Source organism: Mesorhizobium sp. WSM4846, assembly GCF_055811415.1.
Genome location: NZ_JBVVPZ010000002.1, coordinates 286,507 through 344,177, shown reverse-complemented (window position 1 = coordinate 344,177; position 57,671 = coordinate 286,507). Strand labels below are relative to the sequence as shown.

Genomic DNA, 57,671 nt, shown 5'->3' with positions numbered 1-57,671 from the left:
CAGCATCAAATTGCAGGCCCAGGACATGGCCAAGCATTGTCCCCCGACCTGTATTATGATGGCGCGCAAAACTATAGCTCCTATGGTCGCGATTATTCGGAGCAGGACGACCGCTTCAATCCACTCAAACTGTTGTTTTACGCTGTCCAGTATCGGTGGCTGATACTGATGATGGTAGCGGGCGGGCTTGTCGCCGGCGTCGTCGTAACCATGATGCAGACGCCAAAATATCGGGCAACTGCTCAATTGGAAGTACTGGTTCCTTCCGCCAAGGTGTTCCAGGACATTGAGGTGGTTTCTGAAAGCAGCGACCTGCGGGCCTTTCAAACCGCCAGTGAAAAGCTGAAAAGCCGGGCTTTGGCGCAGCGTGTGGTGTTTCAACTGGGGCTCAGCGAAAAGCCGGATTTCCTGTTTCCGATCCCGACCTTCTCGCCCAGCAATATTTTCTATCGTGCGTTCGGAATTTCCAAATCGCCTTCCATAGAGGAGAAAACCCCGGAGGAACGCGAGGAAATTGCGATCGAACGCATCCTAGATGACCTCACGGTCACGCTGGTCACCAACACAAGCCTGCTGTCGATTACGTTTGCCGATCAGAAACCGAAATATGCAACGGATATAGCCAATCAGGTCGCGCAAAGTTTTATCGACCAGCGCCTCGATCAGACCAGCGAGACGTCGGACCTGGCACGGCAATTCATCCAGGAACAGGTTTTGCAGGTAAAGCAAAAGCTTCAGAAGTCCGAAGAGGAACTCGTCGCCTATGCAAAGGATGCGGGCATCACGATAACCGGCGAAGAAAAATCGCTGATAGGGTCGAACATCGAGACACTCAACACCGCTCTCGCGACAGCAATCCAGGAACGTCTCGATGCTGGACGGATGGTGGACCAGATAGACAAGGGCCGCGCGGCGAGCCTCGGCCCAGTCCTGGAGAGCGAAGGTCTGCAGAAGATCACCGAGAAACTGTCGGATTTGACCAGCCAGTATCAGCAGAAGCTGGGCATATTGAAGCCCGGTTTTCCAGAGATGCAGCAGCTTCAGGCGCAGATCAAGGAACTGCAGCGGCTTTATGACAACGGCGTTTTGACGATCACCGATTCACTGCGACAGAAATACCAGGAGGCTCAAAACAAGGAAGCCGACCTTAAGTCAAAACTTGCCGAGATGGAGACGCAGCAGGTCATCTTCAACGATAAGAACATTAAATACACCATCTTGAAGCGAGAAGTTGATTCGAACCGCTCGCAATATGACAATTTGATTGCCAAGTTGAACGAGGTTGGCGTGAGCTCGGAGCTCAAGACACAAAGCGCTGCAATCGTCGATTTCGCGACGCTGCCCAATCGCCCTTATTCTCCACGACTGACCATAAATCTTGCGATCGCTCTGGCTCTTTTCCTGGCGCTCAGCTCGTCAATAATTTACATAATCGAGTTGTTGAACAACACCTTTACCAATCCCGAACAGGTCGAAAAGGAACTTGGATTGGCGATGCTCGGCATCCTGCCGCATGTCGATGACCGGGAATTGATTGCCAGCATCACCGATCCGAAATCAGGACTGTCCGAAGCCTACCGTTCGCTTCGAACGTCATTGCAGTTCTCCGGCGCCGAAGGTGCGCCGCGATCGCTGTTGGTCACGAGTTCGGAACCCTCGGAAGGCAAGTCGACCACGGCGTTCAAGCTCGGGCAGGATTTTGCAGCGCTCGGCGCAAGGGTTCTCATTGTCGACGGCGATCTTCGAAAGCCCAATCTTCACCGGCTGTTTGGCCTCGACAATACAATCGGACTGAGCAATCTGCTGACGAACACCGTCCGCAAGGAGGATCTGGCAACCATTTTTAGGGCGACGAAATATCCCAACGTGACCGTCCTGACTTCCGGAACCATCCCGCCGAACCCCGCGGATCTTCTCTCTTCGCCAAAGATGGCACTGATCATCACCAATCTCGGCAAGCGATTCGATCTTGTCATAATCGATGCCCCGCCGGTCGTCGGCCTTTCAGATGCACCCATCCTCAGCCGGCTCGCCGAGGGCACATTGATGGTCATCTCTACCAATCAGGTCACGCGCAAGTCGGCGAAGACGGCGTTGAAGCGCTTGCGGGCTGCCGGCGCGAACGTGGTCGGAGCCGCGATGTCGAAGTTTGCAGTGAACAAGTTCGACTACAACTACGCCTACAAATATATGAACTACCAGTATTACGATTACGGCACGAGTACCCCGAAAATTGAGGGCAAAGTCGATGATGGAGCAGACCAGCCCGCTTATGCGAAATCTCCGACGTTCAGGCGTTTGGTTCGCCGCATCCGTTCTGGTGTTGGCGGCTTCGTCGATCGGGTTAAGTCGATTTCTTGAAGCCGCGACTCCAACCGTTTCCCTCGCGCTGGATCCGCTGAACGTCAATGCCTTGATAGGCGAGATTACCGACGATCTGAACGATACAAGCAATGTTCCCGATCTCGACGCATTGCTTGCCAAGGCCGAAAGCGCGCTTCGTTTTGACCTTGCGGACGCGCGTCTCTACAGCCTGATCGGCGAGATCAAGTACCGAAAGGGTGAAAAAGACCAGGCCTATGAGTTTTTCGATCAGGCTCGAAAATTGTCCAAGACCGAAATCCACGCGCTCCAGAGGTCGATAGGCCGCTCGATCGGAATAGGCGATCTGTCCGGGGCTGTCCGCGACATCGATATCTTGCTGCGGCGATGGCCAGATCAATTTCCGGCGATCGCCGAGGGGCTGCCGACAATCCTCTCGAACCCCGATGGATACCAGGCTGTGCTGGCAGCCATCAGGGCCGCGGCGCCCTGGAGGTCCAATCTGTTGGTCACGCTGGGCAAAACCCCCGAAGGGCTTGATTTCGCAAATCGGCTGCTGCTCGATTTGGCTGGGTCGAGTGCGCCACCAAACTCGAACGAAGTGTCTGCTGTGATCAAAGGGTACATTGGTCAAAAGGAATATGAACGGGCGTATCGTTTGTTCCTTTTCAGTCTGTCAGATCAGGAACGGAAATTGGGCGGGTATATTTTCAACAGTACCTTTGAACCGGTGCGGAGCGGCAAGCCTTTCGATTGGCAAGTCCACGATCAGTCGGGCCTGGAAATTGCGTTTTCAACATCGAACGATTCCGTCGAAGGCGAGGGTGGGGCGACGGTGCGGTTCTTGAATACGCCGGTTAAGCATGCGGCGCTTTCGCAGTATATTGAACTGCCTCCTGGTTCGTACAAGATTTCCTTGCTTGCTTCTGCAAGAAACCTGAAGCTTCCAAAGGAATTGTTCTGGTCGATCTGGTGCGTAGGTGCAGCCAGCGAAACAGGGCGGTTCAATATTCCGGAGGGTACATACAATCGCCAGGCGCTCGGTCAGGAGTTTTCGGTGGGATCGACCGGGTGCCCCATGCAATTATTGAGGCTGGAAACTGCCGCCATTGCCGAGAGCTGGCGCTTTCGCTACGTCGGCACGCTGGTAATGCACAAATTGAGCATCGAGAGACTTTCATCTTGAGCGACCGGCCATCGGAATGGGATAAATATCTCCTCGGATCGGTTCTGTTTATATCGCTGCTGATCGGCGGTGGCACTGCGAGCGGCCTTTACACGGACACGCTGATCGAGGTCGCGGCGATTTTCTCGGCTGCGGCGGTCTTTTCACAGGCCTCTGGCCAAAGAACCCCCCATTCTGTTCTGTGGCTGCTTATCTTCGCTGGGGCGCTTGTGGTTTTGCAAATTGTTCCGCTGCCTGCGGCGATTTTCAGCGGATTGCGACCGGAAGTGCTGCTCGCAGATTCCGGGCTGGTTGGAGAAACTCGATTTCGGTTCGTCAGTGTCGGCGTTGGACGGACGATCGAAAGTCTGTTGTATCTGGTGGCGTTGGCGGCGTTTTTTTTGAGCGTTTTGCGTTTGCGTGTCGCGCAGGTCCAGGCCCTTCTGCCGTTCTTTTTTATGGGTGTAATCTGCAACGGCTTGGCAGGCGCGATTCAATATTCGCTCTCGGACGACATTGCCATAAAGGGATTATTGCCGTTCACGATAAACGCCGGGCTTTTTGCCAACGAGAATCATTTTGCGGCGTTACTTTTTGTATCTATTCCCTTCGTCGTTTATTACGGTTTGTTCCGCGGACATCTTTTGTCGGGATCGCTCGGGCTGGCCACGCTTTTGCTGCTCCTTTTGGCCGTCGGTTCGCGCGCCGGCGTTCTGATCGGGTTAGCGATCACCGTGCTATCCATAGTCTTTCTTTCAACGCGTTCCAGGGTGGGTGGACTCAGCATCCTTGCAGTTTTCATAGTACTCTCGGTGTTTACGATAGGCGCGTGGACGAAGATCGAGGCCGAAGCGATTGACCGAGATTTCGGGCGAGGAGAGTTTGCTCGCACCACCATTGAGGGGATCAAAGAGAATTGGGCCACCGGCGTTGGATTTGGGAATTTTCAAAGGGCCTACCAGATATATGAAAAGCAAGAGATGATTTTCAGGCAGTATGTAAATCATGCTCACAACGAGTATCTTGAAATAGCTTTCGAGGGCGGAGTTCTTGCTGTTCTGTTGATGGCGCTTTATTTCGTGGTTCTTTTTATGGCGCTTGCGAGAGTTCGTCGCGATCCCCTTCAAAAGGCGGCGTTTCTCTCCGTGTCGTTTCTTCTCATTCATTCACTCGTCGACTATCCGTTGCGGACCGAGGCGCTTGCAATGACGTTTGCCTTCATGAACGCCATTATCTTCCACAAAGGATTTGCAGCCCGCCAGAAGCGTGAATTGATCGAGATCGACCACAACGGGGAAAAATTGCTCGTTCCCGTCGGTACGCCGTCCTAGCGCCGCCTGGCGATGGCCTGCGATCTGAGCAGGAATTTTCCGGGTTCTGGTCCCTGCGTGGAAAAATCATTCGCGAACCGCTCCAGCGCAGGCCTGTCTTGCATTGTTATAGATAATGGCGATCTGCTAGAACGCCTGCACGAAAACAACATCGTCCAGAAGTGAAGCTTGAACCGGGCCGCTGCAAAATTGCGCCTGATGCATCGATGCAAGATCTGGGCGGCACGAGAGAACGCTTAAAGCCAATGAACATCGCGCTAACGCATCTGCAGCGGCTTGAAGCCGAATCCATCCATATCTTTCGCGAGGTTGCGGCGACCTTCGCCAAGCCGGTCATGCTCTATTCGGTCGGCAAGGATTCTTCCGTGCTGATGCATCTGGCGATGAAGGCGTTTTATCCGGCCAAGCCGCCCTTTCCCTTTCTCCACGTCGACACGACCTGGAAATTCCGCGAGATGATCGCCTTTCGCGATCAGATGGCGCAAAAGCTTGGCTTCGATCTCCTGGTCCATGTCAACGGCGATGGTGTGCGCGATAATATCAATCCCTTCGACCATGGCTCGAACACCCATACGCATGTGATGAAGACCGTGGCGCTGCGCCAGGCGCTCGACAAATACGGCTTCGATGCAGCCTTCGGTGGGGCGCGGCGCGACGAGGAGAAATCGCGCGCCAAGGAGCGGATCTTCTCTTTCCGCAATGCCCAGCACGTCTGGGATCCGAAGAACCAGCGGCCGGAGATGTGGAGGATATTCAACACCCGCATTGCATCAGGTGAATCGATCCGGGTCTTTCCGTTGTCGAACTGGACCGAACTCGATATCTGGCAGTATATTCTCCAGGAAGACATCCCGATCGTGCCGCTCTACTTCGCCAAGGAGCGACCGGTCGTCGAACGCGACGGCATGCTCATTCTGAGGGACGACGACCGCATGCAGTTGCGTCCCGGCGAGACGGTGGAGAACCGGCTGGTGCGGTTCCGCACGCTCGGCTGCTATCCGCTGACCGGCGCGATCGAATCGGACGCCGACACGCTGGAGGCCATTGTCGGCGAAATGCTCACGGCGCGCACCTCCGAACGGCAGGGCCGCCTGATCGACCGTGATGAAGCCGGCTCGATGGAAAAGAAGAAGCGCGAGGGGTATTTCTGAGCATGCGCCACACCATGGCCAAAAACCTTGCCACCACCGACGGCATTCGTGACTATCTGGCGGTGCAGGAACAAAAATCGCTGCTGCGCTTCCTGACCTGCGGTTCCGTCGACGACGGCAAGTCGACGTTGATCGGGCGCCTGCTTTCGGACACCAAGCAGATTTTCGAGGACCAGCTTGCTGCGCTCGAGCGTGATTCGCGCAAGCACGGGACGACAGGCGACGACGTCGATTTTGCGCTGCTGGTCGATGGCCTCGAGGCCGAGCGCGAGCAGGGCATCACCATCGATGTCGCCTATCGCTTTTTCGCCACGCCAAAACGCAAATTTATCGTTGCCGATACGCCTGGCCACGAACAATACACGCGCAACATGGCGACGGGCGCGTCGACCGCCGATCTGGCCATCGTTCTGATCGACGCCCGGCAAGGCGTGCTGCGCCAGACAAGGCGCCACTCGATCATCGCCTCGCTGCTCGGCATCCGGCACATTGTGCTCGCCGTCAACAAGATCGATCTCGTCGGCTTCGACAAGGCGGTGTTCGAACGGATTATCGAGGACTATCGGCAATTTTCGCACAAGCTTGGCTTCGAGACGATCGTGCCCATCCCGATGTCTGCCCGTTACGGCGACAACGTCACCAGCCGCTCGGATAAGACGACGTGGTATTCCGGCCCGACGCTGATCGAACATCTGGAAGCCGTGTCAGTCGATGAAGCCGTTGTCGAACTGCCGTTCCGTTTTCCGGTGCAGTATGTGAATCGCCCCAATCTCGATTTTCGCGGTTTTGCCGGCACGATTGCGTCCGGCTCCGTCTCACCAGGCGACGAGGTCGTTGTCGCCAAATCCGGCAAGTCCGCTCATGTCAGGCGCATCGTCTCGCATGGCGGCGATCTGAGCCAGGCGGTCGCCGGCCAGGCCATCACCCTTGTTCTCGACGACGAGGTCGAGGTCTCGCGCGGCAACATGCTGGTGTCGCCGGCGGCGCGGCCGCAGGTCGCCGACCAGTTCGCCGCCAACATCGTCTGGTTCGACGAGCACGCGCTGCTGCCGGGCCGCTCCTATATCCTGCGGACCGAGACCGATCAGACCAGCGCTACCGTCACCGACCTGAAATACCGCGTCAACGTCAACGATTTTGCCCATGAGGCGGCCAAGTCGCTGGAGATGAACGAGGTCGGCATTTGCAACATCTCGACGCGGGCGCCGATTGTCTTCGATACGTTCGCCGAGAACCGCACGACCGGCGCCTTCATCCTGATCGACCGCATCACCAACGCCACGGTCGGCGCCGGCATGATCCTGCATTCGCTGCGCCGCGCCGAAAACATCCACTGGCAATCGCTCGATGTCGGCAAGCATGGCCGCGCCGATCTGAAGAACCAGCGGCCTGCTGTGTTCTGGTTCACCGGGCTCTCGGGGTCGGGCAAGTCGACCATCGCCAACCTTTTCGAGAAGAAGCTGTTCGCCACCGGCCGCCACACTTACATCCTGGACGGCGATAATGTCCGCCACGGGCTCAATCGCGATCTTGGCTTCACCGACGCCGACCGCGTCGAAAACATTCGCCGCGTGGCCGAAGTGGCGCGCCTGATGGCCGATGCCGGGCTGATCGTCATCGTTTCGTTCATTTCGCCATTCAGCGCCGAAAGGCGGATGGCCAGGGAATTGATGGCCAGCGGTGAATTCGTCGAGGTGTTTGTCGACACACCCTTTGAGGAATGCGCCAGACGCGATCCGAAGGGCCTCTATGCGCGGGCGTTGAATGGCGAAATCAAGAATTTCACCGGCGTCGATTCACCGTATGAAGCCCCGGAAAATCCCGAAATCCATCTCAAGACACTCGGCAAGTCTGCCGAGGAGATGGTAGAAGCCCTGGAACTCTGGCTGAACGAGCGCGACATTGCCGAAAACCAATACGACAGCGGCGGCGGTATCTGACGACGAAGCGATGCTCGGCGTGTTCGAGCGCCTTGCCCTGGCGGCGGGGCGAGAGGTGATGCGTGTTTTTGATGCCGGCTGCGCGGTCGACCAGAAATCTGACAGCTCGCCAGTGACCGAAGCCGATCGCGAGAGCGAAAAGATCATTCTCGCCGGGCTGCGCGCGGCGTTCCCTGATATCCCTTGCGTGGCTGAGGAAGAGGCATCGGCCGGCATCGTGCCGCCGGACCTCGAGGGCGCCTTCTTCCTGGTGGACCCACTGGACGGCACCAAGGAATTCGTCAACCGCAGGACCGACTTCACCGTCAACATCGCGCTCGTTCGCCACGGCGTGCCGGAGATCGGTGTGGTCTTTTCGCCATGCACCGGACGCTTCTTTTCCGGCCGGCCGGGCAGGGCGGAAGCAATCGATGTCAATGGCGATTACCAGATCATCGGCCGTCGGCCGATTTCGGCCAGAACGGGCGTGGCGCCACTGACCGTCGTCGCCAGCCGGTCCCACAATACGCCCGAGACCGAAGCCTATATCCGCACGGTGGGCGCTGCCGAGATCGTCTCGGTCGGCTCGTCGCTGAAATTCTGTCTTGTCGCCAGCGCCGAGGCCGACGTCTATCCGCGCTTCGGCCGCACCATGGAATGGGACACCGCGGCGGGTGACGCGGTGCTGCGCGCCGCAGGCGGGATGACGCGCTCGCTCGATGGTCAGCCGCTGGCCTACGGCAAGCGCAACCAGAGCGATGACGTGGATTTTGCCAATCCGCATTTCATCGCCAGCGGGAAGAGCGCGGGCCAGTAATCTCCCCCCTTGAGGGGGAGATGTCGCCGAAGGCGACAGAAGGGGTCGCCTCAGCAGGTGCGACGCATATGGAATCGAAACGAAAGAGGGAAAGTCGGCGCTTCACGCGTGGCGACCCTCTGGCCTGCCCTCTTTGCCAAACTTGGCATCTCCCCCTCGAAGGGGGAGATTACGCGCCTACGCGGCGGCGATTTGCGCCGAATTCGAGCCGATATAGTTGCGGATCGTCTCGATGATCCGATCCTGGTCGGCCTCGCTCAGATAGGGATGCATGGGCAGGCACAGGATACGCTTCGGCAACTCCTCAGAAACGGTAAGACCTGTCGGCGTGCGCGGATAGTCGCGGTAGGCGATCTGGCTGTGCAAGGGCTTCACATAATAGATCACCGACGGGATGCCTTTTTCCCCGAGATGCGCCTTCAGCCCGTCGCGCTTCGGCGTCTCGATGGCATATTGCGCCCAGGCTGAACGGCCGCCGTCCAGATTGCGCGCCGCCTTGACGATGTCGCCGAGGCCTTCGGCATACCGGTGGGCGACCGCTTGCCGGGCAACCATCTCGTCTTCAAGAATGGCCAGCTTCTCGATCAGGATCGCCGCCTGCAGCGTGTCGAGCCGCGAATTGATGCCGACGCGGACGTTGTCATATTGGGTTTCGCCCTTGCCGTGGAAGGCGAACGAGCGGAGCTGTTCGGCCAGCGCATCGTCATTGGTGAACATTGCGCCGCCGTCGCCATAGCAGCCGAGCGGCTTTGCCGGGTAGAAGCTGGTCGAGCCGACCGCGCCGAACGAACCCAGCATCTTGCCGTCGCTCGAGCCGCCGATCGCCTGGGCGGCATCTTCGATCACCATCAGCCCTTCGCGGTTGGCGATGGCCATGATCGCCTCGTAATCGGCGGCGAGCCCGAACAGGTCGACGGGAATGATCGCCCTTGGCTTCAGCCGGCCTTCCGCCTTGATCATGGCGATGGCGGCTTCGAGGCTGGCGATGTCGATATTGTAGGTCTGCGGATCGACATCGACGAAAACCGGCTCGGCCTTGGCCAGCGCCACCACTTCCGCCGTGGCGGCGAAGGTGAAGCTCGGCACGAACACCGCGTCACCTGGACCGATGTCGGCCGCAAACAGTGGCAGCAGCAGCGCGTCAGTGCCGTTGGCGCAGGCTACGACATGCTTGGTGCCGACATAGGCGGCGAGCTTGTTTTCGAATTCGGTGACCTCAGGTCCGAGAATGTAGCGACCCTCGTCGACGACGCGTTCGATGGCAGCTTTCAGTCTGTCGCGGATTCGTTCGCGCTGCGCGCCAAGATCGATGAACTGCATGTCGGCCTCAAACGGGACTAGCCAGATAACCGGCCGCTGGTATCAGACTTGGCGCGGCCGAGAAAGCTGCACGGACCAATCGACGAATTGCTCAAATGTCGCAGCCTGTTACCTCTCAGTCCGACAGGTCCCTATCAGACGCCGGAAATCCGGGGCTTTGTTGCGCACGACACGGCCTTCGTGTCGCACGCGCTCGGCTGGGCGAAACATAAAGTGATCGATGTTAGCGCATCCTCAGCGCATCGCGGTCCAATCAGGCGATTTCATGCCGCCAAGGCGGATTGGCGCCGGCCCGCGACACGGTTACCGCCGCAGCCTTGGCGCCAAGCGCCAGCGCCTTGTGGATGGCGTCGTCCGACAGATTGGCGATCGCCTCCTTCGACAGCAGGCCTTGCTCGTGCAGCGAGGCCAGGATGCCGGCGTTGAACGTGTCGCCGGCGCCTACCGTATCGACCACCTCGACCTCGTCCGGCACGACCGTAACCTTGTGATCCCTGGTGTAGCCGATGGCGCCTTCGCTGCCATGGGTGACGACGATCAGCGTCGGGCCGCGCTCCAGCCAGTTGCGGACGACGTCCTCGTGCGAGCCGGCTTCGCCGAACCAGTTGAGGTCCTCGTCCGACAGTTTCACGATATCGGCCATGGCCATCATCGAGCGGATGCGCCTGAGATGCCTGGCCTTGTCCGCTATGAAATTCGGCCGGATGTTGGGGTCGAGCATCATGACGCGGCGGCTGTGCTCTCGCCGCATGAATTCCTCGTAGGCGGATCCGGCCGGCTCCGAGATCAGGCTGATGGCGCCGAACAGCATGGCTTCGATCTCGCTGCCGAGTTTCGGCAGATCGTCGATGGTCAGCATCCGTCCGGCTGTGTTTTCATCGTAGAACGTGTAGGTCGCCTGGCCGTTGTCCAGCCGCACGAAGGCGAGCGTGGTCGGCCGGGGCGATGTGTGCGCATAGGTGGAACTGACTTGGCTTGCCCTCAGCGCGTCCTTGAACTGGTTGCCGAACAGATCCGTCGACAGGCCGGAAAAGAAACCGGCGGGCGCTCCCAGCCGGCCGAGCGCTATTGCCGTGTTGAACACCGCGCCGCCGACATAGGGGGCAAAGGCCGGCTCGCCCTCAGTCGTGGTGCGTGGCAGCATGTCGATCAGGGCTTCGCCGCAACAGAGGATCATGATTTTCTGGTCTCCGGCGGATAGATCACACCCTTGCGGATGATGATGTTGGCGTAGAGCCGCGGCTCGCTTGTCGCAACGATCGCGTGCGCGGATCTGACCCGTTGATAGAAGTCGGTGCCGGCAAGCGCAACCACCTTGCGGCCCGGAGCACGCCTGGCGCAGATCGCCTCCATCTCGTGATGAACGGGATCGGCAATCAGGGGATTACCTTTGACCGAGGCGCGAAACAGCGCCTCCGGCACTGCGTCATCGACGGGCAATACGCTGAGGATGGCGTCGAGCATCGGAGCAAGATGATGACCGTCGGCGCGGATGAGCCGGTGTGCCTGTTCCTTCGCCGGGTAGTTTCCGTCGACAAGGGCGATCTCGTCGCCATGGCCCATGGCACGCAGCATCGCCAGAAGCTCCGGGCCGAGCAGGGCCGGGATTCCGATCAGCATTCAGGTGCTCCTGGAAATCGTGGTCGAACCGATGAGGAAGCGTTCGGAAAGCGGCAGGCTGGCACCGCCCAGGGCACGTGCATGAATGCCGACAGTCCCCTCGCGCACGGCCGGAAGCTTCAGGCCTTCACCGTCGATCTTGCCGATAGCATCGATAACGGCATCGACGAGCCGGCGCCGCACGGCCTTCGGCATCCATCCGTCGATCACCGCCGCCTCGAAATCGATAACCGATGACGCCGCCACAATGGCATAGGCGAGCGCCTGCGAGGCGCAGGCGATCCAATCGTCGAGCTCGACACCGATTTCGCCCCAATCCTCCGGTGACGTCCACAGATGTGAGGCTTCGACGCCGCGCGCGTTGAGTGCCTTTTCCAGCATGGCGATCGACGCCACGCCGATCAATTGGGTCGGCTTGCCGTCCGGTCCAGGCACCGGCATCGAACCCAGCGCGCCGGCATTGCCGGTCGGTCCGCCGAAAAGGTGACCGTTCAGCACGATGCCGCCGCCGGCGAAGGCACCGATGTAGAAATAGACGAAGTCGCGTGCCGTGCCCGCTTTGCCGAACACCAGTTCGGCGCCGCAGGCAGAGGTGGCGTCATTTTGCAGGTAGACGGGGAATTCGCACTGTGCCTGGATGTCGGCGCGGATGTCTCGGTGGCGCCATTCGTCCATGACGTCGCGCGGCGCACCTGCCGTATCGGCCCAGCTCCACAATTCGAACGGCATGGCGATGCCAAGTCCGGCAATGCGCTTGTCCTGCGCCGGGGTGAGTTCGCCGCGCATCGTCTTCATGCCGGAGGTGACGAACCCGACCGTCTCGCGCGGTGCCGGATAGCGGTAGGAATGCTGCAGCATCGAACGCACATTGCCGAGAAAATCGATCAGAACGAGTTCGGCGCTACGGCGGCCGATCTTCAGGCCGATGAAATAGGCGCCATCGGGATTGAGCGCCATCGGAATGGAAGGTTGGCCGATCTTGCCGCGCAGCGGCGCCTGGCGGACAAGAAGGTTGTCCTCCTCGAGCTCGCGCATGATGACCGAAACGGTCTGGGCCGAAAGTCCGGTCATGCGCGCAATGTCGGACTTCGCCAGGCTGCCGTGCTGACGCACCAGCGACAGCACCAGCCGCTCATTGTGGTCCCGCATGCCGCTCTGGTTGGTGCCGCGGTGAATGCGGCTTTTGGCTGCCTCGGGCGAACCGTGCCTCGGTATGCCGGTCTCCACCCGTTCTCCTCCCGTCGTTGCCCTTAATGCTTTTGGCCAGAATGAGTGACCGACGCCACGCTGTCAATAATAAATAAGAGTGATTTAATTATTGACAGGACCCTCAGTCTGGTATTCTCTTGGGGCAAGCGTCCACGCTGGGAGAAGTCGCTGGATGCTCATGCGATGCCGGTTGGCCGGCATCCGAACTGGTTCCACTGGGAGGAATATCGTGACCAAGACAGCACTGCTAAGATCCACCGTTTTTGCCGCGGCCGGACTGGGCCTGATGGCGTTCACCTCGGCTGCGTCCGCCGCCGATGTCGGCGCCTGCCTGATCACCAAGACCGACACCAACCCGTTCTTCGTCAAGATGAAGGAAGGCGCGAGCGCCAAGGCCAAGGAACTCGGCGTCGAACTCAAAGCCTATGCCGGCAAGATCGACGGCGACAGCGAAAGCCAGGTGGCGGCGATCGAAAGCTGTATCGCCGACGGCGCCAAGGGCATCCTGATCACCGCGTCGGACACCAAGGGCATCGTCCCGGCGGTGAATAAGGCACGTGACGCCGGTCTGCTCGTGATCGCGCTCGACACGCCGCTTGATCCGCTCGACGCCGCCGACGCGACCTTTGCGACCGACAATCTGGAGGCCGGCAAGCTGATCGGCGCGTGGGCCGCAGCGACGCTCGGCGACAAGGCGAAGGATGCCAGGATCGGCTTCCTCGACCTGACGCCCTCGCAGCCGACGGTCGACGTGCTGCGCGACCAGGGCTTCATGATGGGCTACGGCATCGACGTGAAGGACCCCAACAAGATCGGCGATGAGGACGATCCGCGCATCGTCGGCCACGACGTTACCAACGGCAACGAGGAAGGTGGCCGCAAGGCGATGGAGAACCTCCTCCAGAAGGATCCCGGCATCAACGTGATCCACACCATCAACGAGCCGGCAGCCGTCGGCGCCTACCAGGCGCTCAAGGCCGTGGGTCTCGAAGGCAATGTGCTGATCGTGTCGGTCGATGGCGGCTGCCCCGGCGTGAAGTCGGTCGCCGAGGGCGTGATCGGTGCGACCTCACAGCAATATCCGCTGCAGATGGCGGCACTCGGCATCGAAGCGATCGCCGCTTACGCCAAGGACGGGACGAAGCCCAAGCCGACCGAAGGTAAGGATTTCTTCGACACGGGCGTCAACCTCGTGACCGACAAGCCTGCGGAGGGCGTGAAGTCCATCGACACCAAGGAAGGCCTCGCCAAGTGCTGGGGCTGATGCCGGTCTGACAGGCAATAGACCGAAGCGGCCAGGGGCTTGATCCCCGGCCGCTTCGGGTGGACGATGCGGAAATCGCAAGCGCGAACAATTCCGGCGGCAGATCGGGAACGGTTGGACGGGCGTCGGCGCGTGGCTGAAGCCTCATGGGAGGAAACATGTCTCAGGTTCAGGAATTCGAAAAGGCTCTCGCGAACAGCGAGACAAGCGTTGCTGCTTTTGACGAGCATGGCACGTCGCTCGTCAAGCGCATCCAGCATTTCCTGCATTCCACTCCGGCTGCGGTGCCGCTGATCGTGCTGGTCCTGTCGATCGCTGTCTTTGGCGTCACGATCGGAGGACGGTTCTTTTCGTCCTACACGCTGACGCTGATCCTGCAGCAGATCGCCATCGTCGGTATTCTCGGCGCCGCGCAGACGCTGGTCATCCTGACAGCCGGCATCGACCTGTCAATCGGCGTGATCATGGTGATTTCGGCCGTGATCATGGGCAATTGCGCGGTCACCTATGGCCTGCCGACCTTGCTTGCCGTGGTGATCGGGCTTGCCGCCGGCGCGGCCTGCGGGCTGCTCAACGGGCTGCTGGTCGCCTACATGAAGCTGCCGCCCTTCATCGTCACGCTCGGCACCTGGAACATCGTCATGGCCACGAACTTCATCTATTCGGCCAATGAGACGATCCGTGACGCCGACGTCGACGTCCAAGCCCCGCTGCTGCATCTGTTTGGCCTGAACTTCAAGGTCGGCACGGCGGTGCTGACGTTCGGCGTCATTGCCATGGTCGTGCTGGTGCTGTTCTTGTGGTACGTGCTCAATCACACGGCATGGGGCCGTCATGTCTACGCTGTCGGCGACGATCCGGAGGCAGCGAAGCTGTCGGGCATCCAGACCAAGAAGGTGCTGATCTCGGTCTACACGCTTGCCGGGCTGATCGCCGCTTTCGCTGCCTGGGTCTCCATCGGCCGCAACGGCTCGATCTCGCCGTCCGCTGCCGTCACCGACTACAATTTGCAGGCGATCACCGCGACGGTGATCGGCGGCATTTCCCTCTTCGGCGGGCGCGGCTCTATTCTGGGCACGCTGTTCGGCGCGATGATCGTCGGCGTCGTTTCGATGGGCCTCAACATGCTGGGCGCCGATCCGCAATGGAAAGTGCTGCTCACCGGTGTGCTGATCATCGGCGCCGTGGCGATCGACCAGTGGATCAGAAAGGTTTCGGTGTAACCATGACCCAGGAGCCCATCCTCACCGCGCGCGGCCTCGTCAAGCGCTACGGCCGCGTCACCGCACTGAACAGCTGCGACTTCGATCTCTATCCGGGAGAGATCCTGGCCGTGATCGGCGACAATGGAGCCGGCAAGTCGACGCTGATCAAGGCGATCTCGGGCGCCGTTGTCCCGGACGAAGGGATCATCGAGTTGGACGGCAAGCAGGTGCTCTTCAAGTCGCCCATCGAAGCCCGCGAAGCCGGCATCGAAACCGTCTACCAGAACCTGGCGCTGTCGCCGGCGCTGTCGATCGCCGACAACATGTTCCTCGGTCGCGAGATCCGCAAACCGGGTTTTCTGGGCGACTGGCTGCGCATGCTCGACCGCCCGGCAATGGAAAAGCGCGCCCGCGACAAGCTCACCGAACTTGGCCTGATGACCATCCAGAACATCAGCCAGGCCGTGGAAACGCTCTCGGGCGGCCAACGCCAGGGCGTGGCGGTGGCGCGCGCCGCCGCCTTCGGCTCGAAGATGGTCATCATGGATGAGCCGACGGCGGCGTTAGGCGTCAAGGAGAGCCGCCGCGTGCTCGAACTGATCCTCGACGTGAAGAAGCGCGGCCTGCCGATCGTGCTAATTTCCCACAACATGCCGCATGTCTTCGAGGTGGCCGACCGCATTCACATCCATCGGCTGGGCCGTCGGCTCTGTGTCATCGATCCCAAGCAATATACGATGTCCGACGCCGTCGCCTTCATGACCGGAGCGAAGCTTCCGCCGGAGGCGGCACTGGCGGCCTGATGCATGTCGCCCAAAGCAAGGTGCCTCGCAGAGGCCCAAACGCGACGCACTTTAAGTTGCTAAACTGCCGCAGGGTAAGCTTCCCCGCGGCAATCTAACTCGATTGAACGCTTAACAATATGAGCTAGCATGGCTGGGAGGAATGGTGAAAGCCGGTATGATCTTGGCAACCGCACAAGAGGCAGCATGACGCACGCGATAACGACCGAAGCTCCCATTCTCGAAAACTCCGATCCCAAGGCGCTTGCCGAGGAAGTCTTGAAGGCCCTCAAATACAGGCTCGGCAAGGGGACCAGCGTCGCGACGCAATACGACTGGCTCACCGCCTCGATCAAGGTCGTGCGCGACCATATCGTCGATCATTGGATGCAGGCGACGCAAGAGGCCTACGCCCATCAGGAAAAGCGCGTCTATTACCTCTCCCTGGAATTCCTCATCGGTCGCCTGATGCGCGACGCCTTCTCCAATCTCGGGCTGATGGACAATATGCGCGAAGCGCTGCGGTCTCTCGGCGTCGACCTTGACCTCATCGCCGCCCTTGAACCAGATGCAGCGCTTGGCAATGGTGGTCTCGGCCGGCTCGCCGCCTGCTTCATGGAAAGCATGGCAACCGTCGGCATCCCCGCGCATGGCTATGGCATTCGCTACGCCAACGGCATGTTTCGTCAGGAAATCCATGACGGCTGGCAGGTTGAGCTGCCCGAGACCTGGCTCGATCACGGCAACCCCTGGGAGTTCGAGCGGCGCGAACGCGCCTTCGAGGTCGGCTTCGGCGGCTCGGTGGATTCGATCACCTCAAAGGACGGCAGGCTTGAGCGCCACGTCTGGAAACCGATCGAACACGTTTTGGCGGTTGCCTACGATACGCCGGTGGTTGGCTGGCGGGCCAACCGCGTCAACACGCTGCGGCTCTGGTCCGGCATGCCGATCGATCCGATACTGCTCGACAAGTTCAACGCCGGCGATCACATCGGTGCGCTCGCCGAAAGCAACAAGGCCGATGCCTTGTCGCGCGTCCTTTACCCTGCTGATTCCCACAAGGCCGGTCAGGAGCTGCGGCTCAGGCAAGAGTATTTCTTTTCTACCGCATCGTTGCAGGACATCATTCAGCGTCATCTCAGCCAGTATGGCGACCTGCAGTCGCTGCCCGACAAAGCGGCGATCCATCTGAACGATACCCATCCGGCCATTGCGGTGGCCGAGCTGCTGCGCCTGTTGATGGATGTCCACGGCATGGATTTCGACCAGGCCTGGAGTATCACCAAGCGGACCTTCGGCTATACCAATCATACGCTGCTCCCCGAAGCGCTCGAAAGCTGGCCGGTGCCGCTGTTCGAGCGGCTGTTGCCGCGCCACATGCAGATCGTCTACGCCATCAACGCCGAAGTGCTGCTGGAGGCGCGCGCCTCCGAGCAGTTTTCTGACGAGCAGATCAGCCAGATCTCGCTGATACAGGAAAACGGCGAGCGCCGGGTGCGCATGGGCAATCTGGCCTTTGTCGGCTCGCACTCGATCAACGGCGTCTCTGCCCTTCACACCGAGCTGATGAAGGAAACGGTGTTTGCCGAGCTCCACCGGCTCTACCCCGACCGCATCAACAACAAGACCAACGGCATCACGCCGCGGCGCTGGCTGATCCAGTGCAATCCCGGTCTCACCGCGCTTACCCGCGAAGCGATCGGCGACCGCTTCCTCGACGATATAGACGCGATCAAGGAGCTCGATGCCTTTGCTGACGACGCCGCCTTCCGCGACAAGTTCGCCGCAGTCAAGCGGGCGAACAAGGCCAAGCTTGCCAATCTCGTCGCCGACCGCCTCGGCATCAGGATTGATCCCTCGGCGTTGTTCGACATCCAGATCAAGCGCATCCACGAATACAAGCGCCAGCTCCTGAACATCCTCGAAACAGTCGCGCTCTACGACCAGATCCGCTCCCATCCCGAGCGAAATTGGATGCCGCGCGTCAAGTTCTTCGGCGGCAAGGCGGCGCCCAGCTATCACAATGCCAAGCTGATCATCAAGCTCGCCAACGACGTCGCCAAAGTCATCAACCGCGACCCGGCCGTTCGCGGCTTGCTCAAAGTGGTGTTCGTGCCGAACTACAATGTCAGCCTGGCCGAGATCATGATGCCGGCCGCCGATCTTTCGGAGCAGATATCGACCGCCGGGATGGAAGCCTCCGGCACCGGCAACATGAAGTTCGCGCTGAACGGTGCGCTGACCATCGGCACGCTCGACGGCGCCAATGTCGAGATCAAGGAATGCGTCGGCGACGACAATATTTTCATTTTCGGCCTGACCACCGAAGAGGTCGCCGAGCGGCGCAGCAACGGCTACGATCCGCGAACGGTGATCGAAGCCTCTCCCGAACTGGCGCAGGCCGTGGCCGCCGTTTCGACGGGCGTCTTTTCGCCTGACGATCCGGAACGCTATCGCGACCTGATGAACGGCCTCTATCAGAGCGACTGGTTCATGGTCGCTGCGGATTTCGATGCCTACGCGTCAACCCAGCGCGATGTCGACGCCGTCTGGCGCGACAGCCCGGATTGGTACGCCAAGGCAATTCGCAATGTCGCCCGCGTCGGCTGGTTCTCGTCCGATCGCACGATCCGCCAATATGCGAAAGAAATCTGGAACGTGCCCGTTTGATATGATTGCATGAGGCCACGAACAACGTGGTCCGGGTGCCGGGGAGGGTCACTGCCTGATGAGGAAGCCGCGCGCGACCGCTGCGACAAGCGGGCCGGATGGACTGGCGTCAGCCGGTGATGTCGCGGCAATTGTCGCCGGCACGCATGGTGATCCTTTCGCTGTCCTCGGTGTGCACGAGGTCGACAAGGGCTTTGTCGCCCGCTGCTTCGTCCCTCATGCCGATTTCGTCACTGCCTATACGCTGACCGGCAAGAACGCCGGCGAACTCTCCAGGCGCGACGAAGGCGGCTTCTTCGAGGGCAGCCTGTCGCTCAGAAAGCGTCAGCCGCTGCGCTATCACGCGCGCAATGCCGGCGGTGACTGGTGGCTGACCGATCCCTATTCGTTCGGTCCGGTACTGGGTCCGCTGGACGACTATTACATCGCCGAAGGTTCGCACCTCAGGCTGTTCGACAAGCTCGGGGCGCATCTCATCGATCACGAGGGTGCATCCGGCGTGCATTTCGCCGTCTGGGCGCCCAATGCAAGGCGCGTTTCGGTGGTCGGCGACTTCAACGAATGGGACGGCCGCAGGCATACGATGCGCGTCCGCCGCGACACCGGCATCTGGGAGTTGTTCATCCCCGACATCGGCGCCGGACGGCCATACAAATACGAGATCATCGGGCCCGATGGCGTGAGGCTGCCGCTGAAGGCCGATCCGTTCGCTTTCAAGTCCGAACTGCGCCCGGCCACCGCTTCGGTGACGGCGCTTCCGCCGGCGCATCAATGGGGTGACGAAGCGCACCGCAATTTCTGGCGCAACGCCGATCCCAGGCGCGAGGCGGTGTCGATCTACGAGGTCCACGCCGGCTCGTGGCAGCTTCACGACGACGGCAGCTTCCTGTCATGGGACGAGCTTGCCAACCGGCTGATCCCGTATGTCGTCGACACGGGTTTCACCCATATCGAATTCATGCCGATCTCCGAACATCCCTATGACCCGTCCTGGGGCTACCAGACGACGGGCCTCTACGCGCCGTCGGCCCGCTTCGGCGATCCGGAGGGTTTTGCCCGGTTCGTCGACGGCGCCCACCGCGCCGGCATCGGCGTCATCCTGGACTGGGTGCCGGCGCATTTTCCGGTGGACGCGCATGGCCTGGCCAATTTCGACGGCACCGCTCTCTATGAGCATGCCGACCCGCGCAAGGGCTTCCATCCCGACTGGAACACCGCGATCTACAATTTCGGCCGGCGCGAGGTGGTCTCGTTCCTGGTCAACAACGCACTGTTTTGGGCCGAGAAATACCATGTCGACGGTTTGCGCGTCGATGCCGTCGCCTCGATGCTCTACCTCGACTATTCGCGCAAGGCCGGCGAATGGATTCCCAACGAAAAAGGCGGGCGCGAAAACCTCGAGGCGGTCAGTTTCCTCCAGAGGATGAACAAGGAAGTCTACGGCCAGCATCCGGGTGTGATGACGATCGCCGAGGAATCGACTTCATGGCCAAAAGTCTCGCAGCCGGTGCATGAGGGCGGGCTGGGTTTCGGCTTCAAGTGGAACATGGGCTTCATGCACGACACGCTGGAGTATTTCTCCAAGGAGCCGATTTTTCGCAAGCATCACCACGGCGACATCACCTTCGGTCTGGTCTACGCCTTCTCAGAGAATTTCGTGCTGCCGCTCTCCCATGACGAGGTCGTGCACGGCAAGGGGACGCTGCTTGGCAAGATGGCCGGCGACGACTGGCAGAAATTCGCGACGCTGCGCGCCTACTACGCCTTTATGTGGGGCTACCCCGGCAAGAAGCTGTTGTTCATGGGGCAGGAATTCGCCCAGCGCCGCGAGTGGAGCGAGGCGCGCGCACTCGACTGGAACCTGCTCGATTTCCGGGCCCACCGCGGCGTCTGGCAGACGGTACGCGATCTCAACTATCTCTACCGCTCACGCCCGGCGTTGCATGCGCGCGATTGCGAGCCGGAGGGCTTTTCCTGGCTGATCGTCGACGACAGCGCCAACTCGGTCTTTGCATGGCTGCGCAGCGCACCGGGCGGAGCCCCGGTCGCCGTCATCTCCAATTTTACGCCGGTGCCGCGGGACAATTACCGCGTGCCGTTGCCAATGGCTGGAAGATGGCGCGAGATCATCAACACGGACGCCTCCGACTATGGCGGTTCCGGCAAGGGCAATGACGGTGCCGTCGAGGCTCGGAAGGAAGCAGGAGGCATCTCGGCGACGGTGCTGTTGCCGCCGCTGTCGACGATCATGCTCGAATTTGCTCCGGACTAGGCGATGTCTCGCAGCGCGTAACTTGGGAGGATAAGAATGGCAGAGATAAAACGGACCCAGCCGCTGGCGCGCGATGCCATGGCCTATGTTCTGGCCGGCGGCCGTGGCAGCCGCCTCAAGGAATTGACCGACCGGCGCGCCAAGCCGGCGGTCTATTTCGGCGGCAAGACGCGCATCATCGATTTTGCGCTCTCCAATGCGCTCAATTCCGGTATTCGCCGCCTCGGCGTGGCCACCCAGTACAAGGCGCACTCGCTGATCCGCCACCTGCAGCGCGGCTGGAACTTCCTGCGGCCCGAGCGCAACGAGAGCTTCGACATCCTGCCGGCCAGTCAGCGCGTATCGGAAACGCAATGGTATGAAGGCACGGCCGATGCCGTCTACCAGAACATCGACATCATCGAGGCCTACGGGCCCGAATACATGGTCATCCTGGCCGGCGATCACGTCTACAAGATGGACTATGAGCTGATGCTTCGCCAGCATGTCGACGCCGGCGCCGACGTCACCGTCGGCTGCCTCGAAGTGCCGCGCATGGAGGCGACCGGCTTCGGCGTCATGCATGTCGACAAGAAGGACACCATCATCTCCTTCATCGAGAAGCCCGCCGATCCGCCCGGCATTCCCGACAAGCCGGATTTTGCCCTGGCCTCGATGGGCATCTACGTGTTCAAGACCAAGTTCCTGATGGAGCAGCTGCGCCGCGACGCGGCCGAACCGGGCTCAAGCCGTGACTTCGGCAAGGACATCATCCCCTATGTCGTCGAGCACGGCAAGGCGATCGCCCATCGCTTCGCCAAATCCTGCGTGCGCTCGACCGCCGAAAACGAAGCCTACTGGCGCGATGTCGGGACCGTCGACGCCTATTGGGAAGCCAATATCGACCTCACCGACATCACGCCCGAGCTCGACCTCTACGACCGCGACTGGCCGATCTGGACCTATGCCGAGTTGAAGCCGCCGGCAAAGTTCGTGCATGACGAGGATGGCCGCCGTGGCTCGGCGGTATCCTCGCTGGTCTCGGGCGATTGCATCGTCTCAGGCGCTTCGCTGAAGCGAAGCCTGATCTTCACCGGCGCGCGCATCAACTCCTATTCGACGCTAGAGGACGTCGTCATGCTGCCCGACTGCCAGGTCGGCCGCAGCGCGAGATTGAAGCGCGTGGTGATCGATCATGGCGTCAGGATTCCCGAAGGGCTCGTGGTCGGCGAGGATCCCGTCCTCGACGCCAAGCGCTTCCGCGTTTCCGAAAAGGGCATCTGCCTCGTCACGCAGGCCATGATCGACAAACTGGGACTGTCGTGAATGCAGGTCCTGTCGGTCACGCCCGAAATATTCCCTCTGATCAAGACTGGCGGGCTTGCCGACGTGACCGGCGCGTTGCCCATCGCGCTCGCCGGCAAGGGCGTGGCGATGCGCACGCTTGTTCCCGGCTATCCCCAGATCATGGATGCCTTCAAGAAGAAAAAACCCGTTCACCACTATCCGCTGCTGCAAGGCGGCAAGTCTTCGGTCCATGCCGTCCAGATCGCCGGGCTCGACCTGTTCGTGCTCGACGCGCCGCATCTGTTCGATCGCCCCGGCGGCCCCTATGGCAATGCCACCGGCGCCGACTGGCCGGACAATTGGCGGCGTTTCGCGGCCCTGAGCCAGGTTGGCGGCGACATCGCCGGCGGCGCCGTCTCGGGCTACCAGCCGGACATCGTCCATGCCCATGACTGGCAATCGGCGATGACGCTGGCCTATATGCGCTACGGCAAGGCGGTTGGCACGCCGTCGATGATCACCGTCCACAATCTGGCTTTCCAGGGCCAGTTCGGCGCCGGCATCTTTGGCGAACTCGGCTTGCCGGCGGCGGCCATGGCACTCGACGGCGTCGAATATTATGGCGGCGTCGGTTTCCTCAAGGCTGGCCTGCAGGCCGCCTGGGCCATCACCACAGTCAGCCCGACCTATGCGCAGGAGATCCGCTCGCCGGAATTCGGCATGGGGCTCGATGGCCTCATCAACATGCGGTCCGTTGATCTCTATGGCATCGTCAACGGCATCGACACCGCGATATGGAACCCTGAAACCGACAAGCATCTGGTCTCCAACTACACGGCCAAGACGTTGAAGGCGCGGCACCCCAACCGGACCGCCGTCGAGGATCGTTTCAACCTTGACCGCGACGACAGTCCGATCGTTTGCGTGATCAGCCGGCTCACCTGGCAGAAGGGAATGGACATACTGGCAACGGTCGTCGACGGGATTGTTGCGAGGGGTGCCCGCCTGGCGATCCTGGGGTCCGGCGACGCCGGCCTCGAAGGCGCGCTGCTGGCCGCCGCCGCCCGCCATCGCGGTCGCATCGGCGTCGTCGTCGGTTATGACGAGGCGCTTTCCCACACCATGCAGGGCGGCTGTGACGCAATCATCATCCCGTCGCGCTTCGAGCCTTGCGGACTGACGCAGCTTTACGGCCTGCGCTATGGCTGCGTGCCGGTCGTCGCCCGCACCGGCGGTCTTGCCGACACCATCATCGACGCCAATGAAGCGGCGATTTCGGCAGGTGTGGCGACCGGCTTCCAGTTCGCACCCGCCGATGCCGGCGCCTTGCTGCACTCCATCCGTCGGCTGGTCGCGGCGCACGCCAACCCTGCGATCTGGACGTCGATGCAGCGGCAAGGCATGAAGGCGGATGTGTCGTGGGATAAAAGCGCAGAAAAATACCTCGAACTCTATCGCTTGCTGCTTTCGAAAAGGGCTTGACGCATGATACGCACCGTCGCCACCAAACCTTATCTCGACCAGAAGCCCGGCACATCCGGGCTGCGCAAGAAAGTGCCGGTGTTCCAGCAGGAGCACTATGCCGAGAACTTCATCCAGTCGATTTTCGATGCGCTGGACGGGTTCGAGGGCAAGACGCTGGTGATTGGCGGCGACGGCCGCTTTTACAACCGCGAGGTCATCCAGAAGGCCATCGCCATGGCCGCGGCAAACGGTTTCGGCAAGGTGATGGTCGGGCAGGGCGGCATCCTGTCGACGCCGGCCGCTTCCAACATCATTCGCAAATACAACACCTTCGGCGGCATCATCCTGTCGGCCAGCCACAATCCGGGCGGCCCGCACGAGGATTTCGGCATCAAATACAATGCCGGCAATGGCGGCCCGGCAGCGGAAAAGCTGACCGACGCGATCTTCGCCAAGACCAAGGTGATTTCGAGCTTCAAGACCGCCGATATCGGCACGGTTGACCTCGACACGATCGGTACCGTCGAGGCGGGCGGCATGACCGTCGAGGTGATCGACCCGGTCGCCGACTATGCCGAGCTGATGGAAGATCTGTTCGATTTCGATGCGTTGCGTGGGCTGTTCAAGTCAGGCTTCCGCATGCGCTTCGACGCCATGCATGCCGTGACTGGTCCCTATGCCAAGGAGATCCTGGAAAACCGGCTCGGCGCGCCGAAAGGCACCGCCCGCAACTTCGTTCCCCTGCCGGATTTCGGCGGCCACCACCCAGACCCGAACCTGGTCCACGCAAAGCACCTCTATGACGAGATGATGGGACCGGATGCCCCGGATTTCGGCGCCGCTTCCGACGGCGACGGCGACCGCAACCTGATCATCGGCAAGGGCATTTTCGTCACCCCGTCGGATTCGGTGGCTATGCTCGCCGCCAATGCTCATCTGGCGCCGGGCTACAAGGCCGGGCTGAAAGGCATCGCCCGCTCAATGCCGACCAGCGGTGCAGCCGACCGCGTCGCCGAAAAGCTCGGCATCGGCATCTATGAAACGCCGACCGGCTGGAAATTCTTTGGCAATCTGCTCGATGCCGACATGGCGACGATCTGCGGCGAGGAAAGTGCCGGAACCGGCTCCAACCATGTCCGCGAAAAGGACGGGCTGTGGGCCGTGCTTTTGTGGCTCAATATCCTCGCTGCCCGCGGCGAAAGCGCCAAGCAGATCGTCACCGAGCACTGGGCCGCCTATGGCCGCAATTACTACTCACGCCATGACTACGAGGAGGTCGAGACCGACCGCGCCAATGCGCTGGTCGACCAATTGCGGGCCAGGCTCGCTTCCTTGCCCGGCACCAGCGTGCGCGGCATGAAGATCGCCAGCGCCGACGATTTCGCCTATCACGACCCGGTCGACGGCTCGATAGCCAGGAACCAGGGCATCAGGGTGCTGTTCGAAGGCGGATCGCGCGTCGTCTTCCGTCTCTCCGGCACCGGTACCTCGGGGGCGACGCTGCGCGTCTATATCGAGCGCTACGAGCCGGACAGGTCCAGGCACGATCTCGACACGCAGGAGGCGCTTGCCGACCTGATTGCGGCAGCCGAAGATATCGCCGGGATTCGCAGCCATACCGGCCGCGCCAAGCCGAGCGTGATTACTTGAGTTTGGTTGACAGCCGGCCGTCTGAGTTCGGCCTGCGTTGCGAAGCTCCCCCTTCTCCCCTTGTGGGAGAAGGTGGCCGAGCGAAGCTCGGTCGGATGAGGGGTGCTCCAGCTTGGCGCACACCTTTGCTCGAATCGCCCATGCCTCGTTTCTTCCAGCACCCCTCATCCGTCTCGGCGCTGCGCGCCGATCCACCTTCTCCCACAAGGGGAGAAGGGGTCGCCGTATGAACTCACTCGGTGCCACCGTCACCCGCGGCGGCATCCGCTTTGCCGCATGGTCGTCCGCGGCCGCCCGGCTCTGGGTCTCGATCTTCGATGAGCAGGGGGAGAGGGAGATCGACCGGCTCGAACTCCAGCCGGAAGGCGAGGGCGTTCACGCGCTTTTCGTTGCCGGCCTCGCCGCCGGCACTCGATACGGATTTCGCGCCGATGGCGATTATACGCCCGAGAATGGGCTTTGGTTCGATCCCGACAAGCTGCTGGTCGACCCCTATGCCGTCGAAATCGACAGGCCTTATGTCTATGACGTCAGGCTCGCCGCGCGCCGGGGCGGGGGCGCCGATACCGCGCCGCTGCTGCCGAAGGCGGTTGCTGCCACCCTGCCACAGCCGGTGCCTGCCTTGCCGCCGCTGTTCCAGCCCGGCGGCCTGATCTATGAAGTGCCGGTGCGCGCCTTCACCATGCTGCATCCCGACATCCCGAAGCACCAGCGCGGGACGGTTGCAGCCCTTGCCCATCCGGCTACCGTCGAGCATCTGAAAAAACTCGGGGTCGGGGCGGTCGAACTGATGCCGGTGACGGCATCGATCGACGAGCGGCATTTGCCGCCGCTCGGGCTGCGCAATGCCTGGGGCTACAATCCCGTGACCTTCATGGCGCTCGACCCGCGCCTCGCGCTCGGCGGTCTCGCGGAATTGCGGCAGACGGTTGCCACGCTGCGTGGGGCCGGCATCGGCGTCATCCTCGATCTTGTCTTCAACCACACCGGCGAAAGCGACAGGCTTGGACCGACGCTGTCGCTGCGCGGCCTCGACAGCCGCGCCTACTACCGGCATCGGCCGGACGGCAGCTTGATCAACGACACCGGCACCGGCAACACCGTCGCTTGTGATCATCCGGTCGTCAGGGAAATGGTCCTCGACACGCTTCGTCACTTTGTCCGCCATGCCGGCGTCGATGGTTTCCGCTTCGATCTGGCGCCCATTCTGGGCCGGGTCGATGGCGCGTTCGACGCCGCTGCGCCACTGCTCATGGCTATTCGGGATGATCCGCTCCTTGGCGACCGGGTGCTCATCGCCGAGCCATGGGATATCGGCCCGGACGGCTATCAGCTTGGCAATTTTCCGCCGCGCTTCCTCGAATGGAACGACAGATATCGCGACGACATCCGCCGGTTCTGGCGCGGCGACAGCGGGATGGTCGGCGCGCTCGCCACCCGGCTTGCCGGCTCGTCCGACGTGTTTGCCAAGCCAGGCCAGCAGACGAGCCGCAGCGTCAATTTCATCGCCGCGCATGACGGCATGACGCTGGCCGACATTGTTGCCTACGAGCACAAGCACAATGAGGCCAATGGCGAGCAGAACCGCGATGGCCACGACGACAATCTGTCCTGGAACAATGGCGTCGAGGGCGAGACCGGCGACCGGGCGATCGTTACGGCACGTTTCGATGACCGATGTGCGCTTCTGGCCACGCTGTTTGCCTCACGCGGCACGATCATGCTGACCGCCGGAGACGAATTCGGCCGCACCCAGAAGGGCAACAACAACGCCTATGCGCAGGACAACGAGATCACCTGGCTCGACTGGTCCGGGCGCGATCGGGCGCTGGAACAATACGCCGTTTTGCTCGCCGCGATGCGTCGTTGCGTGCCGGCGCTTTCCGACACGCGCTTCCTGACTGGAGAGCCGCCGCCCGGATCAGAACAACCGGACGCGGTCTGGCTCACTGAAACCGGCACGCCGCTCGACAAGGCAGGCTGGCACGATCCGGCGCGGTACCGCCTGGTCATGATGCTCGGCACCGATGATCGCCGCCTTGCCGTTGTCATCAATGGCGATCGCCGGGCATGTATGTTCACGCTGCCGGAGCGCGACGGATTTCGCTGGCAGCCAGCCATCGAAGCATCGGACGGCGCAGCCGGAATTTCACGGCCGGTGCCGGGGCGAACGGTGATTTTCATGATCGAACACGAAGCCGCGCAGGCTCAGATAAAGGAGAACCCGAGTGGCAAGTGACCACGCCGAGTGGTGGCGCGGCTGCGTCATCTACCAGATCTACCCGCGCTCCTTCCGGGACACGACGGGGGACGGCAGTGGCGATCTGCGTGGTATCACATCGAGGCTGGCGCATGTCGCATCGCTTGGCGCTGACGCCGTCTGGCTGTCGCCCTTCTTTAAGTCGCCGATGGCCGATATGGGCTACGACGTATCCGACTATACAGCCGTCGATCCGATGTTCGGCACATCAGAGGATTTCGACGCAGTGGTCGCCGAGGCGCACCGTCTCGGCCTGAAAGTCATTATCGACCAGGTTCTGTCGCATTCGTCCGACCGGCACGAATGGTTCGTCGAAAGCCGCGCGAGTCGCGATAATCCCAGGGCGGACTGGTATGTCTGGTCCGATCCGAAGCCCGACGGCACCGCGCCCAACAACTGGCTGTCGGTCTTCGGCGGCCCCGCCTGGGAGTGGGACGCGACCCGCAGGCAATATTACATGCACAATTTCCTCGCCTCGCAGCCGGACCTCAATTTCCACAATCCGGAGGTTCAGGACGCCTTGCTGGAAACGGTGCGGTTTTGGCTGGAGCGCGGCGTCGACGGGTTTCGCCTCGATACCGTCAACTACTATGTCCATGACCGCTGGCTGCGCAGCAACCCGCCCCTGGCGTCAAGCGTCTCAGGCACCAACACCGAAACCAATCCGTACCTCTATCAGGAGCATTTGTTTGACAAGACGCAGCCCGAAAACCTGGCTTTCCTCAAGCGGTTTCGGGCGTTGCTCGACGAATATGAGGGCCGCGTCGCTGTCGGCGAGGTCGGCGACGAAGCCCGTTCGTTGCAGACGCTCGCCGCCTACACCAGCGGCGGCGACAAGCTCGACATGTGCTACACATTCGACCTGCTCGGTCCGCAATTCTCGGCGGCGCATGTGCGTGGCTGCGTCGAAGCGTTCGAGAGTGCTGTCTCCGACGGCTGGGTCTGCTGGGCGTTTTCCAACCACGATGTCGTTCGCCATGTGACGCGATGGACAAGGTCCGGCGGCGACCCGGAAAGGACGGCGAAGTTCTCCATCGCGCTGCTGTCATCCCTGCGTGGATCGATCTGCCTCTATCAGGGTGAGGAACTCGGGCTGGAGGAGGCGGAATTGGCGTTCGAGGATTTGCGCGATCCTTACGGCATCCGCTTCTGGCCGGGGTTCAAGGGCAGGGATGGCTGCCGCACGCCGATGGTGTGGGAGAAGGGCGCCAACAATGCCGGCTTTTCAATCGGCAGGCCGTGGCTTCCAATCCCGGAAAGCCATCGCGCCCGCGCGGTCGATATCCAGAACGGCGAGGAAAAGTCAGTTCTGGCCAGCTATCGGGCGATGCTGGCGTTGCGCAAGCGGCATGCGGCGCTGGTACAAGGTTCGATCCGTTTTCTCGATGCCGAGGGCGAAGTGCTTGCCTTCATTCGCGAAGGCGGCGGCGAGAAGCTGCTGTGCGTTTTCAACTTCGCCGAGGAGCCGGCCAACTGGCCGTTGCCGCAGGGTAGCGATGTCGCAGAGACGATCGACCTTGGCGCTGGTGCCGCCTTGCAGGAAAAGATTCTGTCGCTGCCGCCGTTGGGCTGCTTTCTCGGACGAGCCGGCTGATCTCTCCAACTCACTGAACAAGCACAGAGCGCCCGCAAGTCGCGCCCATGACCCGGACATCGGCCTCGCCGACGCGCACGCCCAGCGCCCCAAGCACGTTGTAAACCAATTCCTCGACCGGCGCCCTCACGCCGTTCAGCAGCGCCACCACTGCCGGCTTCACGGTTCCGAGCAAGGCGGTTACATCAAGCCCGAGGCCCAGCGCACTGACCGAAAGCGACAAATTGTTTACCAGCGACGTGGTGAGAGATTGCGTCAGGTTCTTCGTCGAGGCGTTCTTTATCGTCTTGCTTGCGATGTCGGTGCTGTTGAAGATCAAGATCGTCGGATCGTTGTTGGCGATCTCAACGGCTGCAGAACCATTCACGCCGATCAGATTGAGGGTGAGAAACAGAAGCTTCACGCTGACCTGCGCGATTTCGGCATTTTGAAACGACTGTGGGTTGCTGAAATCGGCGAAGGCGGAGGGGCTGTTATCGGCATCGCTGGCGCCGAGGTGCAGCGAGGCAAGGCCCGGACGTGCGGCAATGGTAACTTTCAAACTGTCGGGGTGCCCCGTCGGGCAGCTGATGTCGGTCAGCTTGGCTTCGGCAGAGGCCACCTCGACATGCAACGGCAGTTTGACGGCCAGCAGGCTGATGCCGCCACCGAGAGTCGCATTGCTGCCGCCGACGGACGCCACCAGCTTGATCCGCGTCTGCGCCGTACGCACCACAGCACCCTTCTCGCCGATTGTCAGCCATGGCGAGAATTGTGCAGGTTCGCCGATTGCAATCGCAAGCGTGGTGGAGGCAAGCCCCGGAATGGCGGCTCCGAGATTGAGCTCGACCTGCTTCGAGCCGTTGGCCAGTGCAGCAGCGGTGGTCAGCATGCCCATGGCGCTGGCGTCGACCGAAAAGCCGGGCGACTTTTGCCCGAGGCCCAACTGGCCCATTGAACCAAGATCGACAAGATGATTGAGCGGTATCTTGACCGTGTTGGTGGTCCTTGACGCGATTGTCTGCAAAGCCAGCTTGCTGGTGCTGCCAACGGGTGAAACATTAGCCATGGCGGTCGCTATCTCGCCCACCGTCGCTTTGGAAGCCAGCACCTCCGAATAGCTCACACCCGTCAGCTGCATCTCAACGGCAAGGGCATCGATGAACGAAAGCAGGTTCACGTCGGCAGCGATCAGAGCGTTGTGGTCCATGACGCTGAGCGCGATGTTGCCGCCCAGGAACTTGCTGAGAAGAGCGTTGAGGATGCCGCCATTGACGCTGAGAAGCCTGGACCCGACCGAGAACATCGCCTGCGGCGCTATGCTGGCCACGGCTTGGGTGCCGATCACCGGCGTAGGGATAAGCGAACTCGCGAAATAGCGGGCAGGAACCTTTTTCAGCGTGACATGGACGGCGTTGTAGGGCGTTTTGCCGGCTTGAAGCGCTTGTCGACGCCGAGCGACGACTCTGCTGAATATCGGCCGGGGTGACCGACACGATAGTCTTTCCAATGGCAGGGGTGATCGTCTGCCCTGCCTTCTGAACAACGATACCCGGCATTCCGTTGTCGCCGAGCGTGGTCACCACCGCGGCTTCAATGTTGTTGATGTTGGAGGCGGCGGTGATTGCCGCCAGATCGGTCATTGCTTGACCTTCCCGGCGCTCCACATAGATCGAGCCTTCATCGATGGCGAAGGCGGCCAGCGCCAGCGCGAACGGTGCGCACAGCGCCGTCATGACGGCGAAGTTCGCCGTCAGGTCGCCAAGCATCGAGCGGGCGACCCGGCCGATCCTGCGCGCCACAACCTAGGATTTAGTTAGTAAGGGACCCCATTGACTTGCATCAATATCATGCGATCCGCTGAAGGCTATTGCCCAGTCCCCAGTCCAAACTTCCCACGAGGTGCAAGGGTTTTCGCCAATGTGTAGGATCTGACGTGCGGGTTGTGTCAAATTGCTGCCGCGGCCAATCCTTGAATGACATCTTGCTGCGCTGATCAGAATCTCTATGTGGCAAAGAACAGGGGGCGCGACTGTATCGTCGCAACCACCGGGTTCGGACCGGTATTCGCATGATCGTGACTGGCACGATGGCTCTACCTATCCAAACCCGGATCGAGATTAGAGAGAGGATGAACACATCGACGTTCTCTGCGCCTGCGGTTAGGCTCTCGTATTCGCGGCGGGCCGCAGATTGAACGGGTGGTTTGCATGACGCATCATGTGAGGCTAACTATTGCCTCACATGGAATGGAGAGTGATATGCTAGCGCTCGGAAATGTCGCCGACGTGTTGGGGCTGCCCGTTAAAGAGGTGGCGGCGCGGTCGCCTTTCGGGCTGATCTCCCGGATCGAGGATGGACTTCCGATTGGCGCACTTGAGCGCGTTGCGCATCTTCTGGCGCCTGGCGATGCTCAGTTCAAATACCGGCTGATCCCCAAGGCGACCTACGAGCGGCGCAAGGCGGTACATCGCCTCTCGTCGGACGAGGGCACGCGATTGGCCCGCGTCGCGCGCGTCTGGGGCCTTGCTGTCGATGTCTGGCAGAACGAGGAGGAAGCGCGCGATTTCCTGTTTCGGCCGCACCCGATGATTGAGGACAAGCGACCGATCGACGTCGTTATCATGAGCGAGTTCGGTGCCGAAATGGTGGTCGATATTCTCGCAGGTCTGAAGTACGGCAGTGCTGCGTGACGGCGCAGGCTCTCGATCGCACTCTATCGTCCTTTCGTATCGGCGATCCGGCCGGCACCTACCCGATCTTCGATGCGACCGGCTCGACAATCGCGCCAGGGCGGTGGAACACGCCCGGAAGTCCTATCATCTACACCAGCGAGCACTATTCGACGGCCCTGTTGGAAAAGCTGGTGCATGGCAGCGGCCGACTGCCGCCCAACCAGCACTACATCGAAATCACAATCTCGCGCGGACTGAGTTACGAGGTCTTTTCCCACCCTTCACTGCCCGGCTGGGACACGATGCCGGCGATGGTGAGCCAGGGATTCGGCGAAACCTGGTGTTTAGAACGGCGCAGCGCCATCCTGCTGGTGCCGAGTGTCGTGGCGCGTCTCGATTGCAATGTGCCGATCAATCCGGCGCATCCGGAGTTTTCAAAGATCCACACAGGCCTGCACCAGCCGGTCTACTGGGACCGGCGGCTGTTTGGCGCGTAACGGGGAGGGGCTTTCTCAAGAGGCCTTGGTGAGATTCACCGGTCACGTCGGCGCTGGTATCTGCGAGTCATCGCTCGGCCGAGGCGTGGCCGAGCTGCTTTTGCGTAGCTGGAAGGCTCGGTCCACGGGCTCGACTGCTGTTTTGCCGATCGCGCAGTGGCTGTCGCTGCGCCTTACTTAGGGTGACCTCACGAGTCTGTTGAAATAAAAAATCACCACGTTACTGTTTGCCCACCAGCCGCCGGAAAGGGAACCGGCGGCGCGCTCAAAGGGGCCAGCTAATCGGCTTCGGGGCGTCAACACTCAAGAGGCGCAGCTGAACGGCCGCCTCGACAGGGAGAACTTCATGCTGAAAAACATGCTGAAGGCGACGGTGTTCGCCACAACCATGGCTTTGGCCGCCGGCACGTTCTACACGCCAGCCTTCGCCGAGGTCGTCTACAACCGCGGCACCGCCGCCGAATCGGAGTCGCTCGACCCGCACAAGACCTCGACAATATACGAAGCCGCTGTATTGCGTGACCTGTTCCAGGGGCTGGTCATGCAAGACCAGAAGGCGAACGTCATTCCGGGCGCCGCCGAAAGCTGGACTGTATCGGACGACGGCACTGTCTACACCTTCAAGCTGCGCAAGGACGGTGTCTGGTCGGATGGTAGCCCGGTCACGGCAGATGACTTCGTCTACGCGTTTCATCGGCTGGAAGATCCGGCCACCGGCGCCGAATATGCTTCGATGCTCTATCCCGTGAAGAACGCCGAGGAGGTGAACACCAAGAAGGCGAAGCCGGAGGAGATGGGCGTCAAGGCAATCGACGCAAATACTCTGGAAGTGACGCTGAAGGCGCCCACGCCCTATTTCCTTGAAATGCTGACCCACCAGGCGACTTATCCGGTCAGCAAGGCGTCCATTGACAAGCTCGGCGCCGATTGGATCAAGCCGGGCAATCTGGTCTCCAACGGCCCCTTTACCCTGGCGGAGTGGGTTCCCAACGACCACATCAAACTGGTCAAGAATCCGAAATTCTGGGATGCTGCGAGCGTCAAGCTCGACGTCGTCAACTACATCCCGACCGAAGATCGTTCGTCGGCGATAAAGCGCTTCGAGGCCGGCGAACTCGACAGCTACGACGACCTCCCGACCGAGCAGCTCGCCGATCTCAAGGCCAAGTTTGGCGATCAGATTCGCGTTGGACCTTACCTCGGCACCTACTATTTTTCGATCAAGACCGACAAGGCTCCGTGGGACAACGTCGAACTGCGCAATGCCATCTCCATGGCAGTCGACCGCGATTTCCTTGCCGAAAAGGTCTGGCAGAACTCAATGCTGCCCGGCTATTCGATGGTGCCTCCGGGCATTGAGGGCTATACGCCGGCAATGGCCAAATACGCGGACATGTCGCAGATCGACCGCGAGGATGAGGCCAAGAAGGTACTCGAGAAGCTTGGCTATACGCCCGAGAAACCGCTGAAGATGGAAATCCGCTACAACACGTCGGAAAACCACAAGAACACTGCAGTCGCCATCCAGGAGCAGTTGAAGCCGCTCGGCGTCGAAATCACGCTGCTCAACACCGACACCAAGACCCACTACTCCTTCCTTGAGCAGAAGGGCGACTACGACGTGGCGCGTGCCGGCTGGATTGCGGATTACAAGGATCCGGAAACCTTCCTCGGCATCTCCCGCAAGGCAAGCGGCAACAACTATTCGGGCTACAACAGCCCGGAATTCGAGAAGGCCATGGACGAGGCGGCCGCCGCCGGCGGCAAGCCCGAAGAGCGCATGAAAGAACTCGCCGAGGCTGAGCGCATCCTCGTCGATGACGTCGGCAACATCCCGCTTCTCTACTATAGCTACAAGGATATCGTTTCTCCGAAGCTTCATGGCTTCGAGGACAACGTCATGGATGTGCATCCGTCCCGCTTCATCTCCAAGGACTGATCTCCTTGGCCGGACTGCCGCTCCTTTACAGCGCCGCGCGTCCTTTGGGGCGCGCACAGGGCGCTGTAACGCCTTGATTTTGCACGTGATCCTCTCCGGACCTTCGGCTCGGGTCATGCGTTAGGGGCGGCGGTCCCGGTTTGCTAGCAAAGCGGGGAACCGATGCTGCGTTACGTATTCCGGCGGCTTCTGACCGCCATTCCGACGCTGTTGGTCATCGTGACCATGGCGTTCTTCCTGATACGCGTCGCGCCTGGCGGCCCGTTCAATCAGGAGCGGGGCCTGAGCCCCGAGATCAAGACCAATCTCGAAGCGCAGTTCGGTCTCAACGACCCGCTCTGGCTGCAATATGTCCACTATCTCGGCAATCTGCTGCGCGGCAATTTCGGTCCGAGCTACAACATGCCGGATTTCACTGTCGGCGAATTGTTTGCCAGGGGCCTGCCCGTTTCGATCCAGATCGGCGCCTCGGCCCTGATCCTGGCGCTGCTGCTCGGCGGCCTCCTCGGCACCATTGCCGCGCTCAACCAGAACAAGCTTGCCGACTATTCGGTGATCGCTCTGGCGACCGCCGGCAGCACCATTCCGACCTTCGTCATCGCGCCGGTTATCCAGCTTCTGTTCGGTCTGACCTGGAAACTGCTGCCGATCGGCGGCTGGGGCGATGGCGCCCTGCTCAACAAGATCGGCCCTGTGCTGACCCTCGCCTTGCCGCAGATCGCCATCGTCGCCCGCCTGATGCGCGGCTCGATGATCGAATCGTTGCGCTCGCACCACATTCGCACCGCACGTGCGCTCGGCCTGTCGGACTGGTCGGTGGTCGTCAAGCATGCGCTGCGCGGTGCCATATTGCCGATTGTCTCCTTCACCGGCCCGGCGGCGGCGGCACTGCTCACCGGCTCGATCATCGTCGAGACGATCTTTTCCATTCCCGGCATCGGCCGCTATTTCGTCGAGGCCGCGCTCAACCGTGACTACACGCTGGTCATGGGCACCGTGGTGGTCATCGCGCTGTTCACCATCGTCTTCAACCTGATCGTCGACGTCATGTATGCCTTCGTCGATCCGAGGGTGCGCTATGACTGACATCGCAGCCACCGCTCCGGCCATCGTCGGCCGTTCCCTGTGGGGCGATGCCTGGGCGCGCCTCAAGGCCAACCGCGCCGCCATGTTCAGCCTGTATTATCTTGCCTTCATCGCGATCCTCAGCGTGTTCGGACCCTCTTTGGTGCCGCATCGATACACCACCATCTACGCCGACTATGTGCGCATGCCGCCGAGCTTGTCGGCCTATCCGAAGCCCGACAAGATAGAAACCGCGCTCAACGAGGCGATCAAGCGCATGCGTGTCGACATCAAGCAGTGGCGGCAGGAAGACAATCGCATCTTCGTCACCGTCACATCGCGCAAGCCGATCGACGACCGCAATGTCCGCTACCTCGACCGTTCCGATGCCTTCGACAACACCAAGATAGAGAGCAAATCGGCTGACGGCCTTGAAGCGGTGATGAGCGCTTCAATCAGGCAGCAGTATTTCCTGTTCGGCACCGACAATACTGGCCGCGATCTCCTGTCGCGGACGCTGATGGCCGGGCGCATCTCGCTGGCCATCGGCCTGCTCGCCGGGGTCGTTGCGTGCGTCATCGGCGTGCTCTACGGCGCTGCGTCCGGCCTTGCCGGCGGCAGGATAGACGAGGTGATGATGCGCATTGTCGATGTGCTCTATTCGCTGCCGTTCATTTTCTTCGTCATTATGCTGGTGGTGTTCTTCGGCCGGAACTTCGTGCTGATGTTCCTGGCGGTCGGCGCCGTGCTGTGGCTCGACATGGCGCGCATCGTGCGCGGACAGGCGCTGTCGATCCGGCGGCAGGAATATGTCCAGGCGGCGGAGGCGATGGGCATAGGCCAGCGCGGCATTCTGATCCGCCACGTCATTCCCAACCTGCTTGGCCCAGTGGTCATCTATATGACGCTGCTGGTGCCGCAAGTCATCATCCTGGAGAGTTTCCTGTCGTTCCTCGGGCTCGGCGTGCAGGAACCGATGACCAGCTGGGGCGTGCTGATCTCGACCGGCGCCAAGAACATCGGCACCGCCAACTGGCTGCTTTTGTTCCCAGCATTTTTCCTTGTCTCGACGCTGTTCGCGCTGAATTTCGTCGGCGACGGCCTGCGCGACGCGCTCGACCCGAGGGATCGTTGAGATGGACACCTCCGAAACCATCCTCAGCGTCAAGGACCTTCGCGTCCGCTTCCGCACGCTTGACGGTGTGGTCGAGGCGGTCAAGGGCATCAACATCCACGTCAATGCAGGCGAAACCGTTGCCGTGGTCGGCGAATCCGGTTCCGGCAAAAGCCAGACGATGATGGCGGCGATGAGCCTGCTGGCCTCGAACGGCGAGGCGACGGGCGTCGTCGACTATCGCGGCCGCAACCTTTTGGCCCTGCACAAGTCCGAGCTCAACCAAGTCCGCGGCCGGAAGATCAGCATGATCTTCCAGGAGCCGATGACCTCGCTCGATCCGCTCTATTCGATCGGCAACCAGCTGATCGAACCGATCCGCCGGCATCGTGGGCTTGGCGCGGCGCAAGCACGCGAAGAGGCGCTCAAGCTCTTGCGGCTGGTCCATATTCCCGATCCCGAGCGGCGGATGAAATCCTATCCGCACGAATTGTCGGGTGGCCAGCGACAGCGGGTCATGATCGCCATGGCGCTGGCCAACGATCCCGACATACTGATCGCAGACGAACCGACGACCGCGCTCGACGTGACCATCCAGGCGCAGATCCTCATGCTGCTCGCCGAACTTCAGCGCAAGCTTGGCATGGCGATCGTCTTCATCACCCACGATCTCGGCATTGTCCGGCGCTTTGCCGACCGGGTCTATGTCATGCGCTACGGCGAAGTCGTCGAGGAGGGCGAGGCGGAAGCGATCTTCGTCAATCCGCAGCATGCCTATACCAAGATGCTGTTGGCCGCCGAGCCGACCGGAACCAAGGCGCCGCCACCGCCAAATGCGCCCGTCCTGCTCGAAGGCAGGAATGTCGAAGTGACCTTCAAGATCGGCGGCGGGTTTCTCGCCGGAGAGCCGCTGGTCCTGCGCGCGGTCGACCACATTTCGATACGGCTGAAACGCAACCAGACCATCGGCATCGTCGGCGAATCCGGTTCAGGAAAATCGACGCTCGGCCGAGCCCTGCTGCGGCTCCTGCCAAGCGATGGGCTCATCCGCTTTGGCGATCGCGATATTTCTGCCGCCGACCGCCAGGCCATGCGGCCGCTGCGGCGCGAATTGCAGCTGGTCTTCCAGGACCCCTTCGGTTCGCTGTCGCCGCGCATGACCGTCGGCCAGGTCATCACCGAAGGGCTTCTGGTGCATGAGCCGACCCTGTCGGGCAGGCAACGCGACCTGCGCGCCGTCGAGGCCTTGCGTGAGGTCGGGCTCGACCCGAATGCGCGCAATCGCTACCCGCACGAATTCTCCGGCGGCCAGCGCCAACGCATCGCCATCGCGCGGGCGATGATCCTCAAGCCCAAGGTGGTCGTCCTCGACGAGCCGACGTCGGCGCTCGATCGCTCCGTCCAGAAGCAGATCGTCGAATTGCTGCGCAAGCTGCAGGCCGACCATGAACTGTCCTACCTGTTCATCAGCCACGATCTCGCCGTCGTGCGTGCCATGGCCGACTACATCATCGTCATGAAGCAGGGCAAGATCGTCGAGGAAGGGCCGACCGAGGCGATCTTCAGCAATCCGCAGGCATCCTACACGCAGACACTGATGGCCGCGGCCATCGACGTCACACGGTTTCGCTTGAGCGCATAGCGCGGCCGGTCAGGACTGCAGCGGATAGTGATTGAAAGGTCCCGAGGCGAATAGACCGTCGTCTGCAGCCAGGGCTGCTATGGCTTCGATCTCGATTATCGCCTCGGGCGTTTAGAGCGCTATCATCTCGACGATCGTCTCCGCCGACAGGGCTTGAAAAAAATGCTTCCGGCGGAGTTCAGCGACCTCCTTGAACTTGCTCATGTCCTGCGCTGGACTCAACATAACGCCTGAAGTTGTCCAGGATCGCCTGCCAGCCGTCACGCTGCAGGTCGATGGAGTTCTGCGTCTCGGCATCGAATATGGTCTTCACCTTCGTACCGTTGCCTGCCGCTTCGAAGGTCGTACGCGCCTTGCGCCCGTCGCTCATGGCGAATGCGATCGCCTTGTACGGCTCGACCTCTTCGTACACCGCCTCGAAATCGAAGCCGAAGCTGCCGTCCTTGGCTTCCATGCGCGCCTTGTAGCCGCCGCCCACCTTTAGGTCGGCTTCCGCGCTTGGGCAGCACCAGTCGTCGGAAGCGAAGTTCCACTGCGTGATATCGCCGGGCGTCGTGCAGGCCTCCCAGACGCGTTCGATCGGCGCGGCGATCGTGGTGGCAATGGTGATCTGCTGGTTGGTCATTTTGGTTTCCTTGTTGTCGCAGCCGGATGAGATCACGCAGACGGTTTATTGCGTGATTTCGGGCTCGACGAGGTGAGCAAGCTTGCGCAGCGACTCTTGCCAACCGAGATAACATGCCTCGACGGGGATCAGATCGGGCACGTTCTCCTGAACCACCGTCATCTCCGTTCCGACTGAAACGGCCGTCAGCGTGACGGTCACTTTCATCTCGCCCGGAAGGTTTGGATCATCGAACACGTCGCTGTAGACGAGCGTCTCGCCGGGGACGAGTTTCAGATAGGTGCCGCCGAAGGAATGGCTGTGCCCGGTCGTGAAGTTTCGAAACGACATTCTGTGCTTGCCGCCTTCCTTCGCCTCAAGCTCATGCACAGTACAGGTAAAACCGAAGGGCGGGAGCCAACTCGCGACCGCGTCAGGTTCCAGAAATGCGCGGTAGACCTTTTCGGGCTTGGTGGCGAGAACCCGGTGCAGTTTAACGGTGTTGGGCATGATCATCTCCATTCGTTGAGTTCACCAGGGCGTCGTTGCCGTGGATCGGGTTAGCCTGCTGCTGCGGCTTCCAGCGCCGCGATATCGATTTTCTTCATCGTCATCATCGCCTCCATCGCGCGCCTGGCCTTGGCGCGGTCGGGACTGGTCGTCAGTTCCATCAGCCGCTTCGGCGTGATCTGCCAGGAGAAGCCCCACCGGTCCTTGCACCATCCGCAGGCGCTCTCGCTGCCGCCGTTTCCAACGATCGCCTTCCAGTAGCGGTCGGTCTCTTCCTGATCTTCGGTCAGCACCATCAGGCTGACGGATTCGTTCGCCTTGAAATTCGGGCCGCCGTTCAGGCCTAGAAAAGACTGGCCGAGCACTGTGAACTCGACCGTCAGTTCATTGCCTTCCTTGCCGCCGGGATAGTCCGACGCGGCCGCATTCAGCCGATCCACATGGCTGTCGGGAAAGGTGGCGGCATAGAACTCTGCCGCCTTGCGTGCTTCGCCGTGGTCGAACCACAGGCAGGTCACGAGTTTCGTCATTTTTAATCTCCTCGGTTCTTGGGTGGTATTTGTTCGTGCCGCGACTGTCAGACCTCAGTCGAACCAGCCCTTGGGCGGCTCGCCGGCCTGAACGGGACCGATGAACGCCATCGTAAGGTCGGCCTGGATTACATCGACCGCATATGTGTTCGATGATCTAAACTCGCTCACGGGTCTTTCACCTGGTTTCGTTGCTTCCTGTCCAAAGGACGAACAAGTGGTGCGCCTCCCGACAGCCAACCTGTTATTTTTTTGCCACGCGGCAAGGCCCACCTAACCCGAGTCGATCCATCCAACCGCCGGCTGGTAAGAGCGGGTCGGCGTAGGGCCGGGCCGTTTGCTTCAGCACCGGTTGTCCATATCACGAGGCGTTCGTGGAGAAGGCGCTTGAGGTCCTCGTTGATGCCCGCAGTTTTCGCGGAAACAAAGAACAACCGAAAGCGCGCCGCATGAGGCCGGTCAAACGCGACGCGCTTTAGTCGCCCGCCGTCGTCGAAGGTGCTGGTGCACGCTGATCGGCTGCATCGCTTTCCCGGGCAGGCCGGTTCACGGCAAGCACCGACAATTCATGCCGGCGCCCATCTCGCGCGGTCCACATGATCGACTGTCCGGCCGAGAGGCCGATCAGGGCCGTGCCGATCGGCGTAAGGATTGAAACCTTGCCTTCGGAGATGTCCGCATCGCCAGGAAAAACCAGCGTCACCGTTTTCGCATCACCGGTATCGGGCTTGAACGTCACCGTCGAACCCATCTGGACGGCCCCCGCCGAGATCAAACCATCGGAAACGATGCGCGCTCGCTCGAGTTCGGCGAGCAGTTCATCGGAAGCCTGCGGATTTCGTGCGGCCACGGTGCTCGCAAGCGCCGATAAACGCGCATGGTCCGATTTCGAGATGCGGATGGTCGGCTTGCGCCGCGCCTTGATGTTATCTTGCATTTTCGAATACTCGTATTCTCAGTTGAGCGGGCTGCCTCAAGCATGGTTTAACGGGCCAATTCGAGGCAGATCTTGCTCAAAGCCGATGCCCCAGAGCCGGTGCTGGCCTGCGTACGTTCGATGTCGATTTTATGTGCTTGCCCCGCGGCCCGGGGCACATGGCAGCCGAGCCGGGGGTTACGATCCCGCGATGGGGCAAACCCGGAAAAGAAAATCGCGACGACGGATCTTTTTTGTGGCGTTCATATAACCGTAGTTGGTGCCGAGATCGGGGAAGTCAAGACGACCCTGTAGCAAGGCGCGGTGATGCCAAGCGGGAACAATTCGACGGCCGGTGAGTTTCCAGGACGAAGGGCGATCTGTTTCGGAGGAAACTGCGATGAAACGCGTCCTTGCCCAAAACGCTGTACGGCTGATGCTGGGCGGCGTAGCCGCCGGCCTGCTCACGGTCGTCGAGATTCCCAATCCGGTGGCGCCATTGTCGCTTGTGTCCGAGGCGAGGGCTGCCACCGACGTTTCCGTTTCGATCAGCACATTCTACGATAAACTGTCTTCCCATGGTGATTGGGTTTCGTACCGGGGAGCGACCGTTTTCGTCCCGGTTGATGTAGCTGACGACTGGCGCCCGTATACCATTGGGCATTGGGTCTATACCGAGCAGCATGGCTGGCTCTGGGTGTCCGACGAGCCGTTCGGCTGGGCGACCTACCATTACGGCCGTTGGGGCTATGCCGACGACATCGGCTGGTACTGGGTTCCCGGCACTCGTTGGGCGCCGGCATGGGTGAGCTGGCGGCGCGAAAGGGAGCACGTCATCTGGGCTCCGCTGCCGCCGCGCCGTGATCCCGATTTGATTTCAATCGAGGTGACCATCGACACCACGCCGGATTTTTACTGGGTCGTGGTCCCCACCCGCGAATTCCTTGCTGACGACATTTCTGTCGTCGTTATCCGTGATGAGCCGGAGTTTGTGCGCATTGTCGAGGCGGCCGAGCCGGCCGGCGACGTGACCATCCAGAACAACGTGGTGATCAACAAAGTCATTGATGTTGATGTGATCGAGAAGGAGACGGACGAGCAGGTGACAGTCGTCGAGGTCAGCGAGACCGAGACGCCCGAGCAGGCCGGCAAAGTGGAAAACAATACGGTCACGGTCTTTGAAGGTGAAGTGAAAGCCGATCCCGAGGCCAAACCAGCTGAGCTCAAAGACATCGAGGAGGTGAAGCAGGTTCAGGCAGGCCGGAAATCGAAGCCGACCGAAGGCGCAGCAACGACCGAACAGGCGCCGGATGACGAGGTCAAGCCGGAAGAGACCGCCAAGCCTGAGAAGCCGACCGAGGAACAACCGGCCGCCGAGCAGGAGCAGGCCGAGCCGGAAGAGACGGGCAAGCCTGAGAAGCCGACGACCGAGGAGCAACCGGCCGCCGAGCAGGAGCAGGCCGAACCGGAAAAGGCGGCCAAGCCTGAGAAGCCGAAGGCTAAGGAGCAACCGGCCGCCGAGCAGGAGCAGGCCGAGCCCGAACAGGCGGCCAAGCCTGAGAAGCCGAAGGCCAAGGAGCAGCCCGCCGCCGAGCAGGAGCAGGCCGAGCCGGAAAAGGCGGCCAAGCCTGAGAAGCCGAAGGCCGAGGAGCGGTCCGCCGCCGAACAGGAGCAGGCCGACCCCGAACAGGCGGCCAAGCCTGAGAAGCCGAAGGCCAAGGAGCAGCCCGCCGCCGAGCAGGAGCAGGCCGAGCCCGAACAGGCGGCCAAGCCTGAGAAGCCGAAGGCTGAGGAGCAGCCCGCCGCCGAGCAGCAGCAGGCCGAGCCGGAACAGGCCGAGCCCAAACCACAGCAGCAAGAAAACAAGGCGTGCGATCCGCAGACTGGGGCGAACTGCTAAATGTGCGGGTACAGACTACGGGCACCGCGATCGTTCCATCGCGGTGCCCGCTGTGAGCCGAGCCTTCATTGGTCGCGGTGATTTCTGGGGTCGTTGTGATTTCTGGCAATCTCGTCACCCGCCGTAAGCCATTTTGCATCGAACCAGCGGTCCGCCGGTCCGTCATAGGGCAGCCGCGTGATATCCCAATGGCTGACGAAGCGCGCGTAGGCGTCCCACACTGGTGGACCGCCGCCGATGAAGACGACGCGGCCGACGAAGCGCTGGAGTGTGGCCTCGGGATCCATGCTGGAGCGAACGACGACAAGGTCCCGATCCGCGCGCGCAAAATCCGGAACGCTCGCGATCGTCTTGGGACCGGCGAGCAAGACGTGTCCTCTGGTCAGGTCGAAAAATCGTGCAACGTCGGCGACGAACTCCGGCGACCGGTTGCCTTCCCAGGGAAGGCCGCCGTTGAGGCCGAGCTGCCCCGCTTGGCCAATGGCACAGACGACTCTAACGACAGTCTTCTTCATGCGTACTCCACCGATAGCCGGTCTGATCGCATTCGCAGCGCTTGCACGTCATGCTGCGCCACGCGCTTTGGCAAGATGACCCAACTTGCTGCCTTACTCCGCTGCGGCTGGCTGGTCCACCGCCTCGTTGAGGAGGTGGTTTTGAGTGTCGTCGGTCGGACTATGGAACTCCTTCTCAAAAGTCCATCCCGGCACTGAAACAAACGAAACACTTCGAGTTCGGCGCGGAAAAACCCCTGAAACAGCGATGGTTTAAATCCAACGGCACCGCTGCACCCCGCGGCGCCAATCAATGGAGTATTGCGATGTCGAGAATGCGAACAGCTTACCGCTCATTTCGGAATTACCGGATTCACCGCATGGCGGAACGGACCCTTGCGGCAATGGACGATGCCCTCCTGAAGGACATCGGGATCAGCCGGTCCGAGATTGGCTTGGTGGTCCGCGGCTTGCAGCGCGGCCAAGAAGACAAGGCGGGCTGAACCATGAAGCTTTCATTTAGGCTCCCGCTACTGGCCTGTGCGAGCGCGGCCGCCCTTCTGGCGGCGCCCGCCGCGAATGCCCATGAAACGGGCGTTCCGCACCGCCAGGCCAAGGCGGCGGTTGCAGAGGATTCGACAAGCGTCCCGCTAGTCGAAAACCTCGGCAGTCATTCCTACCCTGTCACCACCGCCAACCCGCTGGCGCAGGCCTATTTCAATCAGGGCCTGCGCTGGGCGTGGGCATTCAACCACGCCGAAGCGCAACGCGCTTTCAGGGTCGCGCAGAAGCTGGACCCGACCTGCGCCATGTGTTTCTGGGGCGAGGCCTACGTGCTCGGCCCCAACATCAACGCCGGCATGGGCCAGGAGGCGGCAGCGAATGCTGCCGAAGCCGTCGCGCAGGCGCGCAAGCTAGCGCACCTCGCCTCCAGCCGGGAAAAGGATCTTATCGCCGCGCTCTCCAAGCGCTACAGCGCCGATACTTCGGCCGATCAGGGTGCCCTGAACGAGGCCTATGCCGCGGCGATGGCGGAACTGGCAGACCGCCACCCGCAGGACGACGAGATCGCCACGCTCTACGCTGACGCGCTTATGAACCTGATGCCGTGGGACTACTGGCTTGACGGCGGGGCAACGCCAAAGCCGGACACGGTCAAGCTTGTGGCCTCGTTGGAGCGGGTGCTGGCGCGCAATCCGGATCATGCCGGTGCGATCCATCTCTATATCCATGCCGTCGAAGCATCCACGACGCCGGAAAGGGCCGAAGCTCATGCCGACCGGCTTGCCGCCCTCATGCCCGGCGCCGGACACATCGTGCACATGCCAGCGCACATCTATCACCAGGTCGGCCGGTGGATCGACAGCCTGGAGATCAACCGCGAGGCGGTGGCAGCGGACGAGGCCTATTTCGAGCGCGTCGGCATAGCGCCGGAGAGCACGCCCGGTGTCTACACGGACGGCTATTATCCGCACAACCTGCATTTCCTGATGACCTCCGCACAGATGGCGGGCGACGTCGAGGCAATCGCCGAGGCGGCCAAAAAGCTCGAATCGCTGGTCTCCAATACCACGGCCAGCAAGGTGGCCGGGCTGCAGGCGATCAAGGCGGCGACCTATTTTGCCCACGCCCAGTATAGCGATCCCGAGGCCATACTCGCGCTGCCGCTGCCGGCAAACGCCTTGCCTTATGTCAAGGCAACCTGGCGATATGCGCGGGGCGTCGCCTTCGCCGCAAAGGGTGCGAGCGAGGCGGCGCGCGCCGAGACCGCCGCAATCCGCAAGCTCGCTGCCGAGACCGATTTTTCCACGGAAACGGCGGGAGGACTTCCGGCGCCGGATTTGCTGGAATTGAGCGCGCTGATCGTGGAGGCCCGCATTGCCCAGCACCAGGGCAACCTGCGGGAAGCGCGCGATAAGCTTGAGGCGGCGGTCGCGATCGAGGACGGCCTTGCCTATATGGAACCGGCCTACTGGTATTATCCGGTCCGACAGACCCTCGGCGCGGTCTACATGGCCATGGGTGAGCACGAGGTGGCCGCGGCAGCCTTCGCGCACGTCCTGGAACAGACGCCAAACAACGCCTGGGCGTTGTGGGGCCTGCGCGAGGTTTTCCGCAGGACCGGCAGGACAGCGGACGCCGAAGAGATGGATGCGCGCTTCAAGGCCGCCTGGGTGCGAGCGCCAGATTTTCTCGGCATCGAACGGCTCTGACCCGCTCTTAAGGTGCCGGCGTCGTTGTCGGCTCAGGAAACGTGTCGCAGCCTCGCAACCCCGGCTGCGACACGCAATCCCAGGTTGAAAATGACATGCTTGGCCGGTAACTGCGCTTCAGTGCCACACGTCATAGTAGAAACGCACCCGAAGATCAGAGGTTGAGAGGGCTACCCCCCTGGAGCCGCAAACCGCATAAGCCGCAGGGGCCGAGGCGCTGGTTCAACCAGCCAGTGGCGCGCTCAAGCGTAGAGGTAACCCATGCCGCGGATCGTCCTGATCACCTCCGGCTTGGAGGGATCGACCTCGATTTTCTTCCGCAGGCGCGAAACGCGAATGTCGATGCTGCGATCGAAGGGATCCCACCCGCGGTCATGGGCGAGTTCGAGCAGTTGATCGCGGTTGAGTACGCGTCCGCGATGTTCGCTGAATACTTTCAGAAGCCGGAACTCCATCGGGGTGATCGCTATTTCGGCCCCCTCGGCGTTGTATAATTTGTGTGCGTCCGGGTCGAAGCGGCACTTGCCGAACTGGAGCTGGTGAGGGCCCGGAGTACTCGCTTTCCCCGCAGCGCGTTCGCTCGCCGATGTCCTGCGCAGGACGGCCTTGACCCGCGCCAGCAGCTCCCGCAGGTCGACGGGCTTCGCGACATAGTCGTCGGCGCCAATCTCCAATCCGACAACGCGGTCGACGATTTCCGCCGATCCGGTCAGCATGATAATGGCAACGTCTGAGTGCTCTCGTAGATATCGCGCCAGCGAGAGGCCATCCTCACCTGGCATTCGGATATCCAATATGACCACATCGACGTGCTGGCTCTCAATAAGTTCACGCAGGGCAGGCCCCGCGTTGGCGGGCGTCACGGCATAGCCATGGTGCTCCAGATATTCTGCCACCGTGTAGCGGATATCCGGTTCGTCATCGCAGACCACTATGTGTGCGTGCGTCGTCAAGATCGACCACCGAACAACCAGCCTGATGGATAAGTTGTCTCTAAAGTGACGTGCAAATCAACGGGTCTGTCAAGCATTGTTGTTGACCAGATTAGAGACAAACGAACGGAGCTCGTTCGGTTTGATCGGTTTCTCAAGATAGGGCCGTTTCGCGGCGCGCAGGAACATCTGCGCGTCCGGACTGATCGTGTCCCCCGTCAGGAAGGCTAACCTGTCGAGTTCAGCCGGATGGAGCTTGGCAATCTGGTTGAACAATCCCCGCCCGTCCATATCAGGCATTTTCAGATCGCTCAGGATCACCGCGAAACTGCGGTTCTTGAGGTGCAGCAGCGCTTCTTCGCCGGATCTGGCAATGGTGACGTTGAAACCATCTCGCCTGAGCACCTCAGCAACCAGCTCACCCACTTCCTCTTCGTCGTCCACCACCAGACAGGCAATGCCGGTCGAAGTCGGGAGCTCGTCTTCAGCCGTTTCGGTTCCTTCGTCGAGACGGTCCGAAGCAGGCAGCGAAAGTATGAAGGTCGAGCCACCCCCCTCGGGGGATTCGACCTCGATGGTTCCTCCATGGGATTGAACGATCCGATGACAGAAGGACAGCCCGATCCCGGTCCCTGCCCCAATCTCTTTGGTCGTGAAGAACGGCTCGAAAATGCGGGGGCGTATCTCTTTGGGAATTCCCGGACCCGTGTCGGCAACGCTGACGACTATGTTGCCGGTTGCGGGATGAAGCCGCGTTGAAACCGTGATTGTCCGTCGTCCTTCCCAGCCATGCAACGCCTGTTCTGCATTGACAAGCAAGTTGATCAGCACCTGGCCAAGCTGATCGGGATCCGCCCAGATCGGGGGAAGACCAGGTTCAAGATGAACTGAAAGGCCGATGTCCGACGATCGAATCGAATAGCTCGCCACTTCGACCGCTTCGGAAATGATGTCATCGATCGCAACGTTTGAGGTTCGCGTCGGCTGCTGTCTGGCCATAGCCAGGAAAGTCTTGACGATCCTGGCGCAGCGTTCGGCTGCCTTGCTTATCTTGTCAGCGCGTTCCACGACCTTGGCGTCGGCAGCGGTCTCCTTCAACAGCGATGACAGGCCAAGCACCACCGAGAGCGGATTGTTGAGCTCATGCGCCACCCCGGCCAGCAATCCACCGAGCGCCGACATTTTTTCGTTCTGGTGCAGCGTCTCGCGCTGCCGCTCCAATTCCTGCTGCATTTCGATACGGTCGGTGAGATCGTAGGCGTGGGAAACGATCACCTTCTCACCATGGTAATCGATCAGTCGAGACGAAATCGAGCACCAGCAGGTTCCACCGTCCTTGCGCTTGAGCTGGGTTTCGAAATCGTCGACCAATCCCGTCGCGAGCAGCCGCTCGACGTATCGCCTCCGCTCTGAAGGATCGACATAATAGTCGACAGCGCTGGTGACATCGCCGAGCAGATCAACGGTGGCGGGGCTGCGGTAAAGCAGCTTCCCGTCATGCGCGCGGGTCATCTGGATGTTGACGGGGCAGGCTTCGAGGACTTTACGGACCAGTTCGTCCGCTTCCTTGGCGGCCTCCTCGGCCCGCTTGCGCTCTGTAATGTCGACACGGGTGACCACGAACCCACCTTCGCGGGTCGGACAGTTCGAGACGAAAAACCAACGCCCGTCCGTATGACGGAATTCCTGTTGCCGGAATTCTCGGCGGTCCCTTGCCCTCTCGGCAAGCCAGTCGTCGATCTTGTCGCGTGGAACCGGAAACTGGTTGCGCTCTGCGGTCACGCGGAGGAAATCGAACCAGTTCACCCCGGGAACGAGCACATCCGCGCTTATCGCGTGCATCTGGCGGTACCTGCTGTTGGCCAGCACCAGGCAATCGTTCCTGTCGTAGAGGGCAAACCCTTCGGCCAGAGATTCGATCGCGTCGATCAGCCGCTCGTTGGCCTTGCGCGTTTCTTGCTGGGCGGTGATCATGTCGGTGATATCAGTCGTGTTCGACACTATCACCTGCCTTCCCTGGAAATCGATCAGGCGAGCGGAAATCGAAGCCCAGAAGGCCTTGTTCTCGGTGTCGTACTGCTGGACCCGAAAATCATCGATCCTGCCCTTTTCGACCAGGGTGCGCTCCAACATTGCGCTGTAGTCTGGATCGACATAATGGTCGGTTATCCGAGGACGGTCGGCGTAGAGATCTCTGGTGGCAGGATTGCGGTAGAGCGTTTCTCCCTCGAACGTGGTCATGCGTATCGGCGAAGGGCAGGCATCGAGCACCTTTTGCAGCAGTGTCGTGGCGTCGCGCTCGAATGCCTCGGCCTTCTTGCGCTCGCTGATGTCGGCGCGCGTTACGACGAAGCCGCCAAGATCGGTGGGATGTATCGATACCGAGTGCCATCTGCCGTCGGAGAGGGGCACCTCGAAATGGGAATGGAACTCGATCCGGCTTTGGATCCGCTCGTCGAGCCACTCATCCTCGCGCCCAACCGCATTGCGGAACACGCCGCGCTTGGCGGATTCGCGAAGGAGTTCGTCCCATTCCACACCCGGTTCGACGAGATCCCGCACCGGGTGGTTCAGCTCGCGGTAAAGGCTGTTGCACATGACCAGGCGGTGGTCTTCGTCGTACAGTGCGAATCCTTCGGAGAGTGATTCAACCGCGTCCGCGAGCATCTCCCGCGCCGCGGCGACTTCGCCGTCACGCTTCTTCTGCTTGGTCACATCGGCGATGCCGGCGAGAACCACTCGCCGGCCCTGGAATTCGACGATCCTGAGATTGCCCGTGGCCCAGAACTCCTGGCCGTCGGGTCTTTTAAGAAGCACTTCGCAATTTTCGACGACGCCTTTTAGCATGAGCTCGCGATTGATTTCCCGGTGTTTCTCGGGGTCGACAAAGTAATCGCCGAGCCGCACCGTCTCGCGTTGCGCCTTTTTGCTCCATCCAAGCAGCCGTTCGGCAGCATTGCTCTGGTAGATGAGTTCCCCCGAACTTGCATCGTTCATCCATACCGGCAACGGGTGATGCTTGATCAGGAAACCGAACAGATCCTCGCGCTGCTTGCGTTCCGTGATGTCCAATACGCCGATGATGAGCGAGGGGCGCCCGCCATAGACGCCGCGACGGCAGTTGGTCGAACACCAGACGGCCGATCCGCTTGTGTTTCTGAGCTGGATTTCGTGATCCCGGACGATCTCGCTGTTGCTGGCGAGAGAACTGATTTCATCGAATTCGCCAGAATTCACGAAATGATCCGTCAGGAATTGCGGCTCGTTCGGCGTCCATTTTCGGCCAAGCAGGTTCGACGCATCGAGGCTTTCGTAGAGGATCTGCCCGCTTCCCGCGTCCACCACCCAAACCGGCAGCGGGTGACTGTCCGTGATGCAGCGGAATATCTCGGCGTTCTCCTGGTGCGCGATCTGCGCTCGCTTCATCTCGGTAATGTCGACGCTTACCAGGGCCATGCCGCCATCCGGCCGAGGATGTGCGGTGAGCAACTTCCACCGGCCATCCAATGTCTCGGCTTCAACTGGAGCGTCGTCGATTTGTGTCCATCGCGCCGCGGCGCTTTCAACAAATGAGTTGCCCGGCTCGATAGGGCGGCCGTCGAAACTCTTTAGACGTGAGAGGGCTTCGGCGACTGCGGCAATGGCGTCCGTCGGCTGCATCTCGCCGCGGTCGAGCCGCCGGCTTCCAAATATCTGCGGATTGCTGTCGACGAGAACATGGTTGGCGTCAAAAAGGGCATAGCCTGTGTGTGTGGATGGCACCGGATTATCAGGCCGCATGGTCGTTCCCTTTGTTCGCGTGATCCCGCGAGGGTGGATAATAGCCCCTTTTTGTTTCAGCACGCGTTCGGGCGACGCGTGATTTGTTTCAACTGTTTCGGCGCGTGGGAGACATCGCCGGCGCTGACGTGTCGCCTGTCATCCCCGTGGGGCGCGCGCTGAAACAAACGAAACACTCCCACCACACCACAGAAAAAAGCCTGAAACGAAGGCGGTGTAGGACAAGAAGGGCCGCAGATGCGGCAGATTCAACCGGCGAAGCGCAAATGTCCAGCGCCCAGGATGAACAATCTAGTCTTGGCGAGTGTCGACGCGTCTTGCTCTGAAACCTGAGGGTTCAATATGGATAAGCCAGTTACTTCGCACGATTTCCCCGGCCGGCTCCTCGCGAGCCTTATTGACCAAAACCATCCGGCCTATGAAGAGGCTCGCGGGCTCTACAACGCCATGATCGACAAGCGGCCGCGCTGGATCATCCCCTGCGCCGAGGTCGCCGATGTCGTCGCGGCAGTCAATCATGCCCGAGAGAAGCAGTTGCTTCTTGCCATTCGCGGCGGCGGCCACAGCGGTCCGGGCTTCGGCAGTTGCGACGGCGGAATGGTCATCGACATGTCGCCGATGAATCGGGTCGATATTGATCTCGGGACCAGCACGGTCCGCGTCGAGGCCGGCTGCACCCAAGGCGATGTCGACCGCGCCACCAGCGCTCATGGGCTGGCGGTGCCAGCTGGCCTCGTCTCGTCCACAGGCATCGCCGGACTGACGCTGGGCGGCGGCACTGGCCATCTAACGCGCAAACACGGCCTCACCATCGACAATCTGCTTGCGGCCGAGGTCGTGCTGGCCGACGGCAGCGTCGTGACGGCAAGTGAGAACGAACACCCGGAGCTGTTCTGGGCGCTGCGCGGCGGCGGCAGCAACTTCGGCGTCGTGACGCGCTTCACATTTCAGGCGCATCCGGCGAAGGATGTCTATGCCGGGCCGATCTTCTTCGACATCGCACATGCCGCAGAGATCATGCGCTGGTACCGTGACTTCCTGCCCGGAGCGCAGCGAGAGCTCGGGATGTTCTTCGGCATCAAGACGGTGCCCGCCTGCGACCCTTTCCCGCGCGAGATCTGGGGAAGGCGCGTCTGCGCGCTGATCAGCTGCTACAACGGCGCGGAGGAGGACGGCATCCGGGCGATGCAGCCCGTGCGCGACGCGCTTCCCGGGCCACTGATGGACGGTATGATGCAGATGCCCTTCGTCGATCTGCAGGCGCTGTTTGATCCGCTGCTGCCGAAGGGCTTGCAGTGGTACTGGAAGGGCGATTATGTCGACGAGCTGTCCGATGCGGCCATCGCAGCCCATGCCGAGCACGGCTCGAAGACCCCGAGCGAACTGTCGCTGATGCATCTCTACCCCATCGACGGAGCGGCCCAGGAAGTGGCTCCGGACGCTACCGCCTGGGGAGCGCGGCGAGCGCGTTGGTCCATGGTTATCGCCGGCATCGATCCCGACCCGACGAAGGCGCCGGAACTGAGGCGCTGGGCAAGCGAGTATTGGGCCGCGGTGCACAAGCACAACCCGCACGGTGGCGCCTATATCAACTTCATGATGGATGATGAAGGCGAGGCGCGTGTACGCGCCGCCTACGGCGCCAACTATGAGCGGCTCGTCACGGTCAAGCGCCAATACGATCCGGCAAACCTCTTCCGCGTCAACCACAACATCCGGCCGTAAGCCGAGGCTGAGCCTGCCCGTCCTTGGGTCGCGCCGAGGCGGACAGGCCTGTGGCATGCGCAAGCCGGTGTGCGCCATCGAGAACGACCATCCACACAATGCGTCCCGCCCCGTCGCGCGTGCCTCTGAAACAAACGAAACACTCCCACCGCGCTGCAGAAAAACGCCTGAAACGAAAGACGTGTATGACAATAAGATCCGAAGACGCGGAAGAATAAATGGATGAAACGAAAATATCCAGAGCCTAAGACAGAATATCTAGTCTTGGCGAGGGTCGACGTTTTTTGCTCCGAAACCTGAGGTTCAAAATGCATAGGCCAGTTGCTTCATACGATTTCCCCGACCGGCTCCGCGCGAGCCTTGTTGGCAAAAACCACCCGGGCCATGAAGGGGCTCGCCGGCTCTTGCAACGCCATGATCGACAAGGGGCAGACGTCAACCCCGCTACGCGACGGCTGATCGGCAACAGCCGCCATTCGTACGGCCGCGCTGACACTGCCGATTGGTGATGATCTCGGCTGCCATTGAGCAGCCCACCGAACAGCGCACGAACGCAACAAGAGACCGTGCGCTGAACAACCTGCCGCCGCACATCCAGGAGGATAGTGGTTGGTGGGTTTGCCCAAAGGGCATGAAAAGACGGCGATGCGGTGCGGGGCACGGCGCGTTGAGGCCAAACGCTAACCCTCAAAAATGGAGAATTGAAATGCTCAAGATCGTTCTTGCCACTGCCACCTTGCTGTTTGCCTCCGGCATGGCTTTTGCCGGCAGCGATCACTATGGCTCCGACTACAGCCATGGCTCCTTCTATCCGAAGACCGGTGACCATTCGATGGTGTCCGACAACGGCTACGCGCTCGACCCGAGCGGCACAGCGAGTGTCGACACGACCGACAGCGCACCGACCTCGGCAGGAAAATCGATCTTCGATAAGCCCGCACCAGGTTACGGACAGGGGATGTGGGGGAGCCGATAACAGGTCGGCCACACGGTCGGGATTCGACTTCCAAGCGGCGGGCTCGCCCGCCGCTTGGAATCACCTCACGCCCAGCGGAGGGAAGATCCTTTCGATCTCGTAGCGTGGGCTGGAGCGGCCTTGGTTGCGCAGCCCGATCGGGTGCGTTTCAGGAGAACTCTCCTCGGCCCGAGCTTTGCGAGCGGCATCTCATTTAATCTGAAGCCGCGCCCAGTCGTGAGTAAGCACCGCCGCGCGCCACCAGTTCATCATGCGGACCTTGTTCGACGATGCCTGTATCGGCGACCACCACGATGCGATCGGCATTGCGGATCGTCGCCAGCCGGTGCGCGATCACCAGTGTCGTTCGGCCCTGCGCAAGCTCTGCCAGCGACTGCTGGATCTCCCGCTCGGTCTGCGTGTCGAGTGCCGAAGTCGCCTCGTCCAGGATAAGGATCGTCGGGTTCTTCAGGAACATGCGTGCGATTGCCAGGCGCTGCTTCTGACCGCCCGAAAGCTTTACGCCGCGCTCGCCGATGATCGTATCGAGCCCTTCCGGCAGCGAGGCGATGAGTTCGTCGAGGCGCGCGCGGCGCGCGGCCTCGACGATCTCGCTCTCGACCGCGTCCAGCCGGCCATAGGCGATGTTCTCGCGGATCGTGCCGCCGAACAGGAACACGTCCTGCTGCACGATACCGATCTGACCGCGCAATGAGGCCAGCGTCATATCGCGGATATCCAGACCGTCGATGGTGATGGCGCCGCTGTCGACCTCGTAAAAACGCGGCAGCAGCGAGCACAGGGTCGTCTTGCCGGCACCGGATGGCCCGACGAAGGCGATGGTCTGTCCTGCTGCGATGTCGAGATCGATGTTCTTCAAAACCGGCCGTTCGCCGCTATAGCCGAAGCTGACGTCCCGGTAGCTGATGTCACCCCGGAGCGTCGGTGCGTCAAATGCACCGGGCCGATCCGCGATGTCCGGCTCAGTGTCGAGGAGGGCTGCATAGCGGCGAAATCCGGCGATGCCTTTCGGATAGGTTTCAATGACCGAATTGATCTTGTCGATCGGCCGGAAGAACACATTGACCAGGAGCAGGAAGCCAACGAAGCCGCCACTGGAAAGTTCGCCACGCAGCACGAGATAGCTTCCGGCGATCATCACCACCAGTTGGATCAACCGCATGCTCATGTAGCTCAGCGACGTGCTTGCGGCCATGATGCGATAGGCATCGAGCTTGGTTTTGCGGTAGCTGGCGTTGTCGCGCGCGAACAGGTTGCGCTCGTGGTCTTCGTTTGCGAAAGCCTGCACCACCCGCATGCCGCCGACATTCTCCTCGATGCGAACGTTGAAATCGCCGACCCGCCCGTAAAGCGCCTGCCAGTTGCGCGTCATGCGCGCGCCATAGCGGCTTGTCACCCAGGCGACCAGCGGCACAATTGCCGCCGTAATCAGCGCAAGCTCCGGGTTGACCAGGAACATCAGCGCGAAGGCGCCGATGAACGTCATGATCGCGATGAACAGGTCTTCCGGGCCATGATGGGCAACCTCGCCGATTTCCTCCAGGTCCTTGGTGACCCGGGCGATGAGGTGACCGGTCTTGTGATTGTCATAGAAGCGGAACGAGAGCTTCTGCAGGTGATCGAAGCTCTTCCGGCGCATCTCGGTCTCGATGTTGATACCGAGCATATGGCCCCAATAGACCACGACCGCCATCAGTCCGGTGTTCACAATGTAGATGGCAAGCAGGCCGGCCGACGCAGCAAGGATCAGCAGCCACTGCTGAGTCGGCAACAGCTCGTCGACAAACAGCTTGACGGCCATCGGAAACCCGAGTTCCAGCAGGCCAGACAGAACCGCGCAGCAGAAATCCAGGATGAACAGACCTCTCCAGGGGCGGTAGTAGGCGAAAAATCTGCGCAGCATGGGACGCTTTTTCTGTTCGAAGGTCTGGCCTGCCAGGAAGCATGGCTATGCGAGAGCTGTCGTTAAAGGCATTTCTTGCGGCGACTGCTCAGCGGCGCCGACTTGTCCGAACGGATAGCTTACGATAAGTGGAGTGTAAACATCATATTATGAGGTCTCCATGCTGACTGCAACCACGCGCTGCGAAACGCCGAATGCGGGCAAATATCTCCAGCAGCTTTGCAAGCATTTCGCGCACAAGGTCGAGGTCGCCTATGGCGATGGGCATGGGCAGTGCCGGTTCTCCTGCGGCACGGCTACCATGAATGCCGGTCTCGAACGGCTGGACATAGTGGTGGAAGCGGCCGACACCACCGCATTGACCGAGACCAAGCAGGTCATAGAATCGCATCTCGTCCGGTTCGCCTTCCGCGAAAATCTCCAGCCGCTGGCCTGGCGCGATTGAAGCGTCGTCTTCGCTACGGAGCATGCTCATGAGATGGCTCAAGTCGGTCCTGGCCTTGCCGGCATTGGCGCTTTTCCTCGTTCAGTCGTTCGCAACCGAGATCGAGACCGCGAACGGCCCGGTAACGGTCGGCAAGACGCCGCAAACGCTCGCGGTGTTCGACATTGCGGCGGTCGATACGTTGACCAGCCTAGGCGTGAAGATCGCCGGCTTGCCCGATAAGCTCTATGTGCCCGAACTCGCCGGGTTGAAGGACGGCGCGGAAATCGTCGGCACCATCTTCGAGCCCGATCTGGAGGCGCTGAGCGCGCTGGCGCCGGACCTGATCATTGTCGGCGGGCGCTCCTCGCCGCAACTGGCGGCGACCAGCCGGATTGCGCAGAGCATCGATATGACGATGAATGGCGATGATCTGTTCGCGCAGGCGAAGCAGCGCCTGACGGCCTACGGCGCTCTCGTCGGCAAGCCGGCCGAGGCGGCGGCGCTTGCTTCGGAACTCGATGACGCGCTTTCGTCGACGCGTGCCGCCGTCAAGGGCAAGGGCACGGCGCTGATCCTGATGACCAGCGGCCCGAAGGTGACCGCCTACGGCAAGGAGTCCCGCTTCGGTTGGCTGCATTCGGCGCTCCAACTCACCCCGGCGGTCGAGGATGTCGAGGCCGCCACCCACGGCGAAGCGATCTCCTTCGAGTTCCTCCGCCACGCCAATCCGGACTGGCTCATCGTGCTCGATCGCGCCGCGGCGATCGGTTCGGGGGAGCAGAACGCCAAAGCGACGCTCGACAATGAACTGGTGGCCGAAACCACGGCCTGGAAGAAAGGGCAGGTGGTCTACATGCCGGCTGCCGATTTCTACATCGCTGCAGGCGGCGTCCAGTCGACGAAGCGCGTGCTTGAGACCATTCGAGACGCTTTCTCGCGGACCCAATGACCGCCGGATCGCTTGGCTCTCAAGGCTTCGCTTATCAGGCAATCGGCGCCGCAACCCTGCTGGCGCTGTTTGTGGCCAGTCTGTTCGTCGGCGTCGGCGAACTCGCCATAGGCAGTCTGGCCTCCGACCCGGAAGCCTTGCGGCTGATCATGATCAGCCGCTTGCCGAGGACGTTGGCGGCACTTCTGGCCGGCAGCGCCCTGGCCATCGCAGGGCTTGTTATACAGACGCTTGCCCGCAACCGTTTCGTCGAGCCTTCGACGGCTGGAACCGCGCAGTCCGCGGCACTCGGCATACTGGTGGTGACGCTGGTTTGGCCCGATGCATCGCTTGGCTGGAAGGCAGCCGGCGCGGCGGTGACCGCTCTCGCCGGGACATCCGTTTTCCTCATGCTCGCGCATAGGTTGCCGCCGACACAACCTTTTCTCGTTCCGCTGTTCGGATTGGTCTATGGCGGCGTCATTGGCGCCGCCGCGACCTTTGCCGCTTGGCACCTGGACCTTCTGCAGTATCTCGAAGTGTGGATGACGGGGGAGTTTTCCGGCATCCTGCGCGGGCGCTATGAACTGTTGTGGGTTGCGGGCGCACTGGTCGTATTGGCCTGGTGGACGGCCGACCGCCTGACGATGCTTTCGCTGGGCAGGGACGTCAGCATAGGGCTCGGCCTGAATTATGCCGCTATGCTTCGGCTCGGCCTTGTCATCGTCTCGGCCATCACCGCGCTGACCGTGGTCGTCGTCGGTACGATCCCGTTCGTCGGCCTTGTCGCGCCCAACATCGTATCGCGCTTCGCCGGCGAAAACCTGCGCCACACCTTGCCGTGGGTCGCCGGCGGTGGCGCGGCGCTGGTGCTTGCCTGCGATATCATGGGCAGGCTCATCCGTTTCCCCTACGAGGTTCCGGTCGGCACGATCCTCGGCGTCGTCGGGGCGGTGCTGTTCCTCGTCCTGCTGCTTGGCCGAAACAGCAATGACTGAAGTTTTGATGCAACGCGGCCTGGTGCGGCACGAGGGCCGCCTCGCGATGATGGCGGCGGTCGCAGTGCTGGTCGGCATGGCCTTCATGACGATCGGCCTGCGCGGCGATCTCGCCTTCGTGGTCGAACTGCGCGCAGCGCGGCTGGCTGCGATGGTTCTGGTCGGCGTGGCGGTGGCGGTTTCGACGGTCGTGTTCCAGACCGTTTGCGCCAACCGCATCATCACGCCATCGATCATGGGCCTGGATGCGCTTTACGTCTTCTGCCAGACGGCGCTGGTTTTTGCGCTGAGCGGTTTCGGCGTTGCCGGCATCGATCCGCGCCTGCACTTCCTCGGCAATTTCACGGCAATGACCAGCCTCGCACTGGCGCTGTTCCTGCCGATGCTTCGCCAGCGGTTCGACCTGACGCTGATGCTGCTGACTGGCGTCGTGCTGGGCGTGCTGTTCCGATCGCTGACGACGTTGCTGGCGCGGCTGCTGGATCCGAACGATTTCGCCGTACTGCAGGGTACGGTCTTCGCCAGCTTCAATGCGGTGGAACCCGATCTCCTGCTGTTGGCCGGCCTGATCACCGTGGTGGGTGTCGCCATCGCCTGGCGGGCGCGACATGTTCTCGATGTGCTCGCGCTGGGCACCGACACA

General features: G+C 61.3%; 46 protein-coding genes and 2 pseudogenes (2 of these 48 only partly in view). 33 read left to right on the top strand and 15 right to left on the bottom strand.

From position 1 onward, the window contains the following. The 6 genes from AC0L15_RS03855 to cysQ form a co-directional block, all read left to right on the top strand. Positions 1-2,361: the 3' portion of a GumC family protein gene (locus tag AC0L15_RS03855; protein ID WP_473495911.1), read on the top strand. Its footprint begins 18 nt before the window's first position; only the last 2,361 of its 2,379 coding nucleotides appear in the window; the start codon falls outside the window, past its left edge; it ends in the stop codon at positions 2,359-2,361. Next, the gene (locus AC0L15_RS03850; protein WP_473495910.1) at positions 2,249-3,508 is read left to right on the top strand and encodes a tetratricopeptide repeat protein; all 1,260 of its coding nucleotides are present in this window, start codon (positions 2,249-2,251) and stop codon (positions 3,506-3,508) included. Before AC0L15_RS03855 ends, AC0L15_RS03850 begins: the two co-directional genes overlap by 113 nt. After that, a complete protein-coding gene (locus AC0L15_RS03845) occupies positions 3,505-4,818 on the top strand; it encodes an O-antigen ligase family protein (RefSeq protein WP_473495909.1) in 1,314 nt (437 codons plus the stop codon). The genes AC0L15_RS03850 and AC0L15_RS03845 overlap by 4 nt, the downstream gene beginning before the upstream one ends. Positions 4,819-5,063: 245 nt before the next feature. Further along, positions 5,064-5,969, top strand: a complete 906-nt coding sequence (cysD, locus tag AC0L15_RS03840; protein ID WP_473495908.1) for a sulfate adenylyltransferase subunit CysD — start codon at positions 5,064-5,066, stop codon at positions 5,967-5,969. Positions 5,970-5,971: 2 nt separating this feature from the next. After that, a complete protein-coding gene (cysN, locus tag AC0L15_RS03835) occupies positions 5,972-7,909 on the top strand; it encodes a sulfate adenylyltransferase subunit CysN (protein WP_473495907.1) in 1,938 nt (645 codons plus the stop codon). Between the two features lie 10 nt (positions 7,910-7,919). After that, positions 7,920-8,705: a 3'(2'),5'-bisphosphate nucleotidase CysQ gene (cysQ, locus tag AC0L15_RS03830; RefSeq protein ID WP_287245653.1), complete on the top strand. Its 786-nt coding sequence runs from the start codon at positions 7,920-7,922 to the stop codon at positions 8,703-8,705. A 177-nt stretch (positions 8,706-8,882) separates the two neighbouring features. Here the strand turns inward: cysQ and AC0L15_RS03825 are convergent, their stop codons facing one another. The 4 genes from AC0L15_RS03825 to AC0L15_RS03810 all read right to left on the bottom strand — a co-directional run bounded on the left by AC0L15_RS03825 (position 8,883) and on the right by AC0L15_RS03810 (position 12,872). Next, entirely contained in the window at positions 8,883-10,025 is a 1,143-nt protein-coding gene (locus AC0L15_RS03825; RefSeq protein ID WP_287244952.1) for a DegT/DnrJ/EryC1/StrS family aminotransferase, read from the bottom strand. Between the two features lie 253 nt (positions 10,026-10,278). Further along, positions 10,279-11,202: a carbohydrate kinase family protein gene (locus AC0L15_RS03820; protein WP_287244949.1), complete on the bottom strand. Its 924-nt coding sequence runs from the start codon at positions 11,200-11,202 to the stop codon at positions 10,279-10,281. After that, positions 11,199-11,645: an RbsD/FucU family protein gene (locus AC0L15_RS03815; protein ID WP_287244945.1), complete on the bottom strand. Its 447-nt coding sequence runs from the start codon at positions 11,643-11,645 to the stop codon at positions 11,199-11,201. The genes AC0L15_RS03820 and AC0L15_RS03815 overlap by 4 nt, the downstream gene beginning before the upstream one ends. After that, the gene (locus AC0L15_RS03810; RefSeq protein WP_287244942.1) at positions 11,646-12,872 is read right to left on the bottom strand and encodes an ROK family transcriptional regulator; all 1,227 of its coding nucleotides are present in this window, start codon (positions 12,870-12,872) and stop codon (positions 11,646-11,648) included. Positions 12,873-13,140: 268 nt separating this feature from the next. Here AC0L15_RS03810 and AC0L15_RS03805 point away from each other — a divergent pair, with 268 nt between their 5' ends. From AC0L15_RS03805 to bglA, 10 genes are all read left to right on the top strand, one after another. After that, on the top strand, positions 13,141-14,118 hold the full coding sequence (locus AC0L15_RS03805) for a sugar ABC transporter substrate-binding protein (protein ID WP_245277815.1): 978 nt from the start codon (positions 13,141-13,143) through the stop codon (positions 14,116-14,118). Positions 14,119-14,276: 158 nt separating this feature from the next. Further along, on the top strand, positions 14,277-15,341 hold the full coding sequence (locus AC0L15_RS03800) for an ABC transporter permease (protein ID WP_023802795.1): 1,065 nt from the start codon (positions 14,277-14,279) through the stop codon (positions 15,339-15,341). Between the two features lie 2 nt (positions 15,342-15,343). Then, positions 15,344-16,126 (top strand): ATP-binding cassette domain-containing protein, encoded by a 783-nt coding sequence (locus tag AC0L15_RS03795; protein ID WP_023802796.1) that lies wholly within the window; start codon positions 15,344-15,346, stop codon positions 16,124-16,126. Positions 16,127-16,312: 186 nt separating this feature from the next. Beyond that, entirely contained in the window at positions 16,313-18,775 is a 2,463-nt protein-coding gene (locus tag AC0L15_RS03790) for a glycogen/starch/alpha-glucan phosphorylase (RefSeq protein WP_128167622.1), read from the top strand. Between the two features lie 58 nt (positions 18,776-18,833). Continuing rightward, on the top strand, positions 18,834-21,047 hold the full coding sequence (glgB, locus tag AC0L15_RS03785) for a 1,4-alpha-glucan branching protein GlgB (protein WP_287244937.1): 2,214 nt from the start codon (positions 18,834-18,836) through the stop codon (positions 21,045-21,047). Between the two features lie 36 nt (positions 21,048-21,083). Further along, complete coding sequence (glgC, locus tag AC0L15_RS03780) at positions 21,084-22,352, top strand: glucose-1-phosphate adenylyltransferase (protein ID WP_077381220.1); 1,269 nt, start codon at positions 21,084-21,086, stop codon at positions 22,350-22,352. Further along, a complete protein-coding gene (gene glgA / locus AC0L15_RS03775) occupies positions 22,353-23,795 on the top strand; it encodes a glycogen synthase GlgA (RefSeq protein ID WP_473495906.1) in 1,443 nt (480 codons plus the stop codon). It begins immediately after the preceding gene. 3 nt (positions 23,796-23,798) lie between these two features. Further along, positions 23,799-25,427 carry an alpha-D-glucose phosphate-specific phosphoglucomutase gene (locus AC0L15_RS03770; RefSeq protein WP_287244933.1) on the top strand — a complete coding sequence of 543 codons (1,629 nt, stop codon included), beginning with the start codon at positions 23,799-23,801 and terminating at the stop codon, positions 25,425-25,427. A 226-nt stretch (positions 25,428-25,653) separates the two neighbouring features. After that, entirely contained in the window at positions 25,654-27,666 is a 2,013-nt protein-coding gene (glgX, locus tag AC0L15_RS03765) for a glycogen debranching protein GlgX (protein WP_287244931.1), read from the top strand. Continuing rightward, positions 27,656-29,281 carry a beta-galactosidase BglA gene (gene bglA, locus AC0L15_RS03760; RefSeq protein ID WP_287244930.1) on the top strand — a complete coding sequence of 542 codons (1,626 nt, stop codon included), beginning with the start codon at positions 27,656-27,658 and terminating at the stop codon, positions 29,279-29,281. The genes glgX and bglA overlap by 11 nt, the downstream gene beginning before the upstream one ends. A gap of 10 nt (positions 29,282-29,291) precedes the next feature. Here bglA and AC0L15_RS03755 read toward each other — a convergent pair whose 3' ends face one another. Both AC0L15_RS03755 and AC0L15_RS03750 read right to left on the bottom strand, forming a co-directional pair. Continuing rightward, complete coding sequence (locus AC0L15_RS03755; protein WP_473495905.1) at positions 29,292-30,470, bottom strand: hypothetical protein; 1,179 nt, start codon at positions 30,468-30,470, stop codon at positions 29,292-29,294. Continuing rightward, positions 30,403-31,029 (bottom strand): pilus assembly protein TadG-related protein, encoded by a 627-nt coding sequence (locus tag AC0L15_RS03750; protein WP_287244928.1) that lies wholly within the window; start codon positions 31,027-31,029, stop codon positions 30,403-30,405. The genes AC0L15_RS03755 and AC0L15_RS03750 overlap by 68 nt, the downstream gene beginning before the upstream one ends. A 492-nt stretch (positions 31,030-31,521) precedes the next feature. On the opposite strand from AC0L15_RS03750, the gene AC0L15_RS03745 reads away from it, so the two are divergent. From AC0L15_RS03745 to AC0L15_RS03720, 6 genes are all read left to right on the top strand, one after another. Further along, entirely contained in the window at positions 31,522-31,953 is a 432-nt protein-coding gene (locus tag AC0L15_RS03745; protein ID WP_287172717.1) for a DUF2384 domain-containing protein, read from the top strand. Beyond that, entirely contained in the window at positions 31,950-32,432 is a 483-nt protein-coding gene (locus tag AC0L15_RS03740) for an RES family NAD+ phosphorylase (RefSeq protein ID WP_287244926.1), read from the top strand. Before AC0L15_RS03745 ends, AC0L15_RS03740 begins: the two co-directional genes overlap by 4 nt. A 346-nt stretch (positions 32,433-32,778) precedes the next feature. Further along, entirely contained in the window at positions 32,779-34,371 is a 1,593-nt protein-coding gene (locus tag AC0L15_RS03735) for a peptide ABC transporter substrate-binding protein (RefSeq protein ID WP_023799734.1), read from the top strand. Between the two features lie 162 nt (positions 34,372-34,533). Further along, the gene (locus tag AC0L15_RS03730) at positions 34,534-35,457 is read left to right on the top strand and encodes an ABC transporter permease subunit (protein ID WP_287244925.1); all 924 of its coding nucleotides are present in this window, start codon (positions 34,534-34,536) and stop codon (positions 35,455-35,457) included. Continuing rightward, complete coding sequence (locus AC0L15_RS03725; protein WP_287244923.1) at positions 35,450-36,571, top strand: ABC transporter permease; 1,122 nt, start codon at positions 35,450-35,452, stop codon at positions 36,569-36,571. The genes AC0L15_RS03730 and AC0L15_RS03725 overlap by 8 nt, the downstream gene beginning before the upstream one ends. A gap of 1 nt (position 36,572) precedes the next feature. Beyond that, positions 36,573-38,192 carry an ABC transporter ATP-binding protein gene (locus AC0L15_RS03720; protein WP_473495904.1) on the top strand — a complete coding sequence of 540 codons (1,620 nt, stop codon included), beginning with the start codon at positions 36,573-36,575 and terminating at the stop codon, positions 38,190-38,192. 178 nt (positions 38,193-38,370) lie between these two features. Here AC0L15_RS03720 and AC0L15_RS03715 read toward each other — a convergent pair whose 3' ends face one another. The 5 genes from AC0L15_RS03715 to AC0L15_RS03695 all read right to left on the bottom strand — a co-directional run bounded on the left by AC0L15_RS03715 (position 38,371) and on the right by AC0L15_RS03695 (position 41,283). Beyond that, positions 38,371-38,817, bottom strand: coding sequence for an SRPBCC family protein (locus AC0L15_RS03715; protein WP_287244918.1), 447 nt, complete (start codon positions 38,815-38,817; stop codon positions 38,371-38,373). Between the two features lie 45 nt (positions 38,818-38,862). After that, positions 38,863-39,306, bottom strand: a complete 444-nt coding sequence (locus tag AC0L15_RS03710; RefSeq protein WP_031255154.1) for an SRPBCC family protein — start codon at positions 39,304-39,306, stop codon at positions 38,863-38,865. 50 nt (positions 39,307-39,356) lie between these two features. Then, positions 39,357-39,836 (bottom strand): VOC family protein, encoded by a 480-nt coding sequence (locus tag AC0L15_RS03705; protein ID WP_287172713.1) that lies wholly within the window; start codon positions 39,834-39,836, stop codon positions 39,357-39,359. A 475-nt stretch (positions 39,837-40,311) separates the two neighbouring features. Then, positions 40,312-40,773: a nucleoside diphosphate kinase regulator gene (gene rnk / locus AC0L15_RS03700; RefSeq protein WP_287244915.1), complete on the bottom strand. Its 462-nt coding sequence runs from the start codon at positions 40,771-40,773 to the stop codon at positions 40,312-40,314. Between the two features lie 177 nt (positions 40,774-40,950). Next, entirely contained in the window at positions 40,951-41,283 is a 333-nt protein-coding gene (locus AC0L15_RS03695) for a hypothetical protein (RefSeq protein ID WP_287244912.1), read from the bottom strand. On the opposite strand from AC0L15_RS03695, the pseudogene AC0L15_RS03690 reads away from it, so the two are divergent. Continuing rightward, positions 41,189-41,599, top strand: a pseudogene (locus AC0L15_RS03690) (DUF6600 domain-containing protein); the annotation flags it as partial. The gene AC0L15_RS03695 and the pseudogene AC0L15_RS03690 overlap by 95 nt on opposite strands. Before the next feature lie 39 nt (positions 41,600-41,638). Continuing rightward, positions 41,639-42,652: a hypothetical protein gene (locus AC0L15_RS03685; RefSeq protein ID WP_473495930.1), complete on the top strand. Its 1,014-nt coding sequence runs from the start codon at positions 41,639-41,641 to the stop codon at positions 42,650-42,652. Between the two features lie 65 nt (positions 42,653-42,717). On the opposite strand, the gene AC0L15_RS03680 is transcribed toward AC0L15_RS03685, so the two are convergent. Then, positions 42,718-43,167 (bottom strand): dihydrofolate reductase, encoded by a 450-nt coding sequence (locus AC0L15_RS03680; protein ID WP_287172708.1) that lies wholly within the window; start codon positions 43,165-43,167, stop codon positions 42,718-42,720. Positions 43,168-43,472: 305 nt separating this feature from the next. Between AC0L15_RS03680 and AC0L15_RS03675 the strand changes: the two genes are divergently transcribed. Together AC0L15_RS03675 and AC0L15_RS03670 are read left to right on the top strand one after the other, a co-directional pair. Then, positions 43,473-43,649, top strand: a complete 177-nt coding sequence (locus AC0L15_RS03675; RefSeq protein ID WP_084833736.1) for a DUF1127 domain-containing protein — start codon at positions 43,473-43,475, stop codon at positions 43,647-43,649. 3 nt (positions 43,650-43,652) lie between these two features. Then, positions 43,653-45,359, top strand: coding sequence for a tetratricopeptide repeat protein (locus AC0L15_RS03670; RefSeq protein WP_473495903.1), 1,707 nt, complete (start codon positions 43,653-43,655; stop codon positions 45,357-45,359). 242 nt (positions 45,360-45,601) lie between these two features. On the opposite strand, the gene AC0L15_RS03665 is transcribed toward AC0L15_RS03670, so the two are convergent. Beyond that, complete coding sequence (locus AC0L15_RS03665) at positions 45,602-46,312, bottom strand: response regulator (RefSeq protein ID WP_287244906.1); 711 nt, start codon at positions 46,310-46,312, stop codon at positions 45,602-45,604. 69 nt (positions 46,313-46,381) lie between these two features. Further along, positions 46,382-50,071 carry a PAS-domain containing protein gene (locus AC0L15_RS03660; protein WP_287244905.1) on the bottom strand — a complete coding sequence of 1,230 codons (3,690 nt, stop codon included), beginning with the start codon at positions 50,069-50,071 and terminating at the stop codon, positions 46,382-46,384. A gap of 342 nt (positions 50,072-50,413) precedes the next feature. Between AC0L15_RS03660 and AC0L15_RS03655 the strand changes: the two are divergent. The 3 genes and pseudogenes from AC0L15_RS03655 to AC0L15_RS03645 all read left to right on the top strand — a co-directional run. Continuing rightward, positions 50,414-50,926 (top strand): annotated as a pseudogene (locus AC0L15_RS03655) (FAD-binding oxidoreductase); the annotation flags it as partial. A 210-nt stretch (positions 50,927-51,136) separates the two neighbouring features. Then, a complete protein-coding gene (locus tag AC0L15_RS03650; protein WP_473495929.1) occupies positions 51,137-51,796 on the top strand; it encodes an FAD-binding oxidoreductase in 660 nt (219 codons plus the stop codon). A 706-nt stretch (positions 51,797-52,502) separates the two neighbouring features. Continuing rightward, on the top strand, positions 52,503-52,772 hold the full coding sequence (locus tag AC0L15_RS03645) for a hypothetical protein (protein WP_023799715.1): 270 nt from the start codon (positions 52,503-52,505) through the stop codon (positions 52,770-52,772). Positions 52,773-52,965: 193 nt separating this feature from the next. On the opposite strand, the gene AC0L15_RS03640 is transcribed toward AC0L15_RS03645, so the two are convergent. Next, positions 52,966-54,675: an ABC transporter ATP-binding protein gene (locus AC0L15_RS03640; RefSeq protein ID WP_473495902.1), complete on the bottom strand. Its 1,710-nt coding sequence runs from the start codon at positions 54,673-54,675 to the stop codon at positions 52,966-52,968. Between the two features lie 160 nt (positions 54,676-54,835). On the opposite strand from AC0L15_RS03640, the gene AC0L15_RS03635 reads away from it, so the two are divergent. The 4 genes in view from AC0L15_RS03635 to AC0L15_RS03620 are tightly spaced (at most 28 nt apart) and all read left to right on the top strand, a layout consistent with a single transcriptional unit that may run on beyond the window. After that, a complete protein-coding gene (locus AC0L15_RS03635; protein WP_027156368.1) occupies positions 54,836-55,120 on the top strand; it encodes a DUF2218 domain-containing protein in 285 nt (94 codons plus the stop codon). A gap of 28 nt (positions 55,121-55,148) precedes the next feature. Further along, positions 55,149-56,051 carry a siderophore ABC transporter substrate-binding protein gene (locus tag AC0L15_RS03630; RefSeq protein WP_287244899.1) on the top strand — a complete coding sequence of 301 codons (903 nt, stop codon included), beginning with the start codon at positions 55,149-55,151 and terminating at the stop codon, positions 56,049-56,051. Then, a complete protein-coding gene (locus AC0L15_RS03625; RefSeq protein WP_287244898.1) occupies positions 56,048-57,028 on the top strand; it encodes an ABC transporter permease in 981 nt (326 codons plus the stop codon). The genes AC0L15_RS03630 and AC0L15_RS03625 overlap by 4 nt, the downstream gene beginning before the upstream one ends. Then, positions 57,021-57,671, top strand: the 5' portion of a protein-coding gene (locus tag AC0L15_RS03620; RefSeq protein WP_287244895.1) for an iron chelate uptake ABC transporter family permease subunit. The gene runs 324 nt beyond the window's last position; the window shows 651 of its 975 coding nt (coding positions 1-651); it begins with the start codon at positions 57,021-57,023; its stop codon lies beyond the right edge, outside the window. Before AC0L15_RS03625 ends, AC0L15_RS03620 begins: the two co-directional genes overlap by 8 nt.

Bases quoted from the DNA above. Each gene is read 5' to 3' on its own strand.
- AC0L15_RS03850 (WP_473495910.1), top strand. From the start codon at position 2,249: ATGATGGAGCAGACCAGCCCGCTTATGCGAAATCTCCGACGTTCAGGC.
- cysD (WP_473495908.1), top strand. From the start codon at position 5,064: ATGAACATCGCGCTAACGCATCTGCAGCGGCTTGAAGCCGAATCCATC.
- cysN (WP_473495907.1), top strand. From the start codon at position 5,972: ATGCGCCACACCATGGCCAAAAACCTTGCCACCACCGACGGCATTCGT.
- cysQ (WP_287245653.1), top strand. From the start codon at position 7,920: ATGCTCGGCGTGTTCGAGCGCCTTGCCCTGGCGGCGGGGCGAGAGGTG.
- AC0L15_RS03825 (WP_287244952.1), bottom strand. From the start codon at position 10,025: ATGCAGTTCATCGATCTTGGCGCGCAGCGCGAACGAATCCGCGACAGA.
- AC0L15_RS03820 (WP_287244949.1), bottom strand. From the start codon at position 11,202: ATGATCCTCTGTTGCGGCGAAGCCCTGATCGACATGCTGCCACGCACC.
- AC0L15_RS03815 (WP_287244945.1), bottom strand. From the start codon at position 11,645: ATGCTGATCGGAATCCCGGCCCTGCTCGGCCCGGAGCTTCTGGCGATG.
- AC0L15_RS03805 (WP_245277815.1), top strand. From the start codon at position 13,141: ATGGCGTTCACCTCGGCTGCGTCCGCCGCCGATGTCGGCGCCTGCCTG.
- AC0L15_RS03800 (WP_023802795.1), top strand. From the start codon at position 14,277: ATGTCTCAGGTTCAGGAATTCGAAAAGGCTCTCGCGAACAGCGAGACA.
- AC0L15_RS03795 (WP_023802796.1), top strand. From the start codon at position 15,344: ATGACCCAGGAGCCCATCCTCACCGCGCGCGGCCTCGTCAAGCGCTAC.
- AC0L15_RS03790 (WP_128167622.1), top strand. From the start codon at position 16,313: ATGACGCACGCGATAACGACCGAAGCTCCCATTCTCGAAAACTCCGAT.
- glgB (WP_287244937.1), top strand. From the start codon at position 18,834: ATGAGGAAGCCGCGCGCGACCGCTGCGACAAGCGGGCCGGATGGACTG.
- glgC (WP_077381220.1), top strand. From the start codon at position 21,084: ATGGCAGAGATAAAACGGACCCAGCCGCTGGCGCGCGATGCCATGGCC.
- glgA (WP_473495906.1), top strand. From the start codon at position 22,353: ATGCAGGTCCTGTCGGTCACGCCCGAAATATTCCCTCTGATCAAGACT.
- AC0L15_RS03770 (WP_287244933.1), top strand. From the start codon at position 23,799: ATGATACGCACCGTCGCCACCAAACCTTATCTCGACCAGAAGCCCGGC.
- glgX (WP_287244931.1), top strand. From the start codon at position 25,654: ATGAACTCACTCGGTGCCACCGTCACCCGCGGCGGCATCCGCTTTGCC.
- AC0L15_RS03755 (WP_473495905.1), bottom strand. From the start codon at position 30,470: ATGGACCACAACGCTCTGATCGCTGCCGACGTGAACCTGCTTTCGTTC.
- AC0L15_RS03750 (WP_287244928.1), bottom strand. From the start codon at position 31,029: ATGCTTGGCGACCTGACGGCGAACTTCGCCGTCATGACGGCGCTGTGC.
- AC0L15_RS03745 (WP_287172717.1), top strand. From the start codon at position 31,522: ATGCTAGCGCTCGGAAATGTCGCCGACGTGTTGGGGCTGCCCGTTAAA.
- AC0L15_RS03735 (WP_023799734.1), top strand. From the start codon at position 32,779: ATGCTGAAAAACATGCTGAAGGCGACGGTGTTCGCCACAACCATGGCT.
- AC0L15_RS03730 (WP_287244925.1), top strand. From the start codon at position 34,534: ATGCTGCGTTACGTATTCCGGCGGCTTCTGACCGCCATTCCGACGCTG.
- AC0L15_RS03725 (WP_287244923.1), top strand. From the start codon at position 35,450: ATGACTGACATCGCAGCCACCGCTCCGGCCATCGTCGGCCGTTCCCTG.
- AC0L15_RS03720 (WP_473495904.1), top strand. From the start codon at position 36,573: ATGGACACCTCCGAAACCATCCTCAGCGTCAAGGACCTTCGCGTCCGC.
- AC0L15_RS03715 (WP_287244918.1), bottom strand. From the start codon at position 38,817: ATGACCAACCAGCAGATCACCATTGCCACCACGATCGCCGCGCCGATC.
- AC0L15_RS03710 (WP_031255154.1), bottom strand. From the start codon at position 39,306: ATGCCCAACACCGTTAAACTGCACCGGGTTCTCGCCACCAAGCCCGAA.
- AC0L15_RS03705 (WP_287172713.1), bottom strand. From the start codon at position 39,836: ATGACGAAACTCGTGACCTGCCTGTGGTTCGACCACGGCGAAGCACGC.
- rnk (WP_287244915.1), bottom strand. From the start codon at position 40,773: ATGCAAGATAACATCAAGGCGCGGCGCAAGCCGACCATCCGCATCTCG.
- AC0L15_RS03680 (WP_287172708.1), bottom strand. From the start codon at position 43,167: ATGAAGAAGACTGTCGTTAGAGTCGTCTGTGCCATTGGCCAAGCGGGG.
- AC0L15_RS03675 (WP_084833736.1), top strand. From the start codon at position 43,473: ATGTCGAGAATGCGAACAGCTTACCGCTCATTTCGGAATTACCGGATT.
- AC0L15_RS03670 (WP_473495903.1), top strand. From the start codon at position 43,653: ATGAAGCTTTCATTTAGGCTCCCGCTACTGGCCTGTGCGAGCGCGGCC.
- AC0L15_RS03660 (WP_287244905.1), bottom strand. From the start codon at position 50,071: ATGCGGCCTGATAATCCGGTGCCATCCACACACACAGGCTATGCCCTT.
- AC0L15_RS03650 (WP_473495929.1), top strand. From the start codon at position 51,137: ATGTTCTTCGGCATCAAGACGGTGCCCGCCTGCGACCCTTTCCCGCGC.
- AC0L15_RS03645 (WP_023799715.1), top strand. From the start codon at position 52,503: ATGCTCAAGATCGTTCTTGCCACTGCCACCTTGCTGTTTGCCTCCGGC.
- AC0L15_RS03640 (WP_473495902.1), bottom strand. From the start codon at position 54,675: ATGCTGCGCAGATTTTTCGCCTACTACCGCCCCTGGAGAGGTCTGTTC.
- AC0L15_RS03635 (WP_027156368.1), top strand. From the start codon at position 54,836: ATGCTGACTGCAACCACGCGCTGCGAAACGCCGAATGCGGGCAAATAT.
- AC0L15_RS03630 (WP_287244899.1), top strand. From the start codon at position 55,149: ATGAGATGGCTCAAGTCGGTCCTGGCCTTGCCGGCATTGGCGCTTTTC.
- AC0L15_RS03625 (WP_287244898.1), top strand. From the start codon at position 56,048: ATGACCGCCGGATCGCTTGGCTCTCAAGGCTTCGCTTATCAGGCAATC.